Below are 57,671 nucleotides of genomic sequence, written 5' to 3'. Positions count from 1 at the left end.
GTGCCATCAAACGCGGCCCTCATCATGCCATTCATTTGCATCGTGCTCGCGTTAACAGCCAAGAAGCTGCGATCGTGCTCGAAACACATCTGCCCCTTCCAATGAAATCGGTATTTGGCCTCGGTGTTATAATCGAACACGAAGAGGCCGCCGGGGTCGAGCACATCCCGCACACCCCGAAACACAGCCCGCAGGTCTTCTTTCAACAGCATATGATTCAGGCTATCGTACACACAAATCACCAACTCAAAGCCGCTTACATTTGTATTGAGTTCCCGCACATCTGATAGGAAGAATCGCTCGGGACGCCCTCGTTCTCGGGCCAAGCGGAGCAGCTCTTTTGAGTTATCCACGCCATACGCATCAAATCCCTGATCCAACAACTGATGCGTAAAGCGACCCGAGCCACAACAGAGATCCAGGACACGCGCGCCTTTCTTCAATCGTGTCCCAACTCGTTCGAGAATGATGGGTCCGAAGCGGCGAGCGGAATCGCCGGCCCAGAAGCGATCATAAATATCTGCGAATGAATCGTAGCCCGAAAAATTCATGATTCTTTTTCTCCAAATAAGGGGCCTACGTCCGGAGCCCGGTTCTTTTCAATCAGGGCGCTCCACCTTAGTTCAACACCACCGATTCTGTCTTTCCAACCATCTTCTCTGCCGCTCGACCATCGAACTGCGCCCTCCACACCACCTCCCCACACCCATCGCCACTCCGAACCGCTGTCGACACCACCTCCCCACATACCCCGACCATTTTAAGCCGCCCTCCACACCACACGCCCCCTTCCCCCCGGGCATTTTTCGCCGCCCTCCACACCACACGCCGCCACCCACGGGGCACTTCGCCCCACCCTCGACACCCCACCGCCCTACCCACCGGGCACTTTCACCCACCCTCGACACCCCACCGCCCTACCCCCCGGGCACCTCGCCATGCCCTCGACAGCGCGACCTCTTAGCTCAGCGACCTCCGCGCCGCCCTCGACACCGCCCGGCGATGCCCCGACCGTCTCAAGGGCGGCCTCGACACCGCGCCGCCCTACCCACCGGGCCCCCACTCCCGGGGTCGACACCCTCCCGCGCTGCCCCCCGGCCTCGCCAGCCCGCCCTCGACACCCTCGCCGGATGCCCCCGGGGCAACCCCTTGCGTCATCAAGGTTGACCGGGCCTTAAGAGTTTGGCACTTCTGGGGCATCGGTTCTTAGAGTTTGTACGTTTCGCATCACCCCTGTCTGCCAGGGGGGTTGTAGGATGATTTTTGTGTTTAGCGTGGCGCGATCCCTCCATCGCCACACGCCATCATGCAACGATCATTTCAACCTGACTGGCATGTTTACAGACACGATGTTGCGAGACGCGTTGTATCGACGTCGTGAGCAGATGTGGATGCCGATGACTGCGAAGTTGAGGGCGGCACGGGCAAGGCGCACAACGCAGGCGATGCTTTAGCATCGTCGAGGCTTTGCAACGCAGCCCGGGGTGCTCTCAACGCAGCAGACGCGGCAGCCACGATAGCTCACGGCGTCATTAAGAATCGGGAGTTTTTGCTGTCCTGCGTTTCTATGCATGGTGCATGGCGCGACGATCAGGACACTTTCATGGACTCTCGTCTCGCTGGCAGCAGCCGATATTCGGTGGCGAGGCAACGCACTCGAAGGAGCACCACCATGTCGATCTCGTATTTAACCAGCGCCGCGATGATTGCGGTGGGTCACGACCTGCTCACCAACCCCTCCAAGCTCAGCGTCCTGGAGCGCGACGCGCTCACCACCGCGTACATCGAGCCTCTGCGGGCGGTGCAGAAGGAGCTCGTCGTTTTGACCACCGACGATGGCGAGGTCAAAGCGCGGCTCCAGGACGTCTCCGAGGAGCTTGCCAGCCAGGACCAGATTCACGACCGGTTGGCCCGCGGCATCTTCCGCGGTCTGGAGTGCGCGGCCGACCTGGCGGCGACGCCCGAGGAGGCCGAGCCCTACGTTCGGGTGCGGGAGCTGCTCTTCCCCGACGCGCTCGCCATCAACGCGCTCGGCTACATGGAGCAAGGCGGCAACGTCCTGGCGGTCACATCCCGCGCCACCCCGGCGGTGCGCGAGGTCCTGCGCTCGGTCTGCGTGGGCGCCCACACCCTGGAGGAGGCGTTTGACGCCTGGGTGGCCAACGGCGAAGCGATGAGCGCGCGGGTCGCCGAGCGCGCCGCCTTGAGCGGCGATGAGGACGACACCCGCGTCTCCGCCGGCGACCTGCATCAGGCACGTCTGCGCTGGATGCGCGTCGTCAAAGCGCTGGTCGCCGCCCTCGACATGCTCGACGTCGATGAGGACGAGCGCCGCCGCCTGCTCGCCACGCTCCACGAAGCCGAGATCCGCGCGACCAAAGCCCGGGAGATCGAGGTGGCCGGTCGTGAGAAGGGTCAGGAGGAACCCGAGGTGCCCGAGGTGGGTGGGGATGTGGAGGAGCCCGTATAAGCGCCACGTTCCATACCCCCCGGGTTAGAAAAGGGGCACGGGCGAGCGTCCGTGCCCCTTTTATTATGCGGGTGTGGTTGGGGGGTTGGGGGGTTGTGGGGTACCGGGGGTTTGCGATGTCGGGCGATTCGTGTGGGGGGTGGGGGGGTCGCTTTGGGGTTGGGTGGTTGGGTGGTTGGGTGGTTGTGGGGCGCACGGGTTCACGATGCTGGTCGATTCGTGTGCGCGTTGGAGGGTTCCCGCACAATAAAAAACCCGAGTGCATCCAGGGCGGGGCTGACAAGGAGCCAGGAGGAGCGAGTAGCTTTAGCTACGGCGACGACGCAGCGACACAGTCAGCGTCGTCCTGGGGCGCTCGGCACCGAGCGCATCCAGCGCCTTCGATAGCAAGGAGGCTGGGATGAAGCTGTAGCAACGCTACCGCGAATCCCAGACGACGCAGCTAGCGGAGCGCTGGGGCGCTCGGCACCGAGCGCATCCAGCGCCTTCGATAGCAAGGAGGCTGGGATGAAGCTGTAGCAACGCTACCGCGAATCCCAGACGACGCAGCTAGCGGAGCGCTGGGGCGCTCGGCGGGCGCTCGGCTTATTTAAATGCGTCCAACACCTCAGGCAGTTCCTCGCCGCAATGCTCGGCCTCGAAGAGATCCACGGCCTGCTGGAGGTTGATCCAGAACTGCGCCGACGTGTTCACCGCCGCCGCGATGCGCCGCGCCATCCCCACGTCCAGCGAGGTATGCCCGCGCACCAGGCGGTTGATCGTCTTCACGTCGCAGCCCAGGTGGCGGGCAAACGCGCTCTGCGAGATCCCGGCCGGCTTGAGGAACTCCTCCAGCAGGACTTCGCCGGGGGTGGTGGGTTTGCGGGTGCGGACGCGGGTTAAGGAGCGCTCTAACATGGGTGCCTCCGGGCTTTAAACGCGGGCCGGTGTGGGGGGGTGACGGTCAATGGTAGTCGACGACCTGAACCTGAGCCGGGCCCTCTTCGGTCCAGACAAAGACGATGCGCCACTGAGCGTTGATTCGAATGCTATGCCACGCTTTTCGGTCGCCGCTGAGCTTCTCCAGCCGATTGCTCGGTGGGATGCGCAAATCCGTCACGTCAGTCGCGGCCTCCAGCATATCGAGCTTGCGCGCAACCACCCTGCTCTGTCGCTTCCAGCCGCAGCCTTTCGACGGCAACCGGCCGGAAAAGAAGAACGCTTCGGTGGTGCTGTCGCCAAAGGACTGGATGGCCATGGTTCCTCGTGGTCAGGTATCCGTAACGTGTCGGGGACATCCTTTACCTTGCCGTGGTAAAGATACGCCCCCGCGCGAAGCTACGCAACAGACACTTACCACGTCGTGGTAAAGGCAGGTTGTGGGGCGCACGGGTTCGCTTTGGTGTTGGGTGGTTGGGTGGTTGTGGGGCGCCGGGGGTTCGCGATGGCGGGCGATTCGTGTGCGCGTTGGGGGGTTCACGCTCTGTGGTTGGGTGGTTGGGTGGTTGGGTGGTTGGGTGGTTGTGGGGCGCCGGGGGTTCGCGATGTCGGGCGATTCGTGTGCGCGTTGGGGGGTTCACGCTCTGTGGTTGGGTGGTTGGGTGGTTGGGTGGTTGGGTGGTTGTGGGGCGCCCGGGTTCGCGATGCTGGTCGATTCGTGTGGGGGGTGGGGGGTTCACGCTCTGTGGTTGGGTGGTTGGGTAGTTGGGTGGTTGTGGGGCGCACGGGTTCACGACGTCGGGCGATTCGTGTGCGCGTTGGGGGGTTCGCCTCTTCGTGTGCCCCCCAACCCGAGTGCATCCAGCGCCTTCGATAGCAAGGAGGCTGGGATGAAGCTGTAGCAACGCTACCGCGAATCCCAGACGACGCAGCTAGCGGAGCGCTGGGGCGCTCGGAACGGTGGAAACCGTTGAAATCGTTCCTATTTTCCAAAAAACATCACTCTGTGCACGTCGCTGGCAGTCATGCCGGCAGGTGCCGACTCAGCCGCAGCCGGAGAGATGCCATGGCCACGACGATTCAGGAGCGCGTTGCGTACGAGAACTGGGGTTGGATGCTGGCGCGCGGCGTGAGTGCCCTGCTTTTCGGGTTGCTCTTTTTGGTCTGGCCGGGACCCACCCTGGCGGTGCTGGTGCTTCTTCTGGCGACCCTCTTATTGGTCGATGGGATCATCGCGCTGGTCTACGCGATCAGCGGTGGGCGCACCGCCCGGGGCAAGGCCTGGCCCCTGATAGGGGTCGGCGTGGCCGGGATCAGCGCCGCCGTGATCACCTACGTCTGGCCTCAGATGACGCTCGGAATACTGATGGTGATCCTGGCCATCTGGGCGATGATTCGCGGGGCGTTGGAGGTGGTCGCCTATCTGGAATTGCGCGAGACCTTTCAGGGCAGCTGGCTTCTGGGGCTGAGTGGCGTGTTGACCTTCTTCTTCGGAATCGCCCTCATCGTCTGGCCCGCGGTGGGGCTCCGCCTGCTGGTCTGGATCGTCGCGGGGTATGCGCTGCTGGCCGGTGGGGTGTTTCTGGGGCTGGCCTGGCAGATGAACCGCGCGCTTCACGGTGGCCAGCGCGATCTCGATACCTCGCCGCCCGACCGCCCCGGGGACTTTACGCCGACCTGATCGCACGAACTCCAGGGCGCGAATTCGGCGCAACCGGCCGTGCGGCGTAATAAGGGGAGGCGGCGATGATCGACAGGCTCTTGTCCAGCGAGACGCATTGGTGGGTCTTCTTTGCCGGGACGATCGTCTTCCTGTTGCTCATGGTAGAGAGCGGCTATTGGGTCGGGCGTTGGCGACGCGAGCACACCGACCCGGAGCAGAAATCCCAGACCGGGACCATCCTCGCCGCCTTATTAGCGCTGCTGGGCTTTTTGCTGGCCATCAGCTTCGGCATCGCGGCCGACCGATTCGCCGAGCGCAAGGCGCTGGTGCTCCAGGAGGCCAACGACATCGGCACGACCTTTCTGCGCACCAACTTTCTGCCAGAAGCGCAGGGCGATACCTCCAAAACACTGCTCGCAAACTACGTCGATACGCGTCTTCGTCCGCTGGAAACGACCGATCTGGATGCGGCCATTCACGAATCCGTCGAGCTTCAGACCGCGTTGTGGGAGCAGGCCAGTATCGCCGCGGCGGCGCACCCGCGCTCGGTGCCGGTGGGGCTTTATATCGACTCGCTCAATGACGTGATTGACAGCCACGAGGAGCGGGTGACCGTCGCGGTTCACTATCGCATCCCGCCCAGCCTTATCTGGACGCTCTATCTGGTGGCGCTTCTATCGATGGTGGTGATGGGGCTGAATTTTGGGCTGGCCGGCACCCGCAATATGCTCGCCAGTGTGGCACTGGTGATGGCGTTTGCCGCCGTGCTGCTGCTGATCGTCGACCTTGACCAGCTGCACCAACGCCTTTTCAAAATCAATCAGTCGCCTCTGGAGGATACGCAGGCCTCGATTCGTAGGTCGATGGACGAGGTCAATTTTGTCGGAGGGGGCCCCCGGCAGGATGATGAGTAGGGGTTGGGCGTTGGGGGTTCGGTCTGGTCGGTTGGTTGTAGAAGACCTATAACAAGAAACCACCCTTTAGCTCCCCGAGATTTAAGCCTGCGCTCCTCAAAGACTAACCTCCTGGCTTTTATTATTTTAAGGATGCAACTCATGGATTTTAAACGTGACATCGTCGCTACAACTCTGATGTTAAGTGGCGTGGCGCTGATGATGATGCAGAACCTGGGATGTCAATCGGCGCCGCCCGCCGCACAGGCTTCGGAGCCCACGCCGGAAGACGCCCGGGCCGCCGACCCCGGCCAGGCCGCCAGGCCCCTGCCGGATATGTCCGACGTGTTTGAAGCCGGCAGCTGCGATGAGTTCAAGCTGATCCATATGGCCCGGGAGATGTATTCCGCAGCCATCCACCTCTCACCCGACCAGGACCTGGCCGCCGAGGGACTTCGCCGCCATTGCGCTGACCGCCGGGGGGTTGAGGGCTGCACCTGCGAGTCCTTGCGCCAGTTTTTGATGCGCTCCACCTACGTGCAGTCCAGCATCTCGCAGGGCTGTGCGCGCTCAGAAGAATGCCGGAGCGAAGGAGTCTGCGAGGCCGTCCCGCCCAATGACGGCTCCTGGCTCAAGGAGCTGGAGCCCGCCGTGCTGCTCTCGCGCGCCGCCTCCCCCGGGGTGCTCTCTTGCGGCGACTCTGCCTTATGCCAGGCCTCGAACGCCGGATGCGCCCGCAGCGCGAACTGCGCGCTCAAAGGCAACTGCGCGCTCGGCAGCTCGGGGAGCTGCGTACCCACCCGGGACGAGCATTGCCTGCAGAGTCAGAACTGCCAGCAAAGTGGGCATTGCGCCCTGGAGGAGGGTCGCGATTATTGTACCATCGACAGAGATGCCAGCTGTCTGCGAAGTGATAGCTGCCGGATCTATGGGGATTGCTCCTACACCGAGCGGGGGGGATGTGATGCCCAATCCCAGGAGCTCTGCGAGGCCTCGCAGGGCTGCCGCGACCACGGACGCTGCTTTCTGTCGGCGGAAGTCCCGGGCGACGTCAACGACATGTACAGCGAGTTCTATGGCAAAAGGCGCCAGTGCTACTCCAAGGTGGACGAAGCCGTAGAGCACACGGTGCGCATGCTCTGGACCGAGGCCTACGCAGCAGCCTCCCTGATCCCCCTGCGCGCCGGACTGGAGCGTTTCAAGCAGGAGCAAGGGAAGTTTGAAACCTACCAGGATTACTGGCAGCTCAATCGCGATGGCGTCCCGGACCCCGACGACGAAGATCGCCATGTGCGCGTGAACCTCACACTCGACCAGACGTCTACCCAATTTTACGTCGAGTGCCGCCAGGCCATGGAGCTGGCAGCGGACGTGCTCGCGCCACAAGTGTGGCGTTGGGAAGGCTTCGAGGTAAAGCTCGAGCCCTATCGCGTCGTAACGGACGACCATGTCTTGATCGATAGCAGGAACTCGTATTGCAGCGGATACCGATCGAACAATGGCGACTCCGTTGCGTTGGTCTCATGGGTGGGGCCCATTCTGACGGTCTCTCACGCGTGGGAGTCCACCGACTCCCGCACCACCGTCTTCAGATACTGGAAGAGCTACGACCTGCGAAGTGGTGAGGAGGCGCCGGTCGACGCGCTGGTGGAGATGGCGTCGGTGATCGAGGCTTTTAAAAAAGACCCCTGGGTCGACGAGCAGATCACCTCGTATGTGCGGGGTATCGAGGAGCGGCACGCCAGAGGAGACGAGACCGATGAGCGTCTGCAAGAGGTCCGAGAGTGGGTGGCCCGCTTTGAAGCCTCCGACTCCCCGGAGGAGCTCAGCACCATGTTCAACGAAAGAGTCGACTACGAGAAGGTCGAACTGGCGCAAGGCCCCTACGCCCTGGGCCCCTTTGACGAGGAACGCGGCCTGGTCAAGATGTATCTGGCAGTCACAAGTTACGAAGCGGTGCACCTGACCGACTTCATCACCCTGAAGCTCTGGGTGAAACCGCGCCCCGAATACCTGGAGGCCATCAAACGAGGCGACGGCATCGGGGCGCTTGTCTCGGAAGGCGATCTTACGCCGGGGGGCTTTGATGTGTTGAACATACATAACGAATAACGCACGCCGGGGGGGCTTGAGGGGTTTGCGATGGCGGGCGATTCGTGTGGGCGGTGGGGGGGCGCGTTGTGGTTGGGGGGGTTGGGAAGGGGCGCGATCGGGGGTTCGGTGTTCGACTGGGCGTCGGGGGATGAGGCGCGGGGTGGGATAAGGCGTTGGGAGGGGGGGGCGTCGGCCGGGCTCGGCGAGGACCGGGGAGCGGGGTGCCACCGACGATCCACACTTGTGAGATCCGTGCGGAACGCGCACCCTTTCACGCATAGAACGCGTGTGTTTTTCACAGAGCCTCTCTCAAGGTCTGGCCATGAAGATTGGGATCGATCGGTGTTTCTCCCGGCTGCTGATGCTCGCCAGCCTCAGCACGCTGCTACTTCCGTTTACCGCCGGGGAGGCCGCCGCCCAGGAGGAGCTTCCCGAGGTGCTCCAGCCCTGGGTGGATTGGACGATGGCCGACGTGGCGAGCTTCGGGTGCTCGATGCTCGACGACACGCTCCGCTGCGCCTGGCCGGGGAAGCTGCGCCTCGATGCCCGGGCAGAAGGGGCGAGCTTTGAGATGGAGGTCTGGCTCGACCGCGCCACGGATGTGGAGCTGCCCGGGGGTCGCGGGGCCTGGCCGCAGGAGGTGCGGCGCCAGGGCCGGGCGCTGGTGGTCACCGGGCAGTCCACGCCGGTGGTGCGCCTGGAGGCCGGGGCGCATACGCTGAGCGGGCGCTTTGAGTGGTCGCAGATGCCCGAGGTGCTCCGGGTGCCCACCTCCACCGGCATCATCGAGCTCTCGGTCGGGGCACTCGCCGTGGACCACCCGCGCCACGACGCCGAGGGGCGCCTCTGGCTTAAAGAGGGGCGCAGCGGGACGGTGACCGAGGCCGACAGCCTGCGCGCCTCGGTCTCCCGCCGCTTCGACGACGGGGTGCCCCTGCGCATCACGACGCGTCTGGAGCTCAACGTCTCCGGGCGCGCCCGGGAGGTGGCGCTGGGGCAGGTGCTGCTTGAGGGCTCGCGCGCCATCGCCCTGAGCTCCCCCCTCCCGGTGAAGGTGGAGCCGGGCGGCCTGGTCAGCGTCTACGTGCGACCGGGCACCCACGTCATCGACATCGACGCGGTCCTCGCCAGGGCCGGCACCGAGGCGCTGAGCGTGCCTCCGCGCTCCACCGACGTCTTCGATGCGCAGGAGGTCTGGGCGTGGTTCCCCGATGAGCTCGTGCGCTCGGTGGAGCTCGACGGGCTCAACGCCATCGACCCCGAGCGCACCACGCTGCCCGAGGCCTGGCGCGGTACCACGACCTTTCTGGCCGACGCCCAGAGCACGCTGACCCTGCGGGAGACCCGGCGCGGCCAGCTCGACACCTCGCCAAACCTCCTGGAGCTGGAGCGCCAGATCTGGCTCGACCTCGACGGCCAGGGCGCGACCTCGCGCGACCGCTTAAGCGGCACGATGTCCCGCGGCTGGCGCCTGGACTACGGCCCGGGCGCCGAGCTCGGGCGCGCCGCCCAGCGCGGCACCGACCTGCTGATCACGCGCCAGGACGACGCCGGAAACCTGGGCGTGGAGGTGCGCGACGCCTCGCTCGACATCACCGCCGATATTCGCCTGGACGAGGGGCTCTCCCGGCTCGACATCGTGGGCTGGCAGCACGATATGCAGCGCCTGGACGCCACCCTCTACACCCCGCCGGGCTGGTCGGTGCTGGGCGGGCGAGGCGTCGACCTGATCGTCGGCTCCTGGGTCCACTCCTGGGATCTCCTCAGCTTCTTCTTTGTGCTCATCGTCGCGCTGAGTTTCGCAAAACTCTTTGGCTGGCCCTGGGGCCTGGCCGCGGCCATCGCGCTCTGCCTGACCCAGGGCATGGACGACGCCCCGCGCTGGATCTGGGTGCATCTGCTGGCCACCGGGGCGCTCTTGCGCGTGCTCACCACCGGACGCTTTCGCAAGGTCGTCATCGTGTACCGGGCCGCGGCGCTGGTGGCCCTCTTTGTCCTGATGGCGACCTTTACCCACCGCCAGATCCGCCAGGCGATCGCGCCCCAGGCCTACCCGCAATCGCACGCCACCCACTGGATCGATGCCGCCTTAAGGGGCGCCGAAGAGATGAGCATGGCGGAGTACGACATGGCCCCGGCCCAGAGCGAGATGGCGCCGGCGCCCGACGTCCAACGCAGCAAAGGGGCCGCCATCCTGGGCTCGGTGCCCGGCGACGCCAGCAAGTACCGCAAGGCCGAGAAGAGCGTGCAGCAGGTCGATCCCAACGCCGTGGTGCAGACCGGGCCGGGCGTGCCCTCGTGGGAGTGGCAGAGCTGGCAGATGATCTGGACCGGGCCGGTGCGCGCCGGGCACCAGGTGCGGCTGTGGCTGATCTCCCCGGCCCAGAACGTGGCGCTGACCGTGGTGCGCCTGGCGCTCCTGATCGCCCTGGCGCTGCTGATCATCGGCCGGCGAGAGATGACCTGGCGCGATCCGCAGGACGGTGAGGCGCCGGCCCCCCGCGGCCCGGGGGCCGCGGGTCCGAAGATGCGCGGCGGCAAAGCCGCCGCCACGCTGGGGGTGCTCCTGGCGCTGAGCGGCGCGCTGGTGCCCGCGGCCCAGGCCCAGGAGATCCCGCCCCCGGCCCTGCTCGAGACCCTCAAGGCCCGCCAGCTGGCCGCAACCCGCTGCCAGGGCCCCTGCATCAGCGTGAGCCACGCGGCGATCGAGGTCGATGACCTCGATCTGGTGATGCGCGCCGAGGTCCACGCCCAACAACCCGCCGGCTGGCCCCTTCCCGGCCCCGACGATCCCCTGCGCATCACCGAGGTGCGCGTCAACGGCCAGCCCACCCACCAGCTGCGCCGCTCGGCCGAGGGCCTGGTCAGCGTGCGCCTGCCCCAAGGGGTACACCGCGTGGAGGTCCGCGGCCGACTGATCCACCGCGCCACCCTCACCCTGCAATTCGACCCGGCGACGCGCCCCCGGCTCACCACCTTTGAGAGCGACGACTGGACGGCCGACGGCATCGACAACCAGGGCGTCGTCGACGGCACCCTCCAGCTCACCCGCCAGGCCGACGCCGGGGCCCAGCCCGACACCCCGGAGCTCCCGGCCAGCCGCGAACTGGAGCCCTGGTTCGAGGTGCAGCGCCACCTCGCGCTGGGCGTCTCCTGGCAGATTCACACGACCATCCTGCGCACCCAGACCGAGCGCCCTCAACCCCTGCGCTTCCCCCTGCTCGCGGGCGAAGCCGTGATCACCGAGGGCTTTCGCGTCGACCAGGGCCACGTGCTCCTCGACTTTGAGCGCGGGGAGACCAGCCTGAGCTTTACCAGCGAGCTGCCCATCCAACCCTCCTTTGAGCTGCAGGCCGCCACCCAGAGCCCCTGGACCGAGATCTGGACCGCGGAGTGCAGCGCCATCTGGCGCTGCGAATACGAGGGCCCCTCCCCCATCGAGACGGTGCGCGACGGCCTCCACCAGCCCCGCTGGCTGCCCTGGCCCGGCGAGTCCCTCAAGGTGTTCGCGCTGCGCCCTCAGGGCGCGCCGGGGCAGGCGACCACGGTGGAGAACGTGGTGTATCAAATCACCCCTGGCGAGCGCCTTTTGCAGGGCACCATCGAGCTGCGCATTCGCTCCTCGCGCGGCGCCTGGCAGACTCTCACACTCCCCGAAGGCGCCGAGGTCCAGAAGGTGTTGCACCAGGACAAAGAGACGGCGATTCGCCCCCGCGAGGGCCAGGTGCGCCTGCCCGTGCAACCCGGCTCCCAGACCTACCGCATCGAATGGATGCAGCCCTGGGAGCGCGGCTTCCGCGAGCACTTCCCCCCGGTCGACATCGGCAGCGACGCGGTCAACCTGACCCAGGAGATGCACCCTGGCCAGGCGCGCTGGCTCCTGCTCACCACCGGCCCCGGCTGGGGCCCGGCGGTCCTCTTCTGGAGCCACCTCATCATGCTGATGATCCTGGCCACGCTCCTGGGCCTCTGGAAATACTCCCCCCTGCGCCGCCATGAGTGGCTCCTCCTCACCATCGGGCTGGCCCAACACCCGGTGGTGCTCCTGGTGCCGGTGGTGGGCTTCTTCGTCGTGTTGCAGTGGCGCCGCCGCCAGCCCCTCCCGACGCCCTGGCAGTTTAATCTGGTGCAGCTCCTGCTGATCGGCCTGACCCTCATCACCATCGGCTGCCTCTACGGCGCGATTCACTCCAACCTGCTCGTCGATGTCGACATGCAGGTCCACGGGATGGGCTCCCATAGCGGCCTGCTGCGCTGGTACACCGACCGCAGCGCCGGCCTGCTGCCCACCGCCGGCATCATCTCGTTGCCCATCTACGTCTGGCGCGGGCTGATGCTCCTCTGGGCGCTCTGGCTCTCGTGGAAGCTCCTCAAATGGGCCCCCTGGGCCTGGCAGGCCTTCAGCTTTGACGGCCTCTGGAAGGCCCTGCCTCGCCGCGCCCCACGCCAGAACCCGCCGGCCGGCAGCGCGTCAGCGCCCCGGCCGATGGGTGATGAGCGGGTGAAAGGGGCCGAACGTCCCGAGGGGCCGGAGACGTCGGAGGGAACGAAGACGGATGGGCAGGTCAAGGGGCCCGAACGTCCCAAGGGGCCCGAACGTCCCGAGACGTCGGAGGGGCCTGAAGATTGAGGGGCGGGGGGGGGACGGGTGCGGTGGGGGGGCTCGCACACCAAAAGCTCCGAGCGTATCCAGGGCGGGGCTGACAAGGAGCCAGGAGGAGTAAGTAGCTTTAGCTACGGCGACGACGCAGCGACGCGGTCAGCGTCGTCCTGGGGCGCTCGGCCCTGACTCGTGTCGAAGCGCTCGTCGCACCTCCCCGCACGGCCCTGACTCGCGTCGAAGCGCTCGTCGCACCTTCCCGCACGGCCCTGACTCGCGTCGAAGCGCTCGTCGCACCTTCCCGCACGACCCTGACTCGCATCGAAGCGCTCGTCGCACCTTCCCGCACGACCCTGACTCGCATCGAAGCGCTCGTTACATCTGCTTTAGGCGCCCCGGACGTCATCGAGCGCTTCGCTGAAGGTGTTTCAACCGCAGCAAGACCCGTCGAGCGCTCTGAATGGCGAGTTTAGCTGGCAGACGACGCGTCGAGTGCTTCGTCAGATGTGGCTGAGTCGGCGCAAGGGGTGTCGAGCGCTTTGGGGGTTGGGTTTAAGCCGGGAAGAGGGCGTCGAGGGGTTCGGCGAGTGTGTTTTAGAATGAACGCGAGGCGTCGAAGCGCATGGGGGCTGGGGGATCGGCGGTTCGGCCTGTTCGGGTGATGAACTGATTGTGGTCAGGTGGTCAGGTGGTCGCGGGGCGCCACGCTTCGCGATGTGGGTCGATTCGTGTGGGCGGTGGGGGGTTCACGCGAATTAAAAGCTCCGAGCGTATCCAGGGCGACGCCTGACAAGGAGCAAGGAGGAAGCTGTGGCAGCGCCACCGCGACGACGCAGCGACGCGGTCAGCGTCGTCCTGGGGCGCTCGCACACCAAAAGCTCCGAGCGTATCCAGGGCGACGCCTGACAAGGAGAGAGGGATGAAGCTGTAGCAACGCTACCGCGAATCCCTATCGACGCGGTCAGCGTCGTCCTGGGGCGCTCGGCGGCTGGGGCGCTCAGCACCGCAGTAATTTCATTGCAGCCAACACACACGCCACTTCCCCGTAACACACCGGCCCCTGACTCGTTTTGACGATCGCGCCCTGCCCGGCGTTCGGGCCGACCCTGCCTACGGCCTCCGCGATGATGTTGCGTTGCTTCTCCGTAACAACGTGCTCGACGGGAATCAGGCCCACCTCGATGGCGGCGGCCAGGTGATAACGGATGGTGCTTTCGGTGCACTGACGCTCCTTCGCGACCCTGTGAACGGAGTGTTTTTCGCACCAAAGCCGATAACTCTCAGCCTGGGTTTTGGAGAGACGTTTCAACGCCTCTTCATCCACCTCAGTACATGACGCCGCCCCCTTCGCCGCGTTTTGTGCCGACGCGCTCGCACTCGCCACAGCCTTCGCCGGGGGTGTCCACGTCTTCGCCGGCGCGGCCTTCTGCACTGGCGCGGCCTTCTGCACTGGCGCGGCCTTCTGCACTGGCACACCCCGTGGCTTCGGCGAAGGAAGTTCCACAAGCTCCGACTTTTTGAGGAGACCATACGCCTGGCGAAAGACCGCTTCGTAGAGATCCGCGTGCTTCTGGCGGTCGATGCAGAGCCCGAACTCCACGCTCTCGCGGCTGCCCGACAAAAGATTCATCGAGGTGAGGAGCGCCTGTTTATCGCTGATGTAGATCTTGGCGTGCAGCCTTTTCAGCGCCAGGGGCTCGAGCTTCAGATCCCGAAAGTGGCGGATGACCTTCTTCTCCCGCATCTGATCCTCGCGGATCAGAAACTTGATTTTGACCCCGGCCTCCCGCGCATCCACCAGGGCGTCGCGCAGGTGGCGCCAGGGATCGAAATATGGCGAGACGATCACCAGCCAGCTCTCCGCCGAACGCACAAGCTCCACCAGGGCGTTGGGCACGGCATAAGGCTCCAGAAGGTCTCCCGACGCGTTTTTTGATGCAAAGCTCATCGACATCTCCGTCTTCAACTCATGGCTTACCGGTGAGCTTTGTATATAGGACAGGGTCACGATTTCGGACAACGGGCCATTTTCGAATCTCTGAGCCTTTTGATGAACGCGCGCGAATGGCCCCGGATTCAATCGCCCGAAAAGGGTGGTTCTAGTTAACCTTGTTTGCGTGAGGAGCCGGGAGCTCGAGGGTAGGAAGCAGCCCCCTCCCCGCACCATGTATTGCCGCCAACACAACGCCACCTTGCCACACCACATCCGCGCGGCTGGTTTTGACGCTCCGTCCCACATCAGCTATGCAGGGCACGTTTCATACATATGTATACAACGCTGCGGCGATCTCGTCGGAACAGGCGAGTTCTTCAGGCGACCGCCGGCAATATGAACTGATATTTGTTTCAATTTTGATCTGAGGTGATCTCGTATGACACGTATTTTAGTGGCCTGGACGGCAGCGTTCATTCTGCTGGCTTCGGCGCCGGCCATGGCCCAGGACTGGTCCCAGACTTTTCATCCGGATTCTTTACCCCCGGAACTCAGCGAGATCCGCGTGGTGATCGCCACGGGCGGGCCGGGCGCCGTCCCGGCCGGCCAGGCGCTGCGCGAAAACCTGCGTCAATCGGGCTCACCCATGGTGATCGATAATCCGGTGATAAGCGATGTGCAGGGGCTTGCCGATCTCGATGTGGTGGAGCGCCTGGCGCACCTGCCGGTCGATGCCGTGGTGATCGTTCGCACCTTCGGTGACGAGACCGAGACCGAAGCCCCCGAAGAGGCGCCTGCGGAGAGCGGCCCGGAGGCGTCCGCGCCCGACGCCCCCGAAGCGACCAGCGGAGCTCCCGAACTCGCGGCCGACGCCGCCGACGCCCCTGCAGAAGGCGCCGACCAAGAGCCCGCGCCCGCAGTCAACGCGGCGGCTGCGGCCATGGCGATGATCACCTTTTACAGCCTCGACGGTGCGGCCATCGCCGGGTTTATGGTGTATCCGGGCGTCGCGTTGACCTCGGAACAACGTCGTAACGTCGGCCGGGGGATCTCTCAGGAGGCCTTCGATGCGACAAAAAGCGCCCTGGAGGACGCCCGGGCCGGGGAAGAAGAGAAGAGCGGGCGCCTGCGCCTCCTGCAGGGCAATGGGCGAGACTGGAAGCTTCTGGACAGGGAGACCGGCGAAACCATCATGCATGCCGACATCTACCGCCGGCTCGAACGCGAGGACCTGGCCGCATCCTATGAGGCCAACGCACAGCGCCAGGCGCGCCGGGCGTCTCTCGGGAAGGTGACCGGCTCGCTCGGGCTGGCAGCCCTGGCGATCGGCTCCACGCTGGCGATCAGCACCTACGTTCGCCAGCTCCCCTCGGAGTCCCCGGCGGTGGCGGGGTGCTCAGACTACGGCCACCCCCGGGTGCAGCAGAACTGCCACTCTCAGGAGTCCTTTGATGCGCTCTCCGGTCAGCGCGTCGCCGGCATCTCGCTGCTGACCGCGGGCATCGTCGGAGCGTTCACCGGCCTGGCGATCTACTACTCCCGCAGATCCATTGAACTGCATCCGCTGAACTTTCCGAAGACACGCGAGCTGGTCAAAGAGGCCAATGCCGCCGCGACGCGTGAGGACGAATCGGGCGACGCGTCGCCCGACCAGGCACTCCCCCGGGCCGACCAGACCGATGAGATGAGTCTGGAGTTTGCCCCCTATCTCCAGAGCGGCCCGGATACACAGGGCGGCTTGCAGCTACGGGGGCGCTGGTAATGATGTTGACACGCTCAGGTAAGAGACATCTGCTCCTGGTGCTCGCGGTGGCCGCGCTCTGCGCGCCGCGGCCGGGGCGCGCCGCCGCCCAGGAGTCCATTCTCCAAGAGATCCAGCGCGAACAGCGCGAGCTCTTCACCCGTGTGGCGCCCTCGGTGGTGTTCATCACCCATGAAAACGGGCTGGGCTCGGGCTTTTTTGTCTCCTCCGACGGGGTGATCCTGACCAACGCCCACGTCGTCCAGCAACACCCCCAGGTTCAAGTCGTCCTGCACGACGGGCGCCGCCTCACCGGAGAGGTCATCGAACTCGCCGAAGACCGCGATCTGGCGCTGGTGAAGGTGCAGGTCAACAACGTCGCCCCCCTGCGCATGGCCGGTATGCACGACGTGGCCGTGGGCGACTGGGCGGCCGCCGTCGGCCACGGACGCGGGGCGATCTGGACCTACACCACCGGGATGATCTCAAACATCTATCCCAGCGGCGAAGAGAGGCCCCTCTTTCAGACCCAGATCCCCCTGAACCCCGGCAGCTCGGGAGGGCCGGTGGTGAACCTCCGCGGCGAGGCCATCGGCGTGGTCACAGCCGGACTCACCGATGCCCAGAGCATCAACTTTGCGATTCCGCTGCAGCAGGCCATCGCCCACCTGCCCACGCTCAGCGAGCGCTGCGATTGTCTGGTGATCGAGCTCGCCAACACCACTCCGGTGTACGTCAACGACGTGATGGTCGGCTCCGGCCCGCGCGTGGTGCTGATGGTCGAGGAAGGCATGTATGAGGTCGCGGCGCTGATCGACGGCCGCCTGGTGCGCCGGCAGGTAAGTTGGCCGCAATCCCGCAAAATCACCCTCGGAGAATGATGATGAAACGTCTCAATATAAAACCCCTGTTGCTTTCATTATCTCCCCTTCTGGCACTGGCCTGTGGCCCGAACCTCTTCACCGGGGCAGAGGTCACACTGGAGGTCGGTGACGAACTGCTCCAGTTCACCTCCGACGACGAAATCAAAGTTGATTCGACCTTCAATGTTGCGTCTGGTCGCTACAGGCTCTCGTTATCCCGGGAGGGGCTCTCCCTGAGGTGGCCCTCCGGGGAGCCGGGAACCTACAGCGGAGAGCTCGTCGACCTATCCTGGGAACACGACGAGAATTACAGCACGAATAGCTACCGCACCATGTTCTGCCCGAACCGGGACATCGAAAGGACCTCGATTACGGTGACAAGCAACGAGTACGGGCTGATCAGCGGCTATTTCTCGGGCTATGTATGCCACTTTTGCGTTACAGACGAGTGCGAGGGCAGGCTCTGGCTCGAGGGAAACTTCGCGGCCAGCATTGATGATTCCTGGTTCTAACGAAAGAGGCCCGGCGCCCCAAAAAGCCCGCGCCCCCCTGAGGATTCAGGGGGGCGCGGGCTTTTTGGGGTGCATAAACTCGCGACCTTTGGGATGAGCTCGGAGCATAGCTCTCTCTATCTGGCGGCATCAGAAGCCCAATCCGGGCGAAGACGAATCGGGCGACGGAGATCGTGTTGCGCGCTCGGCTGGTGGCCAGGGTTTCGCCGCGCGTCACGATCTCACGGGTGTTTGAGGATATGAGTCGGTTTGGGAGTGGTGGGGGGCGAGATGTGCTGCTTTCGCTTATCGCGGATGCGGAGGATGGAGGGAGGTATGCGTATCGGTGAGGAGATTGGGGCGACTAAAATCGATAAGCAGCCCGGAACGCAGTCCACCTGTTCGCCATAAATACAATGACCATTTTGGTCATTCTGTACGCCCTGGCCCCCGGAGAATCCCATGACCAGCCAGCTATCCGTCACCGAACTGCGCCAGAACTTCTCGGACAGCCTCAACCGTGTTTCCTACGCCGGAGAAAGGCTGATCCTCCACCGCAACGGGAAGCCCTCCGCCGCGCTGATCTCGTGCGAAGACCTGGAGTTGCTGGAAGCACTCGAAGATCAGCTCGACATCAAGGCCGCACTTAAAGCGCGCAAAGAGGGTGGGCGAGTCAAGTGGACCGACCTCAAGCGCGAGCTCGGCCTGGACGACGAATAACGCGAAGTCAGTCGTCTTACCCCAACCGCCCCCCCACCCCCGAGAACCTCCGCGCGCGGCGCTCCGCCCCCACGCCGAGCAGCCTTTCTGACCCCACCAGAAGCACGCTCTTACTCGCCCGCGTGATGCCCGTGTAGAGGAGCTCGCGGGTCAAAAGCGGCATGTCCTGCGCCGGGAGCACCACGGCGATGTGGCGGAACTCCGAGCCCTGGCTCTTGTGGACGGTCATGGCGTAGGCGTGCACCAGGTCGTCGCGGAGCTCGCCAAGGGGGTAGGCCACCAGGCGTTCGCCGCGCTCAAACACGGCAAAGGGCTGGGTCTGGCCGCCGGCGTCTTTGCACCAGACGACGACGCCCTGATCGCCGTTGAAGAGGTCGCGCTCGTAGTCGTTGCGCAGCATCATCACCGGCTCGCCGACGTACATATCGTAGAGGGTGGAGCCCTCGGCCGGGCTGCGGGCGATCTCGCGGCGGAAGCGGCCAAAGGCGGCGTGGAAGCGGCGGTTGAGTGCCTCGGAGCCCGTCTCAAACACGCGGGTCAGGGTGAGCACGCGGGCGCGGGCAAAGTACGCCATTAACGCGCGCAGCTCGGCGCGGGCCTCGGGGGCAAACTCGCCATGGGCGTCGCGGGTGTAGGTCTGAAAGATCAGGTCGCGGGGCACCCCGGCCAGGTGGTGCTTGAACCAGGCATCGATGAAGGCATCCAGGCGCACACTCCCGGGCTCCTCGTCGGCGCCGGGCGCCCCGGCGCGCCGCGCTGGCGACCAGAGCTCCACGCCCTGCCAGCGCGCCGCGTCCATCTCCGAGAGGGTGTCCACCTGGGGCGGCAACGCCCCCGGGGCCTCCCCTGCCAGCCCCGCCCCCACCGCCCGGGCGACCTGCAAAATCGCGCGTCCGGCCGGGTCGTCTTCACGCATGCGGTGGCTTTTGGTCAGGCGCACCGCGTGGCGCGCGGTGCGCCCCTGGCCGGGCGTGGCCGCCAGCGGGTCGAGCGCCAGCTCGCGCCAGGGCAGATCGGTGGCGGGCACCTCGGGGAGCAGGTCCCGCAGCACCGCGCCGGTATCCACCGAAGGCAGCTGGTCGGCGTCGCCCAGCAAGACCAGGCGCGCGTCATCGGCCAGCGCCTGCGCCAGCGCCTCCATCATGAAGAGGTCGATCATCGAGGCCTCATCGACCACCACCAGCTTCGCCGGCAGGCGATGATGCCGATGATGGCGAAAGGTGCCGGCGCGCGGCGAGTACCCCAGGAGGCGGTGAAGCGTGGCGGGCGCGGGGAGCTCGTGGAGGAGGCGAGTGTCGAGGTCGCCGGGGTCCTGCACGCCGGTGAGCTGCGCGCGAATCGACTCCGCCATGCGGTTGGCAGCCTTCCCGGTGGGCGCGGCCAGCGCGATGTCGGCCACCTTAAGCCCCAGGCGCGCGGCCAGGCGCAGGATGGTGACCACGATGGTGGTCTTGCCGGTGCCCGGCCCCCCGGTGATCAGCGCCAGCGGGGCGTGCAGCGCGCTGAGTGCGGCCAGCTGCTGCTCGGGCCCCGGGCGCACCGGATGCCGGGTCTGACCATCGCTCCAGGTGGTGGGGCGCTTCTCGATCACCTCTTCGAGCGCCTGGCGCACCTCCCCGGGGTCTGGCGAGGTGTCGGGGCGGCGCAGCATCTGATCGATGGCCTGGGCCAGGCGCTCCTCATGCAGGAGCATGCGCTGGTGGTAGAGGCGCCCCTGATCCACGATCAGCGGCTTGAAGTCACCGGGCTGCCCCACGATCGCCGGCGCGCGCTCCTCACTCAGCAGCGTTGCAAAGGCCGGGAGCAGCGCGTCGATCTCCCAGCCCGCCGGCGTCGGCTGCGGCAAAAGGTGGCGCAGGGTCGCGCGCAAATACCCTTCCTCGCCATCCTCCAGGGGCATGTAGGTGCTGCCCATCGACTGCGCCAGCATGCTGGCGAGCACGACCATCAAGAGCGCGCGGTGCTCGGTGGCGCTGAGCCCCTCCTGAAGCTGCACCAGGTTGAGCGCCAGGTTCAGGCGCGCCCGCGAGATGCCCTGCCCCTCCAGATGCGCCCCCAGCGCCGAGACATCCCGCGCGCTGAGCAGGGAGGCATCCACGCGAAAGGCCCGCGCGAACACCCCGCGCCCCCCGGGCGCCTCCTCCGGCTGGCGAGCCTGGGGCTTCTCGGCCGCGTCTTGCTTCTTCCATGCACTTAATAAATCGAGCTGACTCATCATCTGCCTCATTCACGCGTCGCAGGCCCCACATGGCCCGCGCTCATCGCCCAGCATCCCATCGCCACGCGCCCCCGGGGGCGCGCCTCTTCCCCTCAGACCGGCTCGGCCTGCGGCCCGGGCACCGGCGCCCGCTCCTCGTCGCCGCGCTTCACCCGACGGATCCGCTCGTGGAGCGAGCGCTCAAAGCCCACGATCTGCGCCCAGCTCGGTCGCGCCCGGTAGATGCCCTCCCCGGGCCGCTGCGGGTGCATCCCGCGCACATAGAAATAGAAGAGCCCCCCGAAGCGCGCCTCGTACTCGGCCTCGCAGGTCATATCGAGCACCCGACACAGCGCCACGGTGTAGAGCCGGGCCTGCTCGGCGTAGTTGGCGGCCACATGCCCGGCCAGCGTCGGCGAGTCGTAGCTGCGCACCAGGTTGGTCTTCCAGTCGGCGAAGTAAATCTTGCCCTGATGCTCAAATAAGAGGTCGACAAAGCCCTTTACAAAGCCCCCCTGCACCCGCGCGCCCCGGCCAAATTTGCGGCGTAGCCCGTCGGCCTCCTCCTCGCAGAGCTCGGGGATCGGAAACAAAAACTCCAGCTCGCGGCGCACCCTTTCCGGGTTCAGGCGGTGCAGCGCCTCCAGCGCCTCCTCGCCGGCCACCGGCATCTCCACCCGGCTTAAGAGCGTGCGGTACACCGCCCGCATCGCCGGCTTCAGCGTGCTGGGGTCTGCGCCAAAGCTGCTGCGATGCTGCTCAAAGAAGGCCTGCAGCTCCTCGTCGGCCACCCAGGCCGCCTCGTCGGCGTAGTCGCGCACCCGGGCGTACTCCAGGGTTTCGAGCACCCCGTGCACGAAGTTCCCGGTGGCCATCCCGCCGGGAAACGCCGGATCGAAGACCACCTCGTCATCGCGGGCGTCATCGCCCTTCTCCACCTCGGCGGCGGCCTCGTCCAAAAGCCCCTCACCGCCGACCTGACCGCGCAGGCTACTGAACGAGGTCACCTCCCAGCGCCGCTCCATCAGCGTGCTGAGCACGTCGGGGGCCACCCGTTCCTCGGCGAGTAGCTCCAGCCCCTGCAGGCGCACCCGACCCAGGGTGCTCTGCACCTGGTGGAGGTCCACCTCCCGGGCCCGGGCGTCGAGATCCACGTCCAGCCACTCCAAAAACGCGCCTGTGGGCTCGTTGCGCATCGCCCGCAGGCGATCGATCACATCAAAGTAGGGGTCGCGCTTATCGCGATTATCGGAGTAGGCCGGGCTCTCCGCCTCCAGGTAAGGGAGGTAGAGCATCACCTCGGCGCGGGTGAGCGCCACGTAGTTGAGGCGGCTGGCCTCGGCCCGGGTCTGCTCGATCAGCAGCTCCTCCCACCCCGGGGGCATCTCGGAGGTCGACGCCACCCAGCGCACCGGGCGCATCCCTCCCGACTCCCGGGGGACCTTGAGCGCGTAGTCCTTGCGGCGGCTGCTGATCAGATCGCTGAAGCCGGGCACCACAAACACGATCCCCCGCTGGAGCCCCTTGCTGCCGTGGGCGGTCAGGATCTGCACGGCCTTCGACTCCACCTCCAGGCGCTGCTGGTCCCCGCTCTCCCCCTCGGGCATCGCTCGCCCCTCCCGGTAGCTCTTCAGTCGGGCGGCCAGCTCCTCCATGCTCAGGCGCTCGCGGGTGCACTCCTCGGCCATCAGCTCCAGCAGGTGCTGGTAGTTGGTCAGCTCCCGCTCGCTCACATCCAGGAGCAGCCGCCGGCGCATCAGCCCGCTGGCCTCGATCAGCTCCTGAAAGAGCGCGTGGTAGGCCCGCTGCTCGCCAAGCCAGGCCCAGCGCAGCAGGCGTTGATAGATCGCCTCCGACTCGCTCACCGCCTCCAGATTCGCCAGCTGCCCCAGCTCCAGTTCGAAAAATCCGGTCATCCAGGCCCGGGCTCGCCGCGAGCGATCCTGCGGGTCGACCAGCGCCATCAGGAGGTCGTACACATCGCGGGCCTCCTGCGTCTCAAAGAGCCCGTCCATCTTCAAAAAGGCGTAGGGCACCCCCTGGCTCCGCAGGGCTTCGGCCACCATCAGCCCGTCGGAGCGCCGCCGGCAGAGCACGTAGATATCCTCCGGCCCCACCTGCCCGACCAGGTCCCCACCGGGCTCCTGCGGGTAGCCCGGCGCCCCCTCCCCCCGGAGCAGACCCCGCACCCGGGTGGCGATGCCCCGGGCCAGCCCCTTGCGCAGCTCCGAGACGGAGAGCTTCTCCCGCTCGCTCTTCAGGTTGAGCACCCGCACCCCGGGCGCGCGCTGACCCTCGACCTCGGCTTCAAACCACGCCTTGCCCGCGCTCACCGGGTGCGCGTAGCCGATCCCCTCGCCAAGCTCCACGCGCTGCGCCGCGCGCTGATCGAAGATCGCGTTGTACGCCCCGATCACCTGCGGCGTGGACCGAAAGTTCTGCGTGAGCGGAATCGGCGCCTCCTCTCCCAGCAGGCGCTGGCGCGCCCGCAGGTAGGTGTGCACATCGCCGCCCCGAAACCCGTAGATCGCCTGTTTGGGATCCCCGATCAGCACCAGACGATGCGCCTGCGTGGGCGCCGCCCCGGCCAGCCCCCCCACAAAGAGGCGCTCAAAGATCTCCCACTGCACCTCGTCGGTATCCTGGAACTCATCGATGATCGCGTGGCTAAAACGATCCCGAAGCACGTTCAAGAGCTCGCCATGCTCCCCGTCGGCCGCCAGCGTATCGCGCACCAGCGTGAGCATATCCTCGTAGGTGTAGACCCCCTCGGCCTGCTTGATCGCCTCGATGCGCCGGGCGATCTGCGGGCCCAGCGCCTGAACCACGCAGAGCTCCACATCAAAGCTCAGCTCCTCCAGCGCCTCGACCGCTCTCAGGAGCTCGGGCATATGCACCAGCACGTCATGCTCTTTTTTGCCCGCCAGGTATTTAAAGGGGGCGGCAAGCGCTCCTTCCAAAAGGGCCTTCGTCTCCAGCACCCCGGCCGGGGGTGAGGAGAAGCCCTCGATCATCGCCCGCACATGCTTTTTGAACGCGTTGCGGGTGGTGCCGTGCACCTTTTTGCCGCCCGGGCGCAGCGCGTCGAGCTCCTCGTCAAAGGCCGCCCCCTCCAGCGCTGCGAAGTACGCCCCGCCCTCCTGCGCGCTGGCCGCCAGCGCGTCGAGGTTCACCTGAACCCGGGGCAGATACTCGCCACGGGTCTTCACATAGCCGGCCAGCGTCTCACGCAGCGTATCGAGCCCCTTGCCCGCGCCCAGATAGGCCTGAAGCCAGTAGCGGAGCTCCGGATCGGCGGGCACATCCTGGCGCAGCGCCTCCGAGATCGCCCGGTACACCAGCTGATCCCCGTCGACATGCTCCTGCTCCAGCAGGCGCTTGTTGGCAAAGGCATGCTCCACCAGAATCCGCTGGCAAAACCCGTGGATCGTATAGATCGAGGCCTGATCAAAGGAGCGCAGCGCCATCTTCAGCCGCTCCACCCCCTCGGCCTCCACCACCCCGAACCCCGGGAGCGCTGCCGGCTCGCCAGCCTGCGACTCGCCACCATCCAGGGTGCGCACCTCGCCAGGCTCCAGCGCCGACCAGGCCCGGACCAGCTCCTGGAGGCGCTCGCGGATCTTCTTTTTGAGATCCGCGGTCGCCGCCCGCGTAAAGGTCACGACCAGCACCTCGTTGACCTTCACCTCTCCGCGCAGGAGGAGGTCGGCCACGATATGCTCGATCGTGTAGGTCTTGCCGGTGCCGGCGCTGGCCTCGATCACCGCGTGGCGCCCCTCCCGCTGCTGAAGTGCCACCAGCGCATCGGGCTTTTTGTAATAGAGCGTGGCCATCATTTACCTCCCAACACCGGCTTCAGGTAGCGGTAGCGTGCTTCAATGATCTGCTGAATGCGCGCCGGCGAAGGGGGGCTGGAGTCAAACCAGCGCTTCACCGGCCCGTACATCGTGGAGGGGGTCTCTGAGAAGCGGCTCCCCGGGTCGAAGCGCTCCAGGAGCGCCGCCACATCCACCTCCTGGCCCCGGGCCTGCGCCTTGACCACCATCGCCACCAGCTCCACGGGCAAGAAGTAGTCATGCACGCCCTGGAGGAGCTCCCCGACCAGCGCGCTCAGGTAGGCGCGGGCCTCCCCGGCGCTCCCCACGCTCAAGGCCAGCTTCGCGGCCCCACTGGCCACCGAGGGCACCACCAGCACCTGCGGCTCCGGCAGGGTGTAGCCGGCGGCCACCAGCGCCAGCTGCTCGATATGCTCGCGGACAAAATACTTCGGACTGGCCTTGCTCCCGGCGGCAAACCCCACCGAGGCCCGGGCCTCCCCGACCAGCGTCACGCTCCCGTGGAGCTCCACCTCCAGCACCCCGCGCGCCCCGGCGTCGACCTCGAGCACCAGCGGCTCCAGCTGCACCCGCTCGCCAGGCTCCCGGCCCCGGTGCAGCGCGCTGCCCAGGCGCACATGCTCCACCCCGGGATGCTCCTCGGCGCTGACCCCGCGCAGCCCGTCGCGCCAGGTGAGCACCCGCTGCAGGCAGCGCTGAACCGCCGCCTCATAATAGAGCTCCGAGGGGAAGTGCCCCCGCATCTCCTCGCGCTCGGCCCGGGCCCGCAGCGCCGCCTCCAGCGTCGCCTCGCTCAGGTCCCGGGCGGCCAGCCCCTCGGCCAGGCTCTCGCGCATCAGGCTCAGCGCCGGCAAAAAGGCCGGCTCAAAGGGCTCATCCTCCACCGCCAACAGGTCGTCTTCCTCCTCATCGTAGAGACGCAGCCGCGACTTCGCCGAGCCCTGCAGCGGGCACTTCAAAAAGCCCCCCAGCTCGCTGAGCTGCAGCACCACCCGGCCCCCCTCCCGCACCTCGGGGGCCACCTGCGGCACGCTCCACTTTAACAAGGTCTGGAGCTCCTCCTCCCCAGAGCCCCCGGGACCACTCCCCAGGTGCGCGGCCAGCTCCCCGGGCCCGGGCCGATACCCCGGCGGCAACGCCTCATCGAGCGCCCGGCGGTTGACCCGCACCACCGCCTCGGCCTGGGCCTCCCCGTGGTGATTGGGCCAGAGGCGCTCGACCTGATCCACGTGGGCGGCTGCCTCATAGGGCGCCACATCCTGCACCGGGATCGCGTCGACCCCGCTGGCCGCCACGTACTCGGGGATCGCCCCGGGCTCATAGACCTGCGGAAAATAGCGCGCGTCGTAGCGCCGCAGCGGATGACGCACGCTGCGCGCCTGCACCGGCGCCAGCTCCCCTTCGGGCTCCAGCACCGCGGCCATCTCCTGCAACGCCAACACCACCGACGCCGGCTCCAGCTCATCGCCCGTCTGCGCATCTCGCCCCACCCAGGAGAGCACCATCCGGGAGCGCGTCGACATCAGCGTCTCCAAAAACATGTAGAAGTCCTGGTCGCGCGAGCTCACATCGCTTAAGCGCCGCCGGGCCTCCCGCAGATCCAGCGCGTCGGGCGGCGTCGGCGCCGGAAAGGCCCCCTGCCCCAGGCCCGTCACAAAGACCACCTCAAAGGGAATCGGCCGCATCGGCTTAAAGGACGAGACGACCACCCCGTCGGCCAGGTACTTCCCATAACGATCTTCGAGCCCGCCCAGCGCCGCCATCGCAAACTCGTAGGCCGTGCGATAGCCCACCGCCTGATCCGGGCTTAGGTCGGCGCGCGCAATCGCCGAGAGCTCCCGGTGCAGCTGCAGCTTCATGCGTTCGTCGCGCTTGCCCTCCCCACCCACAAAATCGCTGAGCATCCCCTTAAAATGCTCCATCCACGCCCCCAGTGTACGCGACTCCCCGCGCACCTCCCGCGAACGCACGATCAGCGATTGCGCCAGCTCCACCAGCGCGGCCACCTGCTCCAGCTCCCCGTGCCCGGTCTCCAGCGGCAGGTAATGCTCCGCGCCCAGCGCCACGGCCTGCGCCCCCTCCTCCTCGGGCTGCGACATAAACGCCCCCAGCACCAGGCGATCGAGCCCCTGCTGCCAGTGAAAGCGCTCCCGCTTGATGTAGGTCCCCTCATGATCCCGGTGGTCGGCCCCGTGGTAGATGCTCAGCTCATCGCACCACCGGGCCCACTGTTTGGGATCCACCGCCCCCTTCTGCGCCACCACCGCCGGATGCATCAGCACCCCCAGCACCTCGCTGCGCTTAAACCCTCCCAGGGGCAGCTCAAACACCTGGCGGGCCGCGTCGAGCACCGGCGAGGAGTGCGAAGCGTCGATGTCGATCACGTTATGGGGGATGGCGTGGGTCTGTTTGAAGGCCGCCCGCAGGTGCGTCTGATAGAGCTCGCGCTCCCCGGGCTGCACCACCACCGCGATGTCGTTAAAGCGCAGCTGCGGATGGCGGGTGACCATCTCCCAGATCTCGCTGGCGATGATCTCGCACTCCCGCTGAATGCTCGGACAGGCCATAAAACGCAGGCTCCGGCGGTCGGTCAGCGGCGGCGAACTCTCTGCGACCTGGCGAGCGTCCTCGCGATCGCGAATCACCCGCTGCAGGCGCTGCAAGAGGGTCACGTCCGGGCGCTGCATCCGCGCGACCCGATCCTCCAGCGTGGTGATGTCCGAGTCGCTCAACTCCATCAGCATCCGGTGAAAATCTCGCCCGGGGCCGCCCCACATCCGCAGCGCCAGCGGCAGCTCATCGCCGCTTAAGAGTTCGCTCTCCCCCAGGTCCAGATCCACCAGGGGGTCTTCGTCGCCGATCAGCACCGTGCCCCACTCCTCCAGACAGGGGGAGAGCACGTAAAAGATGGCGTTATGCTCATCGTTGGCCCCGAGCGGCCCGAAGAGCTCTTTGAAAAAGGGCGGCAGGTACGAAAACCCCACCAGGTGCACGTAATCCGGCCAGGCCAGCGCGGCGTTCTCAAAGCGATCGGGCACGTCGGTCAGCGCGATGAGCTCGCGGGGCTCCGCCCCCGCTTCCGCCTCCTGTTTCGCCTCCTGTTTCGCCGCCTGCGCCAGCGCGCCCCCGGGCAGGTAGAGCGCCCGCCATAACGTGCGCTGCCAGCGCTCCGTCGGCCCAAAAATCGCCTTGAACTTCGGGTCCTCCTGGCTCGCCAGACGATCCTGGCGCCAGAGCTCCAAAAGCTCCTGCTTGCGCGAGTAGCCGTACTCCCGAAAGAGCGCGGCCAGGCGCCGGGCCAGCTGATAGCGCCGCCGCTCCCGCTGCTCGGCGGCCCCCTCCCCGGAGCCGGCCGCCTCCAAAAAGGCCCGCACCGGCCCCATCTCGGCCCGGTCGAGCAAGGCCCTATCCGAGAGCAGCCCGATCAGCAGGCGCTCCACCGTGGCGCCGGCCACGATCTGGGCCACCGGCTCCCCGGCCTCGTCGGGGGGCACCAGGCTCTCCAGAAACTGCTCCATCGTCTCGATGCGCAGGTTGGTCGCTACCCCCATCTTCGCCGCGATCTGAAAGGTCAGATACTGCTTGAGGTTCGCGTTGGGCACCACCAGCCGGTACTCGTGAAACGCGCGATCCACAGCCCTTTTGGGCGCCGTCACCCCCAGGTGGTGCACCAGCACATCGACCAGATCTTCGACCCTGTCAGATTGAAATACCTGCAGCATATCGACTCCCACCATCCACGCTAAAGTTCATGAGATTCATCGCTCTTATACCCCGGCAGGAGGGGTGATGTCGAAGATGTAAATGATCGTATAACAGGCATAAAGGGCCGGGGTTTAGCTTTGGCCTCCCCCGCCACCGCCTCCCCGGAAGCGGGCCTCGATCTCCCGGGCCAGGGCGTCCTGACCGGCCTGGCGGTAGTAGCGCGCCAGGGTCTGCAGCCCGAAGCGGTCGTCGGGGGCCAGCGCCACCAGCTCAAAAAGCGCCGGGGCGGCCTGCTCAAAGAGCCCGGCGTCGATCATCGCCCGGGCCGCCGCCCGCAGCGCCCGGACCCGCTCTCGAAGCGCGGCCGGGGCGGCCGGCGCGGCCTCCTCGCTCCGCTCGTCGGCGCGCGGCCTGTCGACACCTCGCTCGGCGCGCGCGCGCTCCCCGGCTCGTTCCCGGGAGGCCGGGGGCCGCGCCGAGCCGGGAGGGTCGGATGGGGCTGAAAAGCTGGAGCGCAGCCGGTAGCTCCGCTCCAGCCGCGCGGCCACCTCCCCGATGCGCCCCCCGCGCTCCCGGGCCCCACCCGGTGCCGATTCATACGCCGACGAGCCGCCCGACCCCCGCGCCCCGAGCGCCCCGGGTGCGCCAACCGACCCACCGGGCGCTCCGGCGCTCCCCGGCCGCGCGCCACCGCCCACCGCCTCGATCTGCGCGGCCAGCAGCGCGGCCATCGAGACGATATCGTGGCGATTATGCTCCAGCATCCCCCCCATCTTCGGCACCGCCTCCCCGGCCACGAAGCGCTCCCACAACGCCGGAATCTCTCGCCCCGGTACATCATCCACCCGGTGAAAATCGAGAATATCCTCCTCCAGGCTGGAGAGTTTGTAGCGCTTTCGCCCCACAAAATGCCGCCGGGCCGTGGGCAACAAATCCAGATGCTGACGCCCCCCGAAAGGATCGCTCATCTGGTGGCGCGCGTACCGGCGCGCGAGCAGGGGCACATCAAAACGCCGCCCGTTAAAGGTCACCAGCAGGTGCCGCTCCCGCAGCATGTTTGCGAAATACGCAAGCATCGCCCGCTCCCCGGCCGCGTCGCTGCCATCGAGCAGAAGCTGCTCCACCACAAAGCGCTCGCCAGCCCAGAACCCGATGCCCACACAAAAGGCCAGCGCCCCCTGCCCCAGCCCGCTGGTCTCGGTGTCCATATAGAGCAGCCCCTCAGGCCGCACGCCCGGGCAGCCCGGATCGACCTTTGAAATCAGACGATGGTCGATCTCCCGACACGCCCCCACCTCAAAACGCCCGTGCACCTCCCCCGGCGGCACCTCCTCGCGCAGAAGCCAGAACTCCCCCTGATTCTCCGCCCCCCACTGCCCCCAATTTTTTTCAGTGATTTTTGACGAGGACGACGACCGCCGAGCCCCTCCCGAACTCCTGTGTCGCGTGCGCGCCCCTCCCCGCGACGCCCCCCGGGGCGATGCCTTGCGCACGATCGACCCCGAAGACCCCTCGGCGCGCTCTCCCGAATCATCGAAACCACCCCCATCCGGAGAGCTGCCCCCCTTCACCTGGCGCACCTCCCCCTCTCCCGGCGCCCCCGCCTCAAACACCCCGCTCGGACCGCTCTGGCTCTCTCGCCCCCGCTGATGCGCCTGATGCAAACGCTCCAGCCTCTTCCCAAACTTGCTCATCGTCACATCCCTTCATCCGCCGGCGCGTCTCGCGCCCGATCGCTCCAACCCTACGCCGCCAGCATCGGGGCCTCAAACTCGGATTCTTCAATCAATTGAAGCGCTTGCCCCTTCCCCAAACGCCTCAGGTCCTGGCGAGCACCGCGCTCCGCTCGCCAGGGACTAAAACATCGGAGCGAGCGCCGCGATCAGCTCGCCAGGGACTAAAACATCGGAGCGAGCGCCGCGCTCCGCTCGCCAGGGACTAAAACATCGGAGCGAGCGCCGCGATCAGCCCGCCACAGACTAAAACATCGGAGCGAGCGCCGCGATCCGCTCGCCAGGGACTAAAACATCGGAGCGAGCGCCGCGCTCGACCCTTCCCCGCTCGACATCCTGCCCGCGACCGTCGCTCGCGTGTTTTAAAATCTCAAAACGCCAGAGCGAGCGTCGCGCTCGCCCCTTCCCCGCTCGACATCCTGCCCGCGACCGTCGCTCGCGTGTTTTATAATCTCAAAACGCCTTCCCGGCCGTCGCGCTCGCCCCTTCCCCACTCGACATCCTGCCCGCGACCGTCGATCACGTGTTTTGAAATCTCAAAACGCCTTCCCGACCGTCGCGAGCGTCTTTTGAAAACTCAAAACGCGAGCGCGACCGCCGGACTCACCTGATACGTGGTTAGAAAGGGATAGAGAGCTCCAGATACCCCGGACTGGCCGGAAAACGGGCCGGCCAGGGCGTGTCGCGATAGAGGTCGAGCACATCGCGGCGCAGCCCGTCTTCGACCACCCGCATCGCGTCGCGGTTGTAGCGATGAGCCCCGGCCACCGCCCCGGTGATGGTGCCCCCGTACCAGATCGTCTCCACCAGGCCGATCAACGCCGCCTGCCCGTAACGCCCGGCCAGCACCGAATCGACCACCGCGTAGATGAACACCCCGTTCCACACCATCGCCAGCAGTCCGCTGCCCCACTCTCCCAGGTAGAAATGCCCCAGCCCGGGCACGATCGAGAGGGTCCCGGCCAGCAGCGGGCTCTTTTGCGGGATATCAATCCCCTCGACCAGCGAGGCGATCTCAAAGGCCCCCTCGGCCAGCGGGCTGCGGGTGGGCATGGCCCGCAGCTCCCGGGCCGCCGCATCAAAGTCGTGGCGCACCGCCCCCAGCCGGGCCAGCCCCAGGCGAGCGGCGCTGGTGATTTCCAGACAGGCGGTGATTTCCGGGTCGTCGGTGGGTTCTCCCACCCGCGCCACCCAGGGCGCGCAGGTGTCGATCACCTCCACAAAGGCCTGCTCGGCCAGCGGACGCCGGTCCGAGGCCAGGGCCACCTGCCCGTAGTAATAGCGCGCCCACCAGCTCACGATCTGGTCCCGCGACCCGGTGGCCAGGGCCTCCAGCTCCCGGGCGGCCTGCCCGTGTTCGCCCGCCCCGAAATACACCCACGCCATTTTCAGGCGCACCCGCTCCGCGCGTCGGTCGGCGGGGTAGTCGCGCAAAAAGTCTTTGTAGGCGGTGAGCGCCCGGTAATAATCGCCCTCGTAGTAGTAGGCGTCCCCTCGCAGCAGGCCGACATCCGGCCCCTGATACACCTTCAGCTCCTGCTCCCCGGGAAGCTCCTGGGCCCCGACCGAAGCCGCCCAGAACACCATCGCCGAACACACCCACCAGGCCATCCACGTCCGCATCATCACTGCCCTTTTCAAAGCCACATACTCCGCTTCTACACCCGTCACTGACTCGCCGGCTCCCGGCTGGCCATCCCCCCACCCTCGCGCTAAGTTGAGCCCGGCCCCACCGCGCCGCGGGCGCCGTGAGCGGCCTCTTTCCCAGGCCGACGAGATACCCCAACCCCAACCCGCAGGACAAGACCATGACCCAGAGCCCCTCCCCTGATAAACGCGCCGTGCTGATCGTTCTGGACTCGGTGGGCGCCGGCGAGCTCCCCGACGCAGATAAGTACGGCGACGTGGGCTCGCATACGCTGGGACATATCGCCGAGACCATCGCCGACTTTGACCTGCCCAACCTGCGCGCGCTGGGGCTGGGCAACATCGAGGGCATCCCGCAGATCGCCCCGGTCGAGGCCCCCACGGCCACCTTCGGGCGCATGGCCGAGAAGGCCCACGGCAAAGACACCGCCACCGGCCACTGGGAGTTTGTGGGCATCATCCCCGACAAGCCCTTCCGCACCTTCCCCGAGGGCTTCGACGACGAGATCATCCAGGAGTTTATCGAAAAAACCGGCGTCCCCGGCGTGCTGGGCAACCGCGCGGCCAGCGGCACGGTCATCATCGAAGAGCTCGGCCAGGAGCACATCCAGACCGGCAAGCCCATCGTCTACACCTCGGCCGACCCGGTCTTTCAGATCGCCGCCCACGAAGACGTGGTGCCCCTGGAGACCCTCTACAAGTGGTGCGAAATCGCCTACGACATCGTCACCCCGCGCGGGCAGTCCCGGGTCATCGCGCGGCCCTTTGTTGGCGAGTTTCCCGAGTTTAAGCGCACGGCCAATCGCAAGGATTATACCCTGCCGCCGCCCAGCGAGACGGTGCTCGATCGCCTTCAGGCCGCCGGCGTGCGCACCACCGGCATCGGCAAGATCGGCAACATCTACGCCCACCAGGGCTTGAGCGACGAGCTTCACAGCACCTCCAACGACCACGGCGTGGAGCTCACCCTGCAGTGCATCGCTGATCGCAAAGGGCTGATTTTCACCAACCTGGTCGACTTTGACGCCCTCTACGGCCACCGCCGCAACCCCCGCGGCTACGCCGACGCCCTGATGACCTTTGACCGCCAGCTCCCCACGCTGATCGAGGCTCTGGACCCGGGCGACCTCCTCATCATCACCGCCGACCACGGCAACGACCCCACCTTCCCGGGCACCGATCACACCCGGGAGTACGTGCCGCTGCTCATCGTGGAGAAGGGGCGCCCGGGGAGCAAAGACCTGGGCACCCGGGCCTCGTTTGCCGACATCGGCGCCACGCTGGCCGCCTACTTCGGGGTGGACTGGCACGTGGGCGAAGCCATCGACCTGAGCTGATTCGCCCCGGCGCCTTCACACCCGCGATCGGCGCGTGTGTGAAGGCGCATCGCCCCCCGGCCAGGAGCCCCGGCCGGGGGGCGATGCGAGTCCGGGCACAAAAAATCGCCCTCGACTGTAAGATCTTCGGAGCCTCCGCCGTCTTCAGGACAAAGCTCACCACACACCCGGTGTGGCCCGAGCCCAACCCCTCAAGCCCCACGGAGCTGACCATGAACGACGCCACCACCTGCACCTGTTGCTGCACCTGCACCTGCGAAAGCGCCACCTCCGGCTGCACGTGCGGCCCCGACTGCAAGTGCGGTCCCGACTGCAAGTGCGGCCCCGACTGCAAGTGCGGCCCCGACTGCAAGTGCGGCTGCTGCGCCTGACCCTCCCCCCCCACCCTTCTCGGAGAACTGTGATGCTCTCAACCGAACACTCGCTCGCACAGCTCATGAGCCACTGGGATCGGTGGGTGGGACTGGCCGCGCGCAGCTTAAATGAGCGCGCCGACGCCGAAGACGTCGTCCAGCAAGCGCTGGTGCGCGCGGCCGACCAGCTCCACACCCTCGACGACCCTCAAAAACTCGAGGGCTGGTTTGCCACCATCGTGCGGCGCCTGGCCATCGACGAGCTGCGCCGCCGCGGCCGGGTGAAGCGCCAGCGCCAGCGCCTGGCCCTGGAACCCGCGCCCCGGCCCTACCCTGCCCCCGACGCCGGGGAGGACACCTGCGTCTGCGGCATCGACGCGCTCGACGATATCCCCGACGCCTACGCCGAGATCCTGCGCCGCGTCATCCTCTCCGAAGAGCCCGTCGGGCAGGCCGCCGACGCCCTGGGCATCTCGGCGACCAACGCCTCGGTGCGCCTGCACCGCGCGCGGCGCGCCATGCAGCAGGAGCTTTTGGAGCGCTGCGGTACCACCTCCACCCAGGAATGCCTCAGCTGCGATTGCCCCTGAGGCGCCTACCCCCTTGCCAACGCGAGCGTTTTCGATGTCGACCATCCGCGTGATGTACAAACTGCGCTGCCGCCCCGACGATCTTTTGGCCCTTCGCCAGGCCTGGCGCGACGTCGTCCAGGCCCACGCTCGCCAGGGGCATCAGACCCTGGAGAGCGTCTTTCTGGTCGACGCCCCCCCGGCCGAGGGTCCGGCGCCACAGGCGCCCCCGGAGTTCATCGTGGCCACGGCGATCTCCCGCTGGCAGAGCCGCCAGGCCTGGCAGGCCCAGCGCACCGACGAGGCCGACCCTCAGGCCTACGCCCGCTTCCGCAGCCTCTGCACCGTGGAGGAGCGCCAGGTCTTTGAGGAGCTCGACCTCCTGATCCAGGGCCAACCGGCCACCTGACCATGACCGACGCCCCCGATCCCATCGCGCTGATCTGCGAGCGCCTGGACGTGCCCCCCGAGCTGGCCGAAGACATCCTCCTTTTGACCCACTGGGTCGACCAGGAGTTGGCCACCACGCGCTACGGCTACCCCAAAGACAACGCCATTCCGCCGCCGCTGCACCAGCGCCTGGCCGACCCGGCGTACCTGGCCCGGTTGCGCCACGCGGCCTGCGATCACTGGGAGCTTACCCCCGATCGCCTCCCCTTCTGAGCCTGGTTTTTGGGCGGCGTTGGGGACCTCTGGAATAGCCCCGCGGCGCCGGCGTTTTCTCCCGGCGAACCCCGAAGTGAGCCCGCCGCCAGAGCGCTTTTCACACCTTTGGCACTTGCTCCCGCCGGGGCCCTTTGCTTAGTATGAGCGGCGTTCAGAGTTCCCCAACTTGGTACTCTGCCGTGTTCGTGCGAGACGCGATACTATTGAAACCCCGTAAGCAGAGACACGGGGGCAGTCACTGACATGACGCGAGCATGCCTCTCGGCAACTGAGTCGGCGAGGACGTTCAAGGAGTGTTATTACAGCTCCCACCTGGTAGCAGCCAGGGTTTCTAAATCTTGTCTCAAGACCGGCACAGTGGTGGATACCAACAGCGAGAGGCAACCCCCTTAGATGGGGCGTTGCCTCTCGTTTTTCTTGCCCGCATCTGCCACCATCGCCCGGCGCCCGGCCCGCGGAACTTTTGAGGCTTTAGACACCCATGGAAGCGCTCCATCTGGTCCTCAATCTGCTTGAGAAGGTCTCGGTCCTTGTGGCCCTGGCCCTCACCTTGATGCTGCTGCGCCCGGCTGAGGTCTGGCTGGGGCAGCGGGGGCCCCAGGCCTCGGTGCGTCGCCGCCTGGTGCTGGTGCTCCTGCTCAGCGGCCTGGCGATCTGGGGCAGCTTTCTGGGCTTTGAGATCGACGGGATGCAGTTCAACATCCGCTCGGTCGGGGTGATTCTGGCCGGCTACCTGGGCGGCGTCTGGGTGGGTCTGGCGGTGGGGGCGGCCGCCGGCATCGTGTACGCCCTGGAGGTCCCGTCTCACTTTTTCCCGCTGGTGTTTGCGGCCAGCCTGCTCGAAGGCACGCTGGCCGGGCTCTGGAGCCGCCGCTTTGGCACGGCGGTGGCCTCGGTGGCCATCGGGGCGGTGCTCATTCAGGCGGCCCATCACGCCGGGCTCGGCGCCATCCTCACCTGGGTCGACAGCGCCACGGCCACCTTCCACCTGGAGCGCGTCCCGCTGCACCTGGCCAAGATCGCCGCCAACGCCGTGGGGGTCCTCCTCTTTATGGGCCTCTTAAGCCTGGTCCGCGAACTGGAGCTGGCTCGCCACGACGCCCGGGCCTCCCGCGACCTGGCCCGGGACGCGCGCCTCGAAGCCCTGCAGTACCAGCTCAAGCCCCACTTCCTCTTTAATCTGCTCAACACCCTGGCCTACCTCATCCGCACCGACGCCCCGCGGGCCCGCGAGCTCACCCTGGATCTGGCCGAATTCCTGCGCTACACCCTGGCCAACGACGCCGACCAGACCACTCTGGACGAAGAGTTCGCTCAGCTTAGCCGCTACGTCGATCTGGAACGCGCCCGCTTCGGCGAGGGCCTGCGCTTTGAGATCGACCCTGGCGAGGAGGTCGATGTGCTGGGTCAGGTTCGCGTGCCGGCGCTCATCCTCCAGCCCCTGGTCGAAAACGCCTTTCGTCACGCCGCGCGCCAGGGCCGGGTGTACGTGCGCATCGAGGTGCTCGCCAGCGCCCATCATCTGGAGATCCGGGTGCTCGACGACGGCCCTTCCCCGCCCGCGCAGCCCTGGCGCCCGCGCCACGCCGGGGCCGCGCGCTCCTCGCGGGGTGGCGTCGGCCTGCAAAACGTCTATGAACGGCTTGCACGCTTTTATCGCGGCGACGCCTCCCTTAGTCTGCGCGCACGCGACGATGCCCCCGGCACCCTCGCCACCCTGAGCATCCCCCGCACCTCTCCCGGCAAAGCCCGACACTCCCTTGGCGAGCAGGTCCGTCAGAAACTCCGCGAAGTCATCGACCCTTAAACTCCCCCCTTTTCCTATGCGCGCACTGGTCATCGACGACGAGCTCCCCGCCCGCGAAGAGCTCCTGTGGCTGCTCGAACAATGCCCCCAGATCACCGGGGCCGAGCAGGCCGAGCACGCTCGCGACGCCATCGCTCGCCTGGAGGAGGGGCCGGCCATCGATGTCGTGTTTCTGGACATCGACATGCCCGACATCAACGGCGTGCGCCTGGCCCAGCTCTGGCGCGACCGCCTGGGCGACCGGGCCCCGGCCGTGATTTTCGTCACCGCCTACCAGGACCACGCCCTGGACGCCTTTAATCTCGATGCCACCGACTACCTGCTCAAACCGGTGCGCCTGGCCCGCTTAAAGCAGGCCATTGAGCGCGCCGCTCGCCGCCTCGATGTCGCTCCCGCCACCGACGACGCCGCGGCCTCACCAGCCGGCCCGACGGCCTCCACGCCCCTGACCCGAATCTCGGTCGAAGAACACGGCGCCTACCGGGTGATCCCGGTGGACGCTATCTTGTGGGCCGAAGCCGAGGAAGGGTTCGCCACCGTTCACACCGCTGAAGCCAGCTTTTTGACCGACTTCAGCATGAAGTTTTTAGAAGAAAACCTCCCCGCGGAGCACTTTTTCCGCTCGCACCGCAGCTTCATCGTGCGTCTCGACGCGATCTCGCATATTGCCCCTACCGGAGCTGGGACTTACCGTCTGCTCCTGGGAAGCGAAGAGCGCGCCGTTCCCCTGGCACGAAGCCGCGCCCCCGAGCTCAAAGCCCGCATCCCCTGGTCTGCCAATGCACTTGAGGAGTAACCGTGTCGACTTCAAAATCCCTGCCCACCTCTGACGACGCCGCCATCAAAAAGGTCGACGGCGGCGACGGCCAATTCTTTGACGCCATCGCCCGGCGCTACGACCTGCTCAACCGCATCATGTCGCTGGGTCAGGATGGCTACTGGCGCAACAAGGCCGTCAAATCGCTGGAGCTCCCCGAAGGCGGTCACTTTTTGGATCTGGCCACCGGCACCGCCGACCTGGCGATCGCCTGCGCCAAACGCCACCGCGACGCTCGCGTCACCGGCCTCGATCCCAGCGCGGAGATGCTGGCGATCGGTCGCGACAAAGTCGCCAGCGCGACCCTCTCCGAGCGCGTGGAGCTTGTGCAGGGCGACGCCCAGGCGCTGCCCTTTGAAGACAACAGCTTCGATGCGGTCGCCATCTCCTTTGGCATCCGCAACGTGCCCGACCGCCGCAAGGCCCTTCAGGAAATGAACCGCGTCGCGCGTCCCGGCGGTCGCATCGTCATCCTGGAGCTGAGCGAGCCGCGGCGCGGCCTGCTCGCCAGCCCGGCGCGCTTCTACATCCACCACGTGGTCCCGCGCATCGGCAGCCTCCTCTCCGGCTCCAAAGAGTACCGCTACCTCCAGGAGTCGATCGCGGCCTTCCCCACCGCCGACGCCTTCGCCAATCTGATGCGCGAGGTGGGCCTGACCAACGTCAACGCCCGCACCCTCTCGTTTGGCGCGGTCAACCTCTTCAGTGCCCACGCCGGCCACTGAGCAGCGTCGCGTCCGGCGCACGCCCCACATCGGGGCGCGCGTCGTGCATGGCCCCGATAACACACGCCCGACCGGCCCTCCTCAGCGGGGCTCGTCGGGCGTTGTTTTTACATCTCGTGCCGCGGCGCGGGGCCTTTTAGCGACGGCTGAGTTCAAACCCCTCCACCAGCGCTTCGACCTGGCGAGCGGCCTGTTCCACGCGCTCCTCCCAGCTCAACACCTCGCCAGCGGAGAGCGGCCGCCCGGCCTGCGAGAGGAGCCCGAGGGCCGCCCCGAAGAGCGTGCGCCCCTGTTCATCGATCGAGAGCCCCTGCTCGGCCAGGGCGCGGGCCTCGCGGTGCAGCTGCGTCTTGAGCCTTTGCTGCACCTCATCCCAGCTCACCGGAGGCGGCTCCTTCAGCCGACGCTTCCCCACCAGCACAAAGGACGTGTTCACCGCCCGCGAGCGCATCGCCCGCGGGCGCTGCGAACGCTCCACATTCATGGGCCAGACCGCCACCAGGGCCAGCGCCGCCTCATCAAAGGCCTGCACCATCGCCGCCCAGGCCTCCACGGTGCTATGGGCAAAGATCATCGACAATACCCCTTGCGGCTTGAGCACCCGTCGCACCTCGGCCAGCACCTGAGTCATCCCCCGGGTGTAATGCTGCTGCGCGAGCTGGGCTGAGGTGTGCACGTGCCGGTTCATCGTCAGCTCACGGCTCTGATCGGTGCGCGGCGCCGCAAAAAGCTCCGGAAACACCGCCCCCAGCGCCAGGCGCTTCCAGACAAAGATGCAGTCGGCCAGCACGTTATAATAGAGGTTGTCGAAGTAGGGCGGGTCGGTAGCGACCACGTCAAAGAAACCATCCTCAAAGGGCAGGCAACGCGCGTCGGCCCGGAGCACCACCGGGACATGCTCAAAACAAGGCACGCTCTTAAGCCCCCGAACGATGCGGTCGAGCTTATCCCAGAGGTTGGCCGGCCCCTCCTCGGTGGGGTCGATCTCGGCGAAGTCCCACACCATCGGGATCCCCGGGCCGCTGAGCGCGCGCCCCACCTGCTCGTTCTGCGCAATCCAGGTGGTGAGCCGACTGTTCCAGTCGACGAGCTGATCGAGGAGTCCCGACAAAAACGCCGCCAGCGCCCGCGCCAGCTCCGCGCCATGCACCAGCTCCCAGCGTCGATGATGCTCACCGAGCAAGCGACACAGGCGCACCAACACGGCGAGTTGACGAGGGCTGAAGAGCTCGGCATGCCCGGCCAGGCCGTAGAGCGAGGGGTTGGTCACACCCGACCACTGCGGCAGCTCCACCTCGGGCAGCTCCGCAGACAACGCCCGAAGGTCCCTGGCGAGGGCCTCCTGAAGCATCGATGCCGACGCCAGCGCGCCTTCGGCGCGCACATAGCTCTTACGCCCCCGCGTCCATCGCCCGGTCGATCGCACCAGCGCCGAGAGTTCTTCGCTGCCACTGACCTTGAGCGCCTCCACCAGGGCCCCGCGCGTCATCTCCGCCTCACAAAAGGGGCAGATCGCGCGCCGCCCCGACCAGGCCCTCCCCTCCTCGGGAGGCTCGCCATGGTCACACAGCTCCGTCGACATCGTCTGCAACGCCGGGTCGGGCCGCCGGGCCACATGCACGGCCCTCCCCCCGCGCTTGACGAGCCAGGGCCGCTTCGAGAGCGAAAACTCGCCATCGCACGCCCCGCACCGCACCTGCCGGCTCCACACATACGCCAGCGTGCGTCCCGCCTCCCCGGCGTCCCGCGCCGGAAAAAACGCTGCGGTCTCCTCCCGCAACGCCTCCAGGAGCACGCGCCCCTCGCGGGCTACCAACGCGGCCAGCTGTGGCCCGCGCTGCGACTCCTGGAGCAGCGCGCGCTGGATAAAATGCGCCAGCTCATTGTTATCCACCGAATACGCCCGCGCCCCGAGCGACGCCGCCTCCAGCGGAATCGTCGCGCCCCCGCTAAACATATCCAACACGCGCTGCTCTCCCGGGCGCGCCAGCTGCGCCATCACGGCTTGATGCGCATGACCACCGCGCTCCCGGCAGTATCCCTCCACCGCCTCGCGCACCTGCTCCACCTGCACATCGCCACGCATCAACGACGTGACCACCACTCCACTCACCGCCGCAAAGGGCCGCCGGGCCCACCAGGTAAATATTGTGTGCGCCGTCTTCCCCCGCTGATAGCGCTCCTTCCGACTGGCCTCGGTCACCGCCTCCGAAGGAAAAAAACGCTCGATCAGACTCCCTCGCTCCTCACCGTCCGAAGCGCTCCCCTTTCTATCCTGCGCCGCATTCATCCCCGCCCCCCCGTCTCGATGTCGGAACTTCACCCGCGGCAACCACGCACCGGTCACCTCCTGGTTGAGTACCACAAAACGCGCTCCCTCAAACCCGGGCCGATCGTCGTGCGCCATGACAGAACTCGCTCGCAAGAGAGGACCGGGCCCAGGGCAGAGCGCTCCCTCAAAGGCCGCGGACGCACCGCGGCCTCAAGCACCTCCGGCGGTGCTTACGCTCCCTGAACATCGATCGAGAGACCGGCCTCCGCAGCGTCGAACACCCCGGCGCCCCCTGCCTTGTCAAAGGTTCGGGCCACGTCCGGCGAGTTCGGCCGATGAGGATGCGGCCGATGTACCTGTATAACACCCGATAACTTTACAAATTTCAACAAATAGACATTTTCGGCGCCACGCTTGCCGAATCCCCGGGTTTGCGGGCCCCGCATTTCATTGCTATCCCTCGCCAGGCACAGCGGGTCCCGATCGTCCCTAACTCTCCCATCCATGCGACCTCTCTCATGCTCCCCCGTCGACTCGATAAGTACATCGCCGACTGCACCGGCCTTCCTCGCCGCGAGATTCACCGGCGGCTCCGCACGGAGTGCGTGCGCGTGGAGCGCCCCGAGCCCTGGCCCACCCCCGAACCCTGGCCCGAGACGCTGATCTACGACGATGATCGGGTCTTTTTTGACCAGCGCCTCCTCGCGCCCTCAACGCCCTCCAGCTACCACATTCACCACAAGCCCATGGGAGTCGTCTCGACCACCTCTTCGCCATCGGGCGCGCCCTGCCTGGGTCCTGTCCTGGCCAGCCTCCCCCGGGGCACCTTCCCGGTTGGCCGCCTCGACCGCGACACCACGGGCCTGATGCTGATGATCGACGACGGCGATCTGGCCCATCTGCTGCTCCACCCGCAATTTCACATCGAAAAAGAGTACTTCCTGCGCGTCCCCGGTGCGCTCACGCTGAGCGACCCCCGCGTTCAACGCGCGCTGACGGGCGTGGAGCTCCGCGACGGGCCGGCCCGCGCCCTGAGCGCCCGCATCATCGCCTCGGCCCCCGACCAGAGCACACTGGGGCTCGTCGTCGACGAGGGGCGCAAGCACCTGGTGCGGCGCATGGCCCGCGCGCTCGATCTGCACCTCCAACATCTGCACCGCTGGCGCATGGGGGATCTTAAGCTCGGCGAGCTCGAGCTCGGCGAGACTCGCTCTCTCAGCGAGGCCGAGGTTCAGGAGCTCTGGCAGGCCGTCGGTGGCCACGCCCGCGTGCGTCGCCGACGCCTGGGCGCGCTTGTTCGCATCGCCCGTGACCGCCGCGCCGACCAACGCCCCGACCAGCGCCTGGAAGCCTTTCTCGAAACCTGCGACGCCTCCGCCGAAGAACTTCTGGCGCTTCAGACCACCTGAAGTCCCTCCTGCTCGGGGCCCGAACACCCGGGCTACAGTCCTCAAAAAGCTCGAACAAACCGAAATCGCTCAACTTTTTTCACTTCACCGGAATGAAAGCCCCCCTCCCGAGGTGTTATAGCTTTCGATGATGGCGAGGCCCCCTGAGGGTCTCGGGTTCGGGTTAACCCCCCGGATCGGTGAGCGTGAGCTTGCCCCGGCGTCGGGTTCGGGACCGGCACCCGGATACGGCGTTCGCGATCGGGATAAATCGCGCATTCGACGTGCCGCAAAAAGGAGGTGATCCAGTGAGTAGTGACTGTACCCATACGGCTGGTGAGGTGGTGTCCTGCTAGCAGGCCCCCACGGTCTGGCGTCGTTTCTCTCGCTCCAGGCTCGTCCCTTCTAAGGGACAAACGAGAGATACGCTAAGCGGCTGGTGGCCGCGACGCTAGTGGTATCCTTGACACCACCGCCCCCGCGTGGATTCGGCTCGGCCGGGCCGAGAAGACCTGAGAGCATCCACGCGGGGCCTTTTTTTGCTCCACGCCAACTCGTGCGCTCCTTAGAGTGCCGCGAGTTTTTTTGTGTTTGGAGCTCGGCACGCGGCTCCGCCCTTTCATCGCGTATGCGCCGCCTCAAAGGCCCCGACTCAGCCTGCGCCGAAGACCGGCACGTGCCTGCGCATACGAAAACGCCCCGACGAAGCCGGGGCGTTTTCTTAAGATGCCCCACAGGGCATCGACTCTCAGCGTGGGTTCAGCGCTCATCCACCGGCGCGTCGAAGATCCACTCGGCATCGCTGATCTGCGGAAGAATCACCGAGATTTCGCAGACTCCCGGCGCCTGACCGCGCAGACTGATCGTGTTCTCTTCGGAGGGCTCCACGTCGAAGTTCACGCTCCCATCGCTGCCCAGGCAGGTCTCCGGCGTGAGCACTTCCACGTTCATCCACAGGTGGTTGCAGACCGGCCAGATGTCGCCATGCGGTGGCCGGGTGACCGGGCGCAACTCCAGCTTATCCGACCGCCCTACCCGCAGCCGGCCCGAGGCCGGCTCAAAGTCCAGAACCTCCGGGCTGATCACCTGCACGCCCAGCTCGCTGCGCGAGCCGCGCGCCGGTTGAATCGACGAGCGCACCAGCACCGGTCCCGGCTCCGTAATTGGCGTGAGGTGGAATCCGGCCTCATCACACCTGCCGCGGCCATCCATCGTTTCCGGACTCAACTCCAACCCACAGCTTCGCGCGGAGCCCACCAGCACATCGCCCCCGGACGAGTAGCGCTGAAACGCCAGCGATATCGGCGTCCCCACCAGGTAGGCGGCGTTGGCCTTATCGGCGCAGACATGCGCCAGGTCGGCACGCGCCACATCCGCGACCTGGAAGCTCGTCGCGTCACTAAATCGCTCCCCGCCTCCCTCGACCTCCACGTAGAGGCGAGCCGTACCGGCGTGCTGGCCCGAAAGCACCACCGCGTGCGGATACTCCGTCGACGGACTCACCCGAAACACACCCTCGGGCTCGACCCGCATCTCAACTACCCGCTCCACCCGGCGGTCGTCGATCCCTTCCAGATACAGAAGCATCCCCGACCCCACCGCCAGCGGACGATCGAACTCCGTGCTGCTATCGGCCGGCAGATAAAAGAACTGCACATTGCCCTCTTCCCCCTCCTGGCGAGCTCGTGAGTCGCAGGCCACCGCCGTCATCACCAGCGCCGCGGTGGCCATCATCATCATGTGTCGATTCACGCCTGCCATATCTCCTCCTTCATACGTCTTAACATCTCGGGGCCTGCTCATCTGACGCCACACCCAGGCGCCTATTCACACGCAGATCCCGGATGGCACCGGGGATAGGAGCATATCCCCGATGCCGCCTCTCCCCAACCCCGGCGCTAGAAGAGGTTGTAATTAAAGCCCAAACTCACAATCACCAGGTTGAGCCAGTTTTTGGTGTACCCATCACCCGGCCCCTCCTCGGCTTGATCTGGCGAGGTCCCATCGGCTCCTCCCCCCAGATAACGCACGTTTAAAAAGGCATCGATCTCCGGTGTGACCACCAGCCCGGCACGCACGCTGGCGTCCAAAATCGCGCCGAGCACCTCGGTATCGGTGCTGCCATTGACCCACTGCCCGGGCGCATAAAACCCGTCGATTTCAGCGCCGAACCACACCCCGTTCTCCAGGGTATGGCGCCCCCGCACCTTCAAAATGGGCACCGGCCCCACATCACGACGCACCCGGTAGAGCTCGCCATCGTTGCTCTCAAAACTGATCGTCGCGTTTCGAATCTGCAGCGATGCCCCCACCCCCAGCTCGGTCTTCTCCGATTTAAAGAGGTCGTACATGTAGCTCAAGCGATAGAAGGGAAAGCTGTAGCGCGTGGTCATCGGCGTTCCCTCATCAAAGGTGGCCCCGTCGATCTCCACATCGCGTCGGTTGAGCACCCGGGTCTCGATCTCCAGGGGTTGGTAGAGAAACACCAGGTTATGGCGCCCCTTGAACTTCGCCTCCACGCTCAGCCGCATAAAGGGGAAGAGCACATCCTGGCCCCCCTCATCCACATAATCGAAGTAGGTGCCAGCCCTCCCGAACTGAATCTTATGGTAGACCGGCGAGTTGAACCCGAGCTCGGCCACCGTCCAGACCCGGTAGCCGGGGACTGGCTCCTCAGTTACGTCCAACTCCTGAGCTGCCGCGCTCCCGGGCACGCTGAGCATCATCGCCAGCGCCAGCGCACTCCCACCAACATACCTTCGAAGGGTCGTCATCTCGCTCTCCATCACAGCCATCAAGTGAGTCCTTATCGCGCTCCCGGTGGAGCGCTCCGGTACGTGTAGACACCCCTGCCAGCACGGAAAGCCCCGAACTCCGCCCGCCCTTGCATCTTTTGCGCCGCGCACCCCCGGGCGAAACTGCACGACGCGCCAGAACAAAACAGCCCCCGCGCCATCAGGCGCGGGGGCTGTTTGACTCAACGCTCCCCCGAAACCATCAGGGCCTACGAGCGCTTACTGGGGCGACTCCACTTTAATCGCAACCAAAGCTCTCAAAGGAGCGCCCGTCCAACCCGCTGTAGCCCGGAGACAACCCGCCGACCCCACCACGACCGGCCGAAAAGCTCATCGACGTTCCGCTCGGCAGCGACGACTCCAAGCAATACACGCCGTAGGAGTCACCACCGGCGCCACCGGCTCCCGGACCACCGGCGGCGCCATTACCGCCCTTACCGCCTCGTCCGCCGGCGTTCGATCCAAAAGGCCTGCATCCCCCGGACACATCGCAATACTCCGCCGAACCATAACCGCCCTCACCACCGACGCCTCCCGCACCGCCGGCGCCTCCGGCACCGCCGGCAGCACCGGGCGAGGCGATAAAGTCACTCTCCTCCACCCGAAGCGTCGATCTCGTCACAACAAGGCCAATACTCATGCCGCCGGCCTGACCTCCCTCACCACCGGCGCCGCCACATCCGGCCGCGCCACCACCGCCACCGCCCGATCCGGTCAACGATTGCGAATGAATGGCCTTCCAGCTACCGCCGCCACCGGCACCACCAAACCCGTGCCCCCCGTCGCTCCCGGGGGCGCCATCTCCCGCTACCACCAGTTGACCACCTTCGATGCGATACCCGGGCTCTCCGCGCAGCCCGGCACTCCCAGGCGCCGTGGAGTCTGCACCGGCCTCTCCATTGCGCCCTCCACGTTGGTATTGCGTTCCCGGCGCGCCACCACTGGCGTCCCCTCGCGAACGCCCGGCCGCAGGTTGAGTAACAGCACTGGTCGGCGAACTCTGAAAATACCCAACCCCTCCCCAGGCTCCTTGCTGAGCGCGCTCGTCACACGCTTCATTTTTGTTATCGGCAAAAGCAGGCGCTGCGCTTGTGTTCGGATGCACTATACCATCACGCCCCGCGGGCCCGGGATTCCCGGAAGCGCCGGCCTGACCATGTTTTCCGGGCGCCGGCAGCCCCGGACTCGACCACACCCGGCGCAACGTCAGGCCCGTGCTCTCGCCTACAACCACACCTACCGTACTGGCCCCTGGCGTGGTGGCATCGGCGGTTTCAACCACAAACCCCTCAAACAGCGTGGGTGACTCCACGGACGCGGCAACCACTCCCACCAGATCCCCGGCCAGAGCCGAAGCCCGGGTCATGATCTGAGTCTGCTGATCGGGCTGTCTCAACCACCCATCCTGACGATAGCCGCCCACCATCGAGACACCATCGCGCACCATCAAGGGTCCCTCAATGGCCGGCGCGCTGGCATGAGTGGCCACAACCACCGCCTTCACATCCCGACTCTCCGCAAGATTCAGCGCTGCGGTGACGTTCCCCAGGGGTGCCCCGCGCGTCCCATCTCCCGACGACGCCAGCGTCGACACATAGACCACATCGTCACAATCGCCTGCACCCAGCCCCGGAATCTCGGGCTCATCGCATACCCCGTGCCCGGTTTCCCCCTGGCCACACAGGCGCACTCCCAGGTCGCAGGTCCCGCAGGTCGGCTGCGCAGCCACCCCGGCGACGCAATTGCACGCCCCGCAGTCCAGCGTCTCACCACAACCATTATCCACCAGGCCACAGGCATCCGCCGGGCAGCTATCGACTGTCGGCTCGCAAACCTCTTCGCACTCCCCGCAGTCCAGCATCTCCCCACAGCCATTATCTACCAGACCACAGGCATCCACCGGACAGCTCTCGACTGTCGGCTCGCAAACCTCTTCGCACTCCCCACAGTCCAGAGTCTCACCACAGCCATCGTCCACCAGACCGCAGGCATCCTCCGGGCAGCTATCGACTGTCGGCTCACAGACCTCTTCGCACTCCCCACAGTCCAAAGTCTCGCCACAGCCATTATCCACCAAACCGCAGGCATCCTCCGGGCAGCTATCGACTGTCGGCTCACAGACTTCGCCATCATCCGGCTCCCCGACGTCATCCGGTTCCCCGACATCATCCAGCCCCCCGACATCATCCACTCCCCCGACATCGGGCTCGCCCTCTGCAATCGGCGTCCCCTCGCCATCGCCCCCCGAACAGCCCGCGGCGACCACAAACGCCCAAACCACCATCCACACATGTATACGTCGTACCATCCTATCCTCCTTAAGGTGGACCAGGACTGAACCAACGACTGCACACGACTGTTGGCCAACAACCCCCTGGCTGCCGGTCTGTTACTCAGACCGACCCGCTCTGGTTAATGTCGCTTACCCCGAACGCACGTGCACACCGGCCCTCACCGCAATCTCACGGGAGCCCAGCACGAGTTCGCCCCCCTGACGATGTGAGTGAATAAGGCCGCGCCGAACGCAGCTCAGTTTTTTAACGACCCGATCACGATGCCCAAAGACGCGCGGCGAGTAAAGAGAATCTCCCGGAAATTCCCGGAAGGGGAGGGGTACGGCGCGGAAAAAAGACCACATTTCAAAACAAAATCAAGCACTTAACCCCACCCCAAAAACATCTTAAATACATCACCCATCTGGGGTAATTCCGACGCTCACAGCTTCCCCCCACTCCGAGAGACCTCCCCGCTTTACCGTGCCAGCGCTCCGACTCGCCGCCGGCGTCCGGCCATCAGCGCCGCCGCTGTACCGGCCAATACCCAGCCCAGCGCCGGCATCCCCCCGCCTCCCACAGCGCCTCCCACAGCGCATCCCCCACCGTCGGCGCCCTCATTGCGGACCGAGACCGGCGCGCTGGTCTCCCCTTCCCGTCCCCAGGCGTCGACCCAGGTCGCGGTGATCTCGGCGTCGATCGGCTCGTACATTGTATCCAGATCACCCCATAGAAATGTCACATGCTCCTCATTCTCGGTCAGCACCAGCGCGGACGCCGGAAGCACCAACGTTTCGGGATACTCGCCACGAATCTCAAAACGCAGCCCGCCCTTCTGAGAATCGTAGCCCTCCACATTCAGGGTGAGCCAGGCCGTGTCATCACAGCTCGTCGCCATCTCGCTGCACCCCTGGCGCTGCGGAGTTGCCGAGCGCTTCAGCGCTCCCACCTCCAGCGAGACCGCCGGCGGAAGATCCACCGGCTCGGTCGGCTCCTCCTCCAGGATCGCCATGACGTCATACGTCATGGCGAACGAGCAGGCCCAGGCTCCCCCGAGCGTAGCCCCCGTCACAGTCGCTGCCGTCAGCAGCGCCATCAGAGCCCGCGTAATCTTGGTGTCACTCATCGTATCCTCGCGCTCCAACATCTGTGATGATCCTCCGCGATGACTCAACCCGGCATCCGAATTCACCGGGACATCACGCCGCCCGCGGCCCCAAAAGAGATTTGCACCTTCTAGGCCAGAGGCCCTTCAGCTCTCCCGAGCACGGCCCGGCTCAGGCCCGCAGCGAAAAGTTGAGCAGTTTGCACTCCAGGCGGCCGTTGTAGATGGAGTAGATTTTATCGGCGCGCACGCCCAGCTCAAAGCCCAGCTCCTTCGAGCCGGTGAGCACCGAGGCCTGCCAGCCCCCGAAACGCGATTTAAGGGAAGCGCCCAGCTCCCGGTGAGCCTGCTCGGCCTGACCATCAGCGCCCAGACGCTCCCCGTAGGGCGCGTTGGTCACCACCAGCCCGGGGCGATCGGCGTGCATCGGCGGCACAATTTCGGTGACCGGCTTACGCGAGTAGCGGATGATCGCGTCAAGCCCGGCCTTCTCCGTGTTGGCCCGGGCCGTGCGCAGGATCGAGCCCTGGATATCGGTGCCCACGTACACCCCCAGTCCGCGCCGCCCCGCTTCAAAACGCTCCTGAGCCCGGGCTCGCTCCCGAGCCCAGGCCAGCTCGTCATGCTGCAGCCAGCCGTCCACACCAAAATCATCGCGGACCAGCCCCGGCGCGCAATCGGCGGCCATCAACGCCCCCTCGATCAGCAGCGTCCCCGAGCCGCACATCGGGTCAAAGAGTGGCGCGCCCTCCCGGGCCAGCGCCGGCCACCCGGCGCGGATCAACACCGCCGCGGCCACGTTCTCCTTCAGCGGCGCGCGCCCCTTATCGGCCCGGTACGAGCGCTTATGCAGGCTGTCACCGGCCAGATCGATGCTGAGCGTCGCCTGATCCTTCTCCACATGGCAGTTGATCTTGAGATCGGGGCGTCGCAGATCGACGGAGGGGCGACTGCCGAAGCGCTCCCGAAACTGATCGACCACGGCATCCTTGACCTTCAGCGCCCCGAATTTCGTGTGGGTGATCTGCGAGTTGCGCGCGGTGAAGTTCACCGCCAGCGTCGAATCCACCGCCAGATGCTCATCCCAGGCGATGGTGCGCACCCCATCGTAGAGAGCCTCCGGGGAGGGGGCAGCAAAGCGCTTGAGTTCCAGCAGCACCGAGTTGGCCAGCCGACTCCAGAGCAGGGCCCGGTAGCCCGTCTGCAGCGGCCCCTCAAAGTGCACCCCGGCCACGGTCTGCCGCACCTTCTTGGCGCCCAGGCCCCGGAGTTCCTCCTCCAGAAGCAGTTCCAGGTTGCGCGGGCAGGTGGCAAAAAATGCATGGGTCGTCGACATCACACTCTCGTTCTTCGATCGGATCGGGTCAGTCACAGGCAGCGCTTGTGCCGGGGCATAACACCCGCGGCGCTCACGCCTGCCGCAGGGCGCGGGCCGCTTATACAGGATCGCCGCGCAACACGCATGTCCGGCGCACCTCCCCGGCCGAGAGTCGGCCGCCTCACTGTGACTCGATGTAGCGCCGGGCCGTGCGTCGGTCGATGCCGGCCCGACGCGCAACCTCCTCATAGGTGCCGTGGCGCCGGTAGAGCAACTGACAGTAGCGCGCCTGGAGCTCACGCAGCTCCAACGCGCCGGCGCCCACCTCCCGAACCAACGCCAGCTCCTGCGGACTCAACGCCTTGGCCCACTCATCGACGCGCTCGCCAGGGTGCACATCCCCCCGATAGCTGCGCCCCAGCAACACCCGACGTACCGCCTGCTCCAGCTCCCGTACATTGCCCGGCCACCCGTAGCTCCCCCCCGGCGAGTCCCGCAGCGACGCCACCACTCGCCGGCTCGACGCCTCATCGGCCCGGCCAAGCACCCCCTCCACCATATGTGCCACCAGCACCTCCAGCTCCCCGGGCGCCTCCTCCAGACGAGTCGCCAGCGAGGGAACCTCGATCACGTCGGTGCAGAGCCGGTAGTAAAAATCATCCCGAAAACGCCCCGACCGACGCAGCTCCCCGATGTCTTGATTCGTCGCCGCCACCACTCGCCCCTCAAAACGCCGCTCCTGATGGTCCCCCACCGGCACGAAGACCCGCTCCTGCAACACCCGCAACAACTTGATCTGCACCGGCACGCTGGCCTCCCCGAGCTCATCGAGGAAGATCACCCCATGGCGCGCGCAACGCCCGAACACACCTTCGTGATGCTCGATCGCCCCGGTGAACGCTCCCTTGCGGTGGCCGAAGAGCTCCGACTCGATCAGGCTCTCCGGAAACTGCGAGAGGTTCAGCGGAACGAAGAGCTCGGTGAAACTCTGCGCGAAACGCCCGCTCTGGGCATCAAATGGAATCCAGCTCGACGCCCCCAGCACCGCCGCCGCGGCCCCCTTACCACTGCCGGTCGGCCCGACCAGAAAGACCGAAAAATCCTCCATCCGATCCCAGAGCTGCCCCTCGTAGCGCACCATGTCGTCGGTGAACACGTTCTGCCAGAGGCGCTCCCGCAGCCGCCCCATCGAGGGCGATTCCCCCCGCAGCCGCTCCCGCGCCAGGAGGAAGGTGCGCCGCATCTGAAAAAAGATCCCCACAAAGCGCTCCGCCCGCTCCTCGGCCATCCCCCGTTCCACCAGCCGCCGGGCCACCTCCCGGCCGAACCCGGCGGACACCGGCTGCGCCCCGGCCTCCAGCTGGCGGGCCACCAGAGCATCGAACTCCGGCACAAACACATGAAAAGTATCAAAGAGCAGCGCCACCTCCACCAGCTGGCGCTCCTCCCCGCCCAGCCCTCGCAGGTCCAACGGCCAGAGCCGGTCCAGCTCGCGGCGCACCGCCCGCAGCGCCGCCTCCAGGGGCGCCTCCCCTCCCAGATCTTCTCCCAGTGTGGCGGCCAGGCGCCGGTCCTGCCGGACCCGCTCCTGACTAAAGGGGTTGGCAAAGGCCGCCTGGGCCACCTCGCTTAAAAACGCCCGCGCATCCCCGTCGATCATTTTGACCTCATACAAAAAATGAACATCACCCCTGCATAATATGTACATTCCCCGGACAAGCACACAAGCACAGTCCCCCGCGCATCGGACGCAGCTCCCGAAATTATCCGATTTTACCCCTTATATTTCCGCACCTTAACCCAAAAACACCGAAACATATCGCCGCGCTGGCACGCCTTCTGCTCTACATGGCGAGCATCCCCCGCATCCGGCGGGGACCCACGGTCCATCCGACCACACGCACCCGCTGCCACTGGAGAGCATCATGGAACATCCGACGGTTCAGAAAGACACCAACGCCTGGATCTTTCAGGTCTGGGCCTCCTTTTTGCTGGCGACCGGCATCACCATCACCGGCATCGTCTACCTGCCGGTCGACCTGTGGATGAAGAGCTTTTTGCTCATGGGCATGCTCTTCACCCTGGGCTCCTCCTTCACCCTCTCCAAGACCATCCGCGACAATCACGAGGCCCGACGCCTGATCAACCGGGTCAGCGACGCCAAGGCCGAAAAAATTCTTCGCGAATACGAGCTGCGCGACGTCGCCTGAGCCCGCCCCTCAAACATGAAAGCCCCGGCGGCGCCGCGCCATCAGCGCCGCGCCGCCGGGGCCGCTCAATACATCAGGAACCCGCCACGGGCTCAGAACTCGAAGTTCAGACCCGCCATCAGCGCAAAGCTCGTCTCTTCAAACACCGTCACCCGCCCCTGCACGTAGGGCACAAAGTTCGAGCCGGTCTCCATACTCAGCCCCACCAGCAGGTTGGCTCCCAGGTCGGTGGCGTCATCGGAGGTCAGCACGTCGCCGTCCCCATTGACGATCCGGACATCAGCGTAGCGCAGCCCCGCCCCCAACCCCAGATAAGGGGTCACCGGAGCGTCCAGCGCCAGGTGCACCAGGGCGTTGAGATCGAACTGCAGCACCGTCGACTCCGTCCTCGCCCCCAGCACCTCGTTGCTGCCGATGAAGTAGTACTGCAGCCCCGGGTTCACCGAGAGGGCCACCTGCGGCGCCACCGCGAAGGTGAAGCGCGCGTCGAGCCCCGCCAGCGGCACCTCGGCATCAAGATCGTAGCCGACCACCACCCCGGCGCTGTTGCCCACCAGCGCCGAGGAAGCCTCCTGCGCCAGCGCCGTCGAGGCCATCCCCAACACTCCCAACGCGGCCAGCGCCGCCACACCCATCTTCGTTCCCACGTTCATCATCGACATTCGGTACTCCTTACGCATCATTCATCGCGGCCCGAACTCCCGGGCCGCCTGTTCATCCACCATCTAACCACCCGTTCGCTCTAGCATAGTCCCGTTTGCCCCGACGAGTTGTCGGCCTAGAAGGATTGGCGGGTGGCCTCCCAGAGGTAGTTCAGCCCCAGGGTCAACTCGGTGTTGGTGCCCGGCGTCCCCACCGCCCTGTTCTGATAGAGAAAAGCGTTAAACGAAGCGGTGAAAAAGAACTGGTCAAACACTGCAAAGTACACCCGATTGGCCGCCCGCAACTCATGCGCCCGATCCCGGGAGATGCCGTTGTAGAAGTACTCCAGCTCGCTCTCAAACTGGATCGGGCGGCCCAGCACCTCCATCAGGTTGACCCGCTTGAGCACGTACCCGGCGTTAAACCCGCGGGTGGCCTGACCCTCGGGTTCGTTGAGGTCGCGACGGGTGTTCACACCGATCTTCAGGTCCAGGGGCTCGGCCACCTTAAAGGACAGACCGATAATCCCGCGGGTGTCCAGACGGTGCCAGCTGCGGGTCTCGGGCCGATCAAACTCGGACTCCACCTGCACCTCGGCCAGGGGGCCGGGCACGTACCAGCGCCCCCCCAGCCGCGAGCGCAACGTCAGGTTGCGGTACTGCGTGCGCAGACGCACCAGGTCCTTGGTCTCCTCAAACGTGGCCCCCTCGGTGTCGGGTAGGCGCGCGCTGGCGTACTGAAGCACCAGGTCCGAGTCCCAGCCGTGATCGCGGCTGTCGGCCCGCGCGCTGGCCTTCCCCTCCAGGTTGATCTGATCGGTGGAGGCCACGGCCAGCTGACTCTGATCGTAGCCGGGAGCCCCGCCCACCTGCGGGTTACGCACCTGGACCTGATTGTACGAGGCGTTGATCGACCCGGCCCAGGTCCACAGAAACTTCTTATGCAGGTCCGGAAAGCTCCCCCGGGCGCTGAGCCCCGACGTCTGGGGAGCGCGGGCCAGCTCCCCGGGGTCATTGACGTAATGCACCACCAGCTCCGAGATGCTCGGCGCCTGACCGGCCCAGGCCGGCTCAAAGGTTGCCCGAGCCCCGAGCTCCTCCGGGGCCAGCACCCCGTCGCCCCCGGCCGCCAAAAAGTCGTTGAGCGCCACCCGGTACAGGCGATCCTCCACCGGCGCTCGCCCGTTGATCAGCACCTTATCGCCCTTCTTCTCCAGCCCGGCACTGACCAGACGCTCGCCAAGCCGCCCGGCCACCTCCTTGAGCCGGGCCCCGCTGAGCGTGCCCACCACCACCTGGTTATCAAAGGGCATCGCGCTGTACACATCGGCCAGGGTCAGCTCCCCGCGCAGCGGAAATTGCCCCTGGTCGCGAAACGCCCCGGCGTTGACCAGCGCCACCTCGGCCCCGGCACTAAAGCGCATCACATTCATAATAAAGGTGCGCAGATCGCTTAGCTCAAAGGGCCCGGCCAGCCCGGCGGCCGCGGCGATCAGCTGGCCCCAGTCCTCGCAATAGGCCTCGGCCAACCCCTCCAGCACCTCGCGGCTGACACGATCCTCGGGCATCTCCGCCACGCTCACCCGTCGGGGCACCACCTGGACAAGACGAGCGCGCTCCGCATCAAAGCGCACCTGCAACTCCACGGTGTGAACGTGTCCCGGACCGCTGTCCGCCGACACAATCGGCGTCCCGGTCCCCTCGGCCCAGGCCATCCCCAGACGCCTCTCATCGGGTACCTCATCGGCATCAAAGAGGTGACTCGCCACCAGCAGATCGATGCCCTCCACCTGCGCCCCCAGCGCGTAGGCGCCGCGCAGCGCGTCGGCATGACGGGCGTGATACTGCACCAGGGTCAGATCGGCCTGCGCGCGCATCTCCCGAACCAGCCCGGGCAACACGTGTGCCGGCTCCACAAGTTCCAACCCGGCACGCTGACGCTCGGTCAGCGGCTCCAGCAGATGCGGGGCCATCACCGACGCGATCGCGATGCGCACCCCGCCGCGCTCCACCACCTTAAAGGGGGCCCCACTCCCCAGCCCCATCGCCTCACAGATGGCATCGGCCCCGCTGAAGTTCGCGCAACGCAGGTTGGCGGCCTGCACGTCCAGCCCCCGCTCCCGGGCGGCCTGCACAAACGTGATGAGTTCATCCCGGGGCGCGCTGAGCTCGCGGTTGCCCAGCGCCTGGGCGTCGACCGGCACCACGTTGAGAAGATCCACCAGGTTGCGCGCCCCCTCCTCCCCGCTGCTCAGCAGGTAGCGGCTGATCGGCCCGGGAAAAATCGCGTCTCCTCCACTCAAAATCAACGGCGCCGGCAGCCCGCCGCCCACCGAGAGGTCGGCCAGCGTACGGATGTAGCCGGCCTGGCGCGCCCAGCTCAGCTCCCGGGCCTCCGCCGGCTCGCGACAATCGATGCGGGCCAGGTCCCCGTCCAGGTTTCCGCTGACCACCACCGTCAGACGCTCAGCCCGCGCGGGCTTCTGCGCCATCGCCACACCCCCAACCTCAGCTCCCTCGCCATCCGCCGCCAACGCCTCGCCCCCGGGCACCCCTTCCACCTCCCCAACCTCAACGCCCTCCTCCGACCCCGCAACCTGCCCCAGCGCCGGCTGGCCCAGCAGCACCCCCAGCCCCAACACCGCCACAAACATCGATCTTCTGGTTCCCTTCATCCGCATCCTCATCATCATCCTTTCATTCATCACCCGGGCGCCCCCCCGGGGGGCCGCGCCACCCTCATCCCACCGGCCCGAAATCGTCAAGTCCTCCCGCCCCGGCCCCCTCCTACCCCTAACCCGGGTGCTCATCACGGGTTTCGTCCCTGCTCGGCGTTGACAAGATCCGCATAATCTCTTTACGATTCAGCGCGCTGTTGGCATGAATTCTGGACGCGGGATGCGTCCCGGTGAGCCCCGCTCACCATCCTCTCATCGGGCCCTGTGGCCTGGCACCCGAGCCAACGCACGTTAATCGCGCCCGCGCCCCTGCCTCAAGGCATACGCCGCGCGCCCTGGCACCGGATCTTTGGGCTCATGAGCGAACCGGGAATCCTTCCAAAACCCGTCCCCTTCGGTAAATACTACCTCCTCGAACGCATCAACGTCGGAGGCATGGCCGAAGTTTTCAAAGCAAAAGCCTTCGGTGTCGAGGGATTTGAACGCCTCCTGGCGATCAAACAGATCCTGGCCAACATCGCCGAGGACGAAGGCTTCATCAGCATGTTCATTGATGAAGCCAAGATCGCCGGACAACTCACCCACCCCAACATCGCGCAGATCTTCGATCTGGGGCAGGTCGATGGCTCCTACTTCATCGCCCTGGAGTACATCAGCGGCAAGGACCTCAAGACCCAGTTTGAGCGCGCTCGCCGCATCGGCGAAAAAGTCTCCATTCCCCGGGTCTGCTACGTCCTGATGAAAGTCTGCGAGGGCCTGGGCTACGCGCACGAAAAGAGCGACCCCCAGGGCCGCCCGCTCAACATCGTCCACCGCGACATCTCCCCCCAGAACATCCTGACCTCGTTTGAAGGGGAGGTGAAAATCATCGACTTTGGCATCGCCAAGGCCCAGGGCAAGACCAGCCACACCCAGGCCGGGATGATCAAAGGCAAGTTCAGCTACATGAGCCCCGAGCAGGTCCGTGGGCTGCACGTGGATCACCGCAGCGACATCTTCAGCCTGGGCGTCGTTCTCTACGAGCTGCTCACCCTGGAGCGCCTCTTCACCGGGGAGAGCGACTTCGAGACGCTCGAGAAAATCCGCCGCGTGGAGATGAGCCCGCCCTCGCTCTACAACCCCCATATCCCCAAGGCCCTGGAAGACATCGTCCTGCGCGCGCTCAGCGGCAACCCCGAAGAGCGCTACCAGTCGGCCTACGAGCTCGGGGAGGCCCTGGAGCGCTTTATGCGCGAGCAGGGCTACTACTACACCAACAAAGATCTGGCCGCGTACATGAAGGAAGCCTTCAGCGCGGACATTGAGTTCGAGAACAAAAAGCTCGAGTACTACCGCTCGCTCAACCTCCAGCCCATCCAGGAGGCGCCGCCGGTGGCCTCCCGCCGCCCGGCCGCCGACCTGAGCTGGGGCGACGAAGAGATGGAGACCCAGATCTTCGGTCGCGAAGACGCCATCGCCATCGTCGACGACGCCGACATCGTCTACGCCGATGAGGGGTTTGAAGTCCTCCAGGAAGACGCCACCCAGGTGCGCGTCGCCGCCAACCACGCCGCGGTCAGCGAAGAGGCCTCCACCCGCGAATTCGAGCGCTGGGACATGAACCTGGACCTGGGCGCCTCCCCGCGCCGGCGAGACTCGCGGCCCGGAGAGGAACTCGACCTCGATTTAGACATCGAGCCTCGCCAGGCCGCCCCACTCACCGCCCGCACCCCGGCGGTGGAACCCCGTCGCGCCTCTCACAACACGGTCCCCGGCGCCTCGGCCCGGCCCGCCAACCCCGCCCAGAAGCGTAAAAAGTCCGGCGCGAACTTCGGGATCATCGCCCTGGTGGCGATCCTGGTCATCGTTCTGGGGCTGGGCGTCGTCTGGTTTACCCGCGACACCACCGCCCCGGTGGTCTTTGCCTTTGGCGAAGAACCGGTGAGCATCTACATCGACGGCGAACTCGTCCACCAGGGCCCCACCCCCTTTGAATGGGAAGGCACCCCGGGTGAGGTCACCCTGGCCGTGGAGCGTGAAGGCTTTGAGCGCTTCGAAACCCAGACCACGCTCGTCGCCGGCCAGCCTCTGCGCCTGGCCGAAGAACTCACCCCCCTCGACTACTCCAACACCGGCTTCACCGTCGCCAGCACCCCCGAAGGCGCAAAAGTCTTCCTCGGCGACGAAGAGCTCGAAGGAACCACCCCCCTGGAGATTCGCGATCGCAAGCCCGGCTCCTACACCCTGCGCGTGGTCCTGGCCGAGCACTTCGAAGCCGAAGAGACCTTCGAACTCAAGCTCGACCAGGTCGTTGAGCACAGCGTGGCGCTGCGCCCGGCCAAAATCGATCTGAAGGTCAGCAGCGATCCCGCGCGCGCCGACTACACCATCTACACCGCCGAGGGCAGCGAGCGCGTCGCCCGCGGTCGGACCCCCGACACCGCCAAAGGACTCGACGCCTCGCAGAGCTACCGCGTGGTCGTCTCCCGCAGCGGCTACCAGGACTGGGAGAGCACCTTTGAGCCCGGCACCGACGCCGAGGCCACCCTCAACGCCGAGCTCGCGCGCACCGAGAGCGAACCCGCCGTGGCCCGCGACACCGGCTCCGCCACGCGCCCCACCACCGCGACTCGCGCCCCCGATCGCAGCAGCACCACCCGCACCGAAACCACGCGCCAGGCCGCCGCTCGCCCCGAACCCGCCGAGCCCCCCGCGGCCTCCGGTGGCACCGGCACCGTCTCGATCGCCTCTCGGCCCGCGGCACGCATCTACATCAACGATAAAGACACCGGTCAGTACACCCCCTTGATGAACCACCGCCTCCCGGCCGGCACCCACAAGATTCGCCTGGTCAACCCCGAGTTCAACCTCAACAAAACCTACTACGTCGAGTTGAAGGCCGGCGGCGAAGAACGCATCATCAACCGCTGACCTTAACCTCTACGCCCAGGGGGGCCCGGTGCTCCAAAATCCACATCGCACCTCCGAGCGCACCCACTACTGCGAGGCCTGCGCCACGCTTGTCGCCGTCGACGCGGCGCACTGTGCCGAATGTGGTGGGGCCCCCTCCCCCTCCGGGTGGACCCCGCTTACGCTCAGCCCCTACACCTTTTTGGGCCGCATCATCGACGGTCGCTACTTCATCGACCGCTTTCTGGGCTCCGGCGCCTCCGGCCATGTCTATCGCGCGCGCAGCGTGCGGGTGTCACGCTCCTTTGCCATCAAGGTCGTCGA

At 66.3% G+C, this 57,671-nt stretch carries 39 protein-coding genes (2 of these 39 cut by a window edge); 21 read left to right on the top strand and 18 right to left on the bottom strand.

Annotation, left to right across the window (positions count from 1 at the left end; genetic code table 11):
- Positions 1 to 551, bottom strand: the 5' portion of a protein-coding gene (locus DL240_RS14520; RefSeq protein WP_111730627.1) for a class I SAM-dependent DNA methyltransferase. 187 nt of this gene lie to the left of the window's left edge; only the first 551 of its 738 coding nucleotides appear in the window; its start codon is at positions 549 to 551; its stop codon lies beyond the left edge, outside the window.
- 1,121 nt (positions 552 to 1,672) lie between these two features.
- Between DL240_RS14520 and DL240_RS19700 the strand changes: the two genes are divergently transcribed.
- A complete protein-coding gene (locus DL240_RS19700; protein WP_146618317.1) occupies positions 1,673 to 2,470 on the top strand; it encodes a hypothetical protein in 798 nt (265 codons plus the stop codon).
- A gap of 585 nt (positions 2,471 to 3,055) precedes the next feature.
- On the opposite strand, the gene DL240_RS14500 is transcribed toward DL240_RS19700, so the two are convergent.
- Entirely contained in the window at positions 3,056 to 3,367 is a 312-nt protein-coding gene (locus DL240_RS14500) for a HigA family addiction module antitoxin (RefSeq protein WP_111730623.1), read from the bottom strand.
- A 46-nt stretch (positions 3,368 to 3,413) separates the two neighbouring features.
- The gene (locus DL240_RS14495) at positions 3,414 to 3,707 is read right to left on the bottom strand and encodes a type II toxin-antitoxin system RelE/ParE family toxin (protein WP_111730622.1); all 294 of its coding nucleotides are present in this window, start codon (positions 3,705 to 3,707) and stop codon (positions 3,414 to 3,416) included.
- Positions 3,708 to 4,454: 747 nt separating this feature from the next.
- Between DL240_RS14495 and DL240_RS14485 the strand changes: the two genes are divergently transcribed.
- The 4 genes from DL240_RS14485 (at position 4,455) to DL240_RS14470 (ending at position 12,668) form a co-directional block, all read left to right on the top strand.
- Positions 4,455 to 5,069: an HdeD family acid-resistance protein gene (locus DL240_RS14485; protein ID WP_111730621.1), complete on the top strand. Its 615-nt coding sequence runs from the start codon at positions 4,455 to 4,457 to the stop codon at positions 5,067 to 5,069.
- A gap of 65 nt (positions 5,070 to 5,134) precedes the next feature.
- Positions 5,135 to 5,965 (top strand): bestrophin-like domain, encoded by an 831-nt coding sequence (locus DL240_RS14480; protein WP_111730620.1) that lies wholly within the window; start codon positions 5,135 to 5,137, stop codon positions 5,963 to 5,965.
- 141 nt (positions 5,966 to 6,106) lie between these two features.
- A complete protein-coding gene (locus tag DL240_RS14475; RefSeq protein ID WP_111730619.1) occupies positions 6,107 to 8,056 on the top strand; it encodes a hypothetical protein in 1,950 nt (649 codons plus the stop codon).
- Between the two features lie 304 nt (positions 8,057 to 8,360).
- Positions 8,361 to 12,668: a hypothetical protein gene (locus tag DL240_RS14470; RefSeq protein WP_111730618.1), complete on the top strand. Its 4,308-nt coding sequence runs from the start codon at positions 8,361 to 8,363 to the stop codon at positions 12,666 to 12,668.
- A 967-nt stretch (positions 12,669 to 13,635) separates the two neighbouring features.
- On the opposite strand, the gene DL240_RS14465 is transcribed toward DL240_RS14470, so the two are convergent.
- On the bottom strand, positions 13,636 to 14,586 hold the full coding sequence (locus tag DL240_RS14465; RefSeq protein WP_158542597.1) for a helix-turn-helix domain-containing protein: 951 nt from the start codon (positions 14,584 to 14,586) through the stop codon (positions 13,636 to 13,638).
- Positions 14,587 to 15,010: 424 nt separating this feature from the next.
- On the opposite strand from DL240_RS14465, the gene DL240_RS14460 reads away from it, so the two are divergent.
- The 4 genes from DL240_RS14460 (at position 15,011) to DL240_RS14445 (ending at position 18,386) form a co-directional block, all read left to right on the top strand.
- Positions 15,011 to 16,333: a hypothetical protein gene (locus tag DL240_RS14460; protein ID WP_111730616.1), complete on the top strand. Its 1,323-nt coding sequence runs from the start codon at positions 15,011 to 15,013 to the stop codon at positions 16,331 to 16,333.
- A gap of 2 nt (positions 16,334 to 16,335) precedes the next feature.
- Positions 16,336 to 17,193, top strand: a complete 858-nt coding sequence (locus DL240_RS14455) for a S1C family serine protease (protein ID WP_158542596.1) — start codon at positions 16,336 to 16,338, stop codon at positions 17,191 to 17,193.
- A gap of 2 nt (positions 17,194 to 17,195) precedes the next feature.
- The gene (locus DL240_RS14450; RefSeq protein WP_111730614.1) at positions 17,196 to 17,687 is read left to right on the top strand and encodes a hypothetical protein; all 492 of its coding nucleotides are present in this window, start codon (positions 17,196 to 17,198) and stop codon (positions 17,685 to 17,687) included.
- A gap of 441 nt (positions 17,688 to 18,128) precedes the next feature.
- Complete coding sequence (locus DL240_RS14445; protein WP_111730613.1) at positions 18,129 to 18,386, top strand: type II toxin-antitoxin system Phd/YefM family antitoxin; 258 nt, start codon at positions 18,129 to 18,131, stop codon at positions 18,384 to 18,386.
- A gap of 16 nt (positions 18,387 to 18,402) precedes the next feature.
- Here DL240_RS14445 and recD read toward each other — a convergent pair whose 3' ends face one another.
- The 5 genes from recD to DL240_RS14420 all read right to left on the bottom strand — a co-directional run bounded on the left by recD (position 18,403) and on the right by DL240_RS14420 (position 31,483).
- Positions 18,403 to 20,601, bottom strand: a complete 2,199-nt coding sequence (gene recD, locus DL240_RS14440) for an exodeoxyribonuclease V subunit alpha (protein ID WP_158542595.1) — start codon at positions 20,599 to 20,601, stop codon at positions 18,403 to 18,405.
- Positions 20,602 to 20,696: 95 nt separating this feature from the next.
- A complete protein-coding gene (locus tag DL240_RS14435) occupies positions 20,697 to 24,416 on the bottom strand; it encodes a UvrD-helicase domain-containing protein (protein ID WP_158542594.1) in 3,720 nt (1,239 codons plus the stop codon).
- A complete protein-coding gene (locus DL240_RS14430; protein WP_158542593.1) occupies positions 24,416 to 28,141 on the bottom strand; it encodes an exodeoxyribonuclease V subunit gamma in 3,726 nt (1,241 codons plus the stop codon). The genes DL240_RS14435 and DL240_RS14430 overlap by 1 nt, the downstream gene beginning before the upstream one ends.
- Before the next feature lie 114 nt (positions 28,142 to 28,255).
- Positions 28,256 to 29,818, bottom strand: coding sequence for a ribonuclease H-like domain-containing protein (locus DL240_RS14425; RefSeq protein ID WP_111730609.1), 1,563 nt, complete (start codon positions 29,816 to 29,818; stop codon positions 28,256 to 28,258).
- A 657-nt stretch (positions 29,819 to 30,475) separates the two neighbouring features.
- Entirely contained in the window at positions 30,476 to 31,483 is a 1,008-nt protein-coding gene (locus DL240_RS14420; RefSeq protein WP_146618316.1) for a tol-pal system YbgF family protein, read from the bottom strand.
- Positions 31,484 to 31,665: 182 nt separating this feature from the next.
- Between DL240_RS14420 and DL240_RS14415 the strand changes: the two genes are divergently transcribed.
- From DL240_RS14415 to ubiE, 8 genes are all read left to right on the top strand, one after another.
- Entirely contained in the window at positions 31,666 to 32,841 is a 1,176-nt protein-coding gene (locus DL240_RS14415; protein WP_111730607.1) for a phosphopentomutase, read from the top strand.
- A gap of 212 nt (positions 32,842 to 33,053) precedes the next feature.
- Positions 33,054 to 33,212: a hypothetical protein gene (locus DL240_RS20050; protein ID WP_158542592.1), complete on the top strand. Its 159-nt coding sequence runs from the start codon at positions 33,054 to 33,056 to the stop codon at positions 33,210 to 33,212.
- A gap of 32 nt (positions 33,213 to 33,244) precedes the next feature.
- Positions 33,245 to 33,784 carry an RNA polymerase sigma factor gene (locus DL240_RS14410; protein ID WP_111730606.1) on the top strand — a complete coding sequence of 180 codons (540 nt, stop codon included), beginning with the start codon at positions 33,245 to 33,247 and terminating at the stop codon, positions 33,782 to 33,784.
- 34 nt (positions 33,785 to 33,818) lie between these two features.
- Positions 33,819 to 34,172: a hypothetical protein gene (locus tag DL240_RS14405; RefSeq protein ID WP_111730605.1), complete on the top strand. Its 354-nt coding sequence runs from the start codon at positions 33,819 to 33,821 to the stop codon at positions 34,170 to 34,172.
- A gap of 2 nt (positions 34,173 to 34,174) precedes the next feature.
- Positions 34,175 to 34,426, top strand: coding sequence for a hypothetical protein (locus DL240_RS14400; RefSeq protein WP_111730604.1), 252 nt, complete (start codon positions 34,175 to 34,177; stop codon positions 34,424 to 34,426).
- 484 nt (positions 34,427 to 34,910) lie between these two features.
- Entirely contained in the window at positions 34,911 to 36,236 is a 1,326-nt protein-coding gene (locus tag DL240_RS14395; protein WP_111730603.1) for a sensor histidine kinase, read from the top strand.
- Between the two features lie 16 nt (positions 36,237 to 36,252).
- Positions 36,253 to 37,032: a LytR/AlgR family response regulator transcription factor gene (locus tag DL240_RS14390; RefSeq protein WP_111730602.1), complete on the top strand. Its 780-nt coding sequence runs from the start codon at positions 36,253 to 36,255 to the stop codon at positions 37,030 to 37,032.
- A gap of 2 nt (positions 37,033 to 37,034) precedes the next feature.
- Positions 37,035 to 37,778, top strand: a complete 744-nt coding sequence (gene ubiE / locus DL240_RS14385; protein ID WP_199589822.1) for a bifunctional demethylmenaquinone methyltransferase/2-methoxy-6-polyprenyl-1,4-benzoquinol methylase UbiE — start codon at positions 37,035 to 37,037, stop codon at positions 37,776 to 37,778.
- A 136-nt stretch (positions 37,779 to 37,914) separates the two neighbouring features.
- Here ubiE and DL240_RS14380 read toward each other — a convergent pair whose 3' ends face one another.
- Positions 37,915 to 40,185 (bottom strand): DUF1156 domain-containing protein, encoded by a 2,271-nt coding sequence (locus DL240_RS14380; protein ID WP_111730601.1) that lies wholly within the window; start codon positions 40,183 to 40,185, stop codon positions 37,915 to 37,917.
- A 383-nt stretch (positions 40,186 to 40,568) separates the two neighbouring features.
- Here DL240_RS14380 and DL240_RS14370 point away from each other — a divergent pair, with 383 nt between their 5' ends.
- Positions 40,569 to 41,459: a pseudouridine synthase gene (locus tag DL240_RS14370; protein ID WP_111730599.1), complete on the top strand. Its 891-nt coding sequence runs from the start codon at positions 40,569 to 40,571 to the stop codon at positions 41,457 to 41,459.
- Between the two features lie 738 nt (positions 41,460 to 42,197).
- Here the strand turns inward: DL240_RS14370 and DL240_RS14365 are convergent.
- The 6 genes from DL240_RS14365 to DL240_RS14340 form a co-directional block, all read right to left on the bottom strand.
- Positions 42,198 to 43,199 carry a hypothetical protein gene (locus DL240_RS14365; RefSeq protein ID WP_146618315.1) on the bottom strand — a complete coding sequence of 334 codons (1,002 nt, stop codon included), beginning with the start codon at positions 43,197 to 43,199 and terminating at the stop codon, positions 42,198 to 42,200.
- Positions 43,200 to 43,336: 137 nt separating this feature from the next.
- Positions 43,337 to 44,212, bottom strand: a complete 876-nt coding sequence (locus DL240_RS14360) for a hypothetical protein (protein ID WP_111730743.1) — start codon at positions 44,210 to 44,212, stop codon at positions 43,337 to 43,339.
- Between the two features lie 259 nt (positions 44,213 to 44,471).
- Entirely contained in the window at positions 44,472 to 46,541 is a 2,070-nt protein-coding gene (locus DL240_RS20755; protein ID WP_158542591.1) for a hypothetical protein, read from the bottom strand.
- A 443-nt stretch (positions 46,542 to 46,984) separates the two neighbouring features.
- The gene (locus tag DL240_RS14350) at positions 46,985 to 47,632 is read right to left on the bottom strand and encodes a hypothetical protein (protein WP_146618314.1); all 648 of its coding nucleotides are present in this window, start codon (positions 47,630 to 47,632) and stop codon (positions 46,985 to 46,987) included.
- Between the two features lie 151 nt (positions 47,633 to 47,783).
- Positions 47,784 to 48,947, bottom strand: coding sequence for a THUMP domain-containing protein (locus tag DL240_RS14345; protein ID WP_158542590.1), 1,164 nt, complete (start codon positions 48,945 to 48,947; stop codon positions 47,784 to 47,786).
- Between the two features lie 163 nt (positions 48,948 to 49,110).
- The gene (locus DL240_RS14340) at positions 49,111 to 50,589 is read right to left on the bottom strand and encodes a sigma-54-dependent transcriptional regulator (protein ID WP_111730594.1); all 1,479 of its coding nucleotides are present in this window, start codon (positions 50,587 to 50,589) and stop codon (positions 49,111 to 49,113) included.
- Positions 50,590 to 50,854: 265 nt separating this feature from the next.
- Between DL240_RS14340 and DL240_RS14335 the strand changes: the two genes are divergently transcribed.
- Positions 50,855 to 51,139 (top strand): YiaA/YiaB family inner membrane protein, encoded by a 285-nt coding sequence (locus DL240_RS14335; protein WP_111730593.1) that lies wholly within the window; start codon positions 50,855 to 50,857, stop codon positions 51,137 to 51,139.
- A 92-nt stretch (positions 51,140 to 51,231) separates the two neighbouring features.
- Here the strand turns inward: DL240_RS14335 and DL240_RS14330 are convergent, their stop codons facing one another.
- A complete protein-coding gene (locus tag DL240_RS14330) occupies positions 51,232 to 51,801 on the bottom strand; it encodes an outer membrane beta-barrel protein (RefSeq protein ID WP_111730592.1) in 570 nt (189 codons plus the stop codon).
- A 116-nt stretch (positions 51,802 to 51,917) separates the two neighbouring features.
- A complete protein-coding gene (locus DL240_RS14325) occupies positions 51,918 to 54,455 on the bottom strand; it encodes a 5'-nucleotidase C-terminal domain-containing protein (protein ID WP_146618313.1) in 2,538 nt (845 codons plus the stop codon).
- A gap of 360 nt (positions 54,456 to 54,815) precedes the next feature.
- On the opposite strand from DL240_RS14325, the gene DL240_RS14320 reads away from it, so the two are divergent.
- Positions 54,816 to 57,368, top strand: coding sequence for a serine/threonine-protein kinase (locus DL240_RS14320; RefSeq protein ID WP_111730590.1), 2,553 nt, complete (start codon positions 54,816 to 54,818; stop codon positions 57,366 to 57,368).
- Positions 57,369 to 57,396: 28 nt separating this feature from the next.
- Positions 57,397 to 57,671 carry the 5' end (the start) of a protein kinase domain-containing protein gene (locus DL240_RS14315; RefSeq protein ID WP_111730589.1) on the top strand. Its footprint extends 1,705 nt past the window's final position, so 275 of the gene's 1,980 nt are visible here — the first part of the coding sequence; it begins with the start codon at positions 57,397 to 57,399; the stop codon falls past the right edge of the window.

The sequence above is a fragment of the Lujinxingia litoralis genome (assembly GCF_003260125.1).
GTDB classification, from domain to species: Bacteria; Myxococcota_A; Bradymonadia; order Bradymonadales; family Bradymonadaceae; genus Lujinxingia; species Lujinxingia litoralis.
This window is presented reverse-complemented; position numbering and strand designations above follow the sequence as displayed.

Bases quoted from the DNA above. Each gene is read 5' to 3' on its own strand.
- DL240_RS14405 (WP_111730605.1), top strand. From the start codon at position 33,819: ATGTCGACCATCCGCGTGATGTACAAACTGCGCTGCCGCCCCGACGAT.
- DL240_RS14455 (WP_158542596.1), top strand. From the start codon at position 16,336: ATGTTGACACGCTCAGGTAAGAGACATCTGCTCCTGGTGCTCGCGGTG.
- DL240_RS19700 (WP_146618317.1), top strand. From the start codon at position 1,673: ATGTCGATCTCGTATTTAACCAGCGCCGCGATGATTGCGGTGGGTCAC.
- DL240_RS20050 (WP_158542592.1), top strand. From the start codon at position 33,054: ATGAACGACGCCACCACCTGCACCTGTTGCTGCACCTGCACCTGCGAA.
- DL240_RS20755 (WP_158542591.1), bottom strand. From the start codon at position 46,541: ATGGTACGACGTATACATGTGTGGATGGTGGTTTGGGCGTTTGTGGTC.
- DL240_RS14460 (WP_111730616.1), top strand. From the start codon at position 15,011: ATGACACGTATTTTAGTGGCCTGGACGGCAGCGTTCATTCTGCTGGCT.
- DL240_RS14330 (WP_111730592.1), bottom strand. From the start codon at position 51,801: ATGTCGATGATGAACGTGGGAACGAAGATGGGTGTGGCGGCGCTGGCC.
- DL240_RS14320 (WP_111730590.1), top strand. From the start codon at position 54,816: ATGAGCGAACCGGGAATCCTTCCAAAACCCGTCCCCTTCGGTAAATAC.
- DL240_RS14420 (WP_146618316.1), bottom strand. From the start codon at position 31,483: ATGATGCGGACGTGGATGGCCTGGTGGGTGTGTTCGGCGATGGTGTTC.
- DL240_RS14480 (WP_111730620.1), top strand. From the start codon at position 5,135: ATGATCGACAGGCTCTTGTCCAGCGAGACGCATTGGTGGGTCTTCTTT.
- DL240_RS14445 (WP_111730613.1), top strand. From the start codon at position 18,129: ATGACCAGCCAGCTATCCGTCACCGAACTGCGCCAGAACTTCTCGGAC.
- DL240_RS14435 (WP_158542594.1), bottom strand. From the start codon at position 24,416: ATGGCCACGCTCTATTACAAAAAGCCCGATGCGCTGGTGGCACTTCAG.
- DL240_RS14325 (WP_146618313.1), bottom strand. From the start codon at position 54,455: ATGAAGGGAACCAGAAGATCGATGTTTGTGGCGGTGTTGGGGCTGGGG.
- DL240_RS14485 (WP_111730621.1), top strand. From the start codon at position 4,455: ATGGCCACGACGATTCAGGAGCGCGTTGCGTACGAGAACTGGGGTTGG.
- recD (WP_158542595.1), bottom strand. From the start codon at position 20,601: ATGAGTCAGCTCGATTTATTAAGTGCATGGAAGAAGCAAGACGCGGCC.
- DL240_RS14430 (WP_158542593.1), bottom strand. From the start codon at position 28,141: ATGCTGCAGGTATTTCAATCTGACAGGGTCGAAGATCTGGTCGATGTG.
- DL240_RS14380 (WP_111730601.1), bottom strand. From the start codon at position 40,185: ATGGCGCACGACGATCGGCCCGGGTTTGAGGGAGCGCGTTTTGTGGTA.
- DL240_RS14335 (WP_111730593.1), top strand. From the start codon at position 50,855: ATGGAACATCCGACGGTTCAGAAAGACACCAACGCCTGGATCTTTCAG.
- DL240_RS14465 (WP_158542597.1), bottom strand. From the start codon at position 14,586: ATGAGCTTTGCATCAAAAAACGCGTCGGGAGACCTTCTGGAGCCTTAT.
- DL240_RS14415 (WP_111730607.1), top strand. From the start codon at position 31,666: ATGACCCAGAGCCCCTCCCCTGATAAACGCGCCGTGCTGATCGTTCTG.
- DL240_RS14395 (WP_111730603.1), top strand. From the start codon at position 34,911: ATGGAAGCGCTCCATCTGGTCCTCAATCTGCTTGAGAAGGTCTCGGTC.
- DL240_RS14360 (WP_111730743.1), bottom strand. From the start codon at position 44,212: ATGACGACCCTTCGAAGGTATGTTGGTGGGAGTGCGCTGGCGCTGGCG.
- DL240_RS14475 (WP_111730619.1), top strand. From the start codon at position 6,107: ATGGATTTTAAACGTGACATCGTCGCTACAACTCTGATGTTAAGTGGC.
- DL240_RS14425 (WP_111730609.1), bottom strand. From the start codon at position 29,818: ATGAGCAAGTTTGGGAAGAGGCTGGAGCGTTTGCATCAGGCGCATCAG.
- DL240_RS14470 (WP_111730618.1), top strand. From the start codon at position 8,361: ATGAAGATTGGGATCGATCGGTGTTTCTCCCGGCTGCTGATGCTCGCC.
- DL240_RS14400 (WP_111730604.1), top strand. From the start codon at position 34,175: ATGACCGACGCCCCCGATCCCATCGCGCTGATCTGCGAGCGCCTGGAC.
- DL240_RS14370 (WP_111730599.1), top strand. From the start codon at position 40,569: ATGCTCCCCCGTCGACTCGATAAGTACATCGCCGACTGCACCGGCCTT.
- DL240_RS14410 (WP_111730606.1), top strand. From the start codon at position 33,245: ATGCTCTCAACCGAACACTCGCTCGCACAGCTCATGAGCCACTGGGAT.
- DL240_RS14500 (WP_111730623.1), bottom strand. From the start codon at position 3,367: ATGTTAGAGCGCTCCTTAACCCGCGTCCGCACCCGCAAACCCACCACC.
- DL240_RS14365 (WP_146618315.1), bottom strand. From the start codon at position 43,199: ATGGCAGGCGTGAATCGACACATGATGATGATGGCCACCGCGGCGCTG.
- DL240_RS14450 (WP_111730614.1), top strand. From the start codon at position 17,196: ATGAAACGTCTCAATATAAAACCCCTGTTGCTTTCATTATCTCCCCTT.
- DL240_RS14390 (WP_111730602.1), top strand. From the start codon at position 36,253: ATGCGCGCACTGGTCATCGACGACGAGCTCCCCGCCCGCGAAGAGCTC.
- DL240_RS14340 (WP_111730594.1), bottom strand. From the start codon at position 50,589: ATGATCGACGGGGATGCGCGGGCGTTTTTAAGCGAGGTGGCCCAGGCG.
- DL240_RS14345 (WP_158542590.1), bottom strand. From the start codon at position 48,947: ATGTCGACGACCCATGCATTTTTTGCCACCTGCCCGCGCAACCTGGAA.
- DL240_RS14350 (WP_146618314.1), bottom strand. From the start codon at position 47,632: ATGAGTGACACCAAGATTACGCGGGCTCTGATGGCGCTGCTGACGGCA.
- DL240_RS14495 (WP_111730622.1), bottom strand. From the start codon at position 3,707: ATGGCCATCCAGTCCTTTGGCGACAGCACCACCGAAGCGTTCTTCTTT.